Below are 57,671 nucleotides of genomic sequence, written 5' to 3'. Positions count from 1 at the left end.
CGGAAGTACAGAAATTTGAAGTTCTGGTGGAACCAATCTGTATCCGGATTACCGGCTATGCATTGTCTTCAGCAGCAGAAAAGAAGCAGACAAGAACGATCCGGTCTGGGATTTATGTACATATCAGAGATCTGTTTGAGGAGCGGTCACTGGAACTTCCGGAAGCCTATACACGTGTTCCGTCTGGCAGTTATCAGGTGAAAACAGACCGTGTACCGGATGGCTATGTACTTCCGGCACAGACGAAGATCACGGTAAGAGAAGATACGTCAGAAATACAGGATTTTGAGGTAGAGATCCGTCCGACAGTGATTAAAATCGAAGCCGTTGACAAAAAGACGCAGACACCACTGGAAGGGGTAAAGATCAGTGTGGTTAATGAAAAAGGAAAGAAAATCTGGAAACATGTGACACTTACTGCTTTGAAAGAAAAAGTAATCCCATCCTGGTATACCATTCAGGTCGAGAAAGTGCCAAAAGGTTATCAGAAACCGAAAAATCAAAAGATTAAAGTCAAAGCAGTTGCAAATGTCCAGAAATACAAAGTGGAACTGACGAAAGAAGCACAGGTGCAGACAGAAAAACGTGTGGATACCGAGAACTTTGATAAAACAACCGGAAACGACCATTCAGGATTTTCATCAGATAATACATCGGATAATGAAAACGCTGTGACAGCAGCCAAAACAGGTGATGCATCCTGGATGGAAATGTGGATCTTCGCAGGTCTGATGGCAGCATCGAGCATGATATTATGGTTTTTCAGAAAGAAAATACATATCAGATAAAAATAAGTAGATATCAGTAAAACAGCCCGGAATCGACTGCCGGATTTCAGATAAGTATGACTGGAAGAATGGAGTCTAAAAGAATAAAACACAGAAAAATGGAAATAATCACGATAGTGAGTAATAAGAAGAGGTGAAAAATGTGCAGCAGAAGCTATCGACAAGCCTGGAAGAAAATCAGAAATATTTCCGCCGGATTCTGCGGACGGACAAAAATTTTGACATCATCAGCAGAACGACGATGGTAGCAGACCGAAAAGCAGTCTATTACTTTGTGGACGGATTTTTAAAAGAGAGCATTGTGGAAAAGTTACTGGAATTCTTTTATTCTGTGACCCCGGAAGATCTGCCGGAAGACAGCGAAGAGCTGTCAAGAGATGCCATGCCCTATGTAGAAGTTGAACTTTTAGAGGACTGTGAGCAGATCACAACGCAGATTTTATCGGGCGTGATGTGTCTGTTTATTGACGGGTATTCCAGATGCTTTGCCATGGACTGTCGTACCTATCCGATGCGAAGTGTCGAAGAGCCGGACAAAGACAAAGTACTGCGAGGACCAAGGGATGGTTTTGTGGAAACCATCGTATCCAATACAGCACTGATCCGAAGAAGAATCCGCAATCCGAAACTGTCCATGGAGATGAAAAATGTCGGAAGCACTTCGCATACCGATGTGGTGCTGTGCTATATGGAAGATCGTGTGGATTCCGGATTCTTGCAGCAGATCGAAAAAAGACTGGAGCAGATCAGAACGGATGCCCTGGCAATGAACCAGGAGAGTCTTGCAGAATGTCTTTATCCACATAAGTGGTACAATCCATTTCCGAAATTTAAATATACGGAGCGTCCGGATACGGCAGCAGCTGAGATCCTGGATGGGAAAATTGTGCTTTTAACGGATAACTCTCCGGCAGTCATGATCCTTCCGGTATCGGTGTTTGACATTATGGAAGAAGCCGATGATTTTTATTTTCCGCCGGTGACCGGCACGTATCTTCGTGTTACAAGGTTTGTCATAGCACTGCTGACACTGCTTCTGACCCCGACCTGGCTGCTTTTTTTACAGAATCCGCAGTGGATACCACCGCAGTTTGCATTTATTAAAATAAGCGGAGATCTCTATGTTCCGGTCTTTGCACAGCTGCTGATCCTGGAATTTGCAATCGACGGTCTGAAACTGGCAGCGATTAATACGCCGGGTATGCTGACAACGCCACTCAGTGTGATCGCCGGTCTTGTTGTCGGTGAATTTGCAGTCCAATCCGGGTGGTTTAATGCAGAGACGATGTTATATATGGCATTTGTGGCAATCGCAAATTACACGCAGGCAAGCTATGAACTGGGATACGCCCTAAAATTTATGCGGATTCTGCTGCTGATCCTGACGGCGGTTTTCGGACTTGCCGGATATGCGGCAGGTCTGGTAATCACGTTCTTAAGTCTGCTTCTGAACCGTACAGTATCCGGAGAAAGTTATCTCTATCCGCTGATCCCATTTGACGGAAAACAGTTTTGCAGAAGGATTTTCCGAAAAAGAATCCGGTTTAATATCAACCTGAAAGAATAATGAAGATAACAATGGGTGTGCTTTGAAAATCAAAATCGACACGAAGGAACATGAATAAAAAAAGTACACAGGATGCATATTAAGGATGGGCATAAGAAGCTCCGAAAAAGCAAAGAAAAGGAGAAGACTATGAGAAGAACAAGAAGCATGCTGGCAGTCCTTGGAATTGTCTGTGCACTTTCCGGTATCACAGGATGCAGCAACCGAAACGGAAATACATCGGCAACGAGCGGAAGCGAAAGCAATATGCAGAACGGAAGCAATGGTACACAGGCGGAAAGCAATATGCAGAACGGAAGCAATGGTATACAGACGGAAAGCAATATGCAAAACGGAAGCAGCGGTACACAGGCAGAAAGCAACACACAGAAGAATAACAGCACAAAAAAGAACAGAAACCAGTCGGACACTTCGCAGTCACGCCGCACAGACGGAGCAGATGGAGTACTCGATGATGCAGGCGATATCGTCCGTGATGCAGGTGATGCAGTCGGAGATGTGGTTGATGACCTGACCGGTGAGACAACCGGCCGCAGTCGTATGACCGAGTAAAGATGAGGATTCGCTGAGGTAAGTCATGGGGGCAGAAACGTTGCCTCTGTGGCTTCTTTTTTGGATTTACAGCCAGATGTACGAAAATTATTTTGCTACAAAGCAATTCTTAAAAATCCGGAGAATATCTGCTGGACAAAGAAAACAGGCTTTTCTATAATGAAAACGTCAGAGGTTCTGTGTGGGTAGAATGATCAGACCAGCGTGCAGATGCATAGCAATTTTGACAGGAACATGCAAAGAGACGACAGGAATCGAGAGTCAGTTTTCGAGAGTCGGATCTGAATAACAGAAAAAGAGGAGAAACGTATGAGATTTCGACCATGCATTGATATACATAACGGAAAAGTAAAACAGATCGTAGGAGGAAGCTTAAGAGACGAAGGAGATCAGGCAAAGGAAAATTTTGTGTCTACACAGGATGCGGCATTTTTTGCAGAGATGTATCAGAAAGACCGGATAAGCGGCGGACATGTGATTTTGCTGAATGCAAAAGATTCTCCGTTTTATGAAAAAACAAAAGAGCAGGCCATGCTGGCACTTCGGACGTATCCAGGAGGACTGCAGGTCGGAGGCGGCATTACCGATGAAAATGCGAAAGATTTTCTGGAAGCCGGAGCTTCTCATGTGATCGTTACCAGCTTTGTATTTAAAAACGGCGTTTTTTACCGAGAAAATCTGGAAAAGCTGCTTCGGACAGTCGGAAAAGAACATCTAGTGCTGGATTTAAGCTGCCGCAGAAAAGAAGACGGATACTCTATCGTCACAGACCGCTGGCAGAAGTTTACCGATGTAAAGTTAAGCGAGAAGGTACTTGACGAACTTTCCGGCTGCTGCGATGAATTTCTGGTGCATGCAGTGGATGCAGAAGGAAAAGCACAGGGAATTGAAAGAGAACTGGCAGATATGCTCGGAAGATGGCAGGGAATACCGGTCACCTATGCCGGTGGCGTTGGAAGTTTTGCGGATCTTCAGGAACTGAAAAAACTTGGCAGAGATCACATCGATGTTACGATAGGAAGTGCCCTGGATCTCTTTGGGGGAAGCATGCCTTACCGGGAAGTTCTGCGTGTGTGTGCCGCCAATTTGGATGAGAATTCATAAGATAGTATAAAAAAACTAAAAACTTTGCAAAAGTGATTGAAAATATTGTGGAAAATTGCTATAATGTTCACATAGCAGTTTCAACTGCAAATATAGATGCAAAGGAGTTGGGTATCATGCGTTTTACAATTCGTGGAAAAAATATCGAAGTGACAGAGGGGTTAAGAAGTGCAGTCACAGAAAAGCTTGGAAAGCTTGAAAAATATTTCACTCCTGAGACAGAGATTATTGTAACTTTGAGCGTGGAAAAAGACAGACAGAAAATCGAAGTAACTATTCCGGTAAAAGGAAATATCATCCGCTCAGAGCAGGTAAGCAATGATATGTATGTTTCTATTGATCTTGTGGAAGAAGTCATTGAAAGACAGCTTCGTAAATATAAGACAAAAATTATAGGCAAACATAAAGACGGAGGAAACCTCCGCAAAGAATTCATCGAAAAAGAGAACGAAGGTGAAGAAGAGGAAGTAAAGATCATCCGTACAAAACAGTTCGGTATGAAACCGATGTTCCCGGAAGATGCATGTGTACAGATGGAACTGCTCGGACACAGTTTCTTTGTATTCCGTAATGCAGATACAGACGAAGTCAACGTTGTGTATAAGAGAAAAGGAAATACATATGGACTGATCGAGCCGGAGTGCTAGGATCGACCGGATAAAAGAGCTACACCATCTGAAATAAAACAGTAAAATAAATCAATAGCTGCCGCAGGATGCACAGTTCAGCCGTAGATTTTTTGGTGAACGCATGTCTGCGGCAACTTTTTAAGTTCTTATCCGCTGTTCATAGGTTATTTACAAAAATTTAATTGTCTATGAAGTGATAAAGTGATAGAATGGAACTGTTTTTTAAGGTAATTAATGTGATAGGAGAATATAGACAATGAATGTGTTTCAGAAAATGTTCGGTACGCATAGTGAACGTGAAGTAAAGCGAATTATGCCGCTGGTTGAAAAAATTGAAAAACTGCGTCCGACAATGATAGAGCTCTCTGACGAAGAACTGAGAGGCAAAACAGCAGAATACAAAAAAAGACTGGCAGAAGGAGAGACTCTGGATGACCTGCTTCCTGAGGCATACGCTACCGTTCGTGAATCTGCACGACGCGTACTGAATATGGAACATTACCGTGTACAGCTGATCGGAGGTATCATTCTGCATCAGGGGCGTATCGCAGAGATGAGAACAGGTGAAGGTAAAACACTTGTATCTACCTTACCGGCATATCTGAACGCTCTGGAAGGAAAAGGAGTTCATGTAGTAACGGTCAATGATTATCTGGCACGTCGAGATTCTGAGTGGATGGGAAAAGTCCATGAGTTTCTTGGTCTGACCGTTGGATGTGTACTGAATTCCATGGACAGTGAAGAGAGACGTAAACAGTATAACTGCGATATCACTTACATCACCAACAACGAGGACGGTTTCGATTATCTGCGTGATAACATGGTTATTTATAAAGAACAGCTCGTTCAGAGAGATCTGCATTATGCGATCATCGACGAGGTGGACTCAGTCCTGATCGACGAGGCACGTACACCGCTGATCATTTCCGGTCAGAGCGGCAAGTCCACAAAACTGTACGAAGTCTGTGACATTCTGGCAAAACAGCTGGAGCGTGGTGAAGCCAGCGGTGAAGTAACTAAAATGTCGGCCATTATGGGCGAGGAGATCACAGAGACCGGTGACTATATCGTAAATGAAAAAGATAAAGTCGTAACACTGACACAGGACGGTGTTAAGAAAGTAGAACAGTTCTTCCAGATCGATAACCTTTCCGATCCGGAGAACCTGGAGATCCAGCACAATATCAACCTGGCACTGCGTGCACACAGTCTGATGCACCGTGATCAGGATTATGTAGTAAAAGATGATGAAGTATTGATCGTAGACGAGTTTACCGGACGTATCATGCCGGGAAGACGCTACTCGGATGGCCTGCATCAGGCAATCGAGGCAAAAGAGCATGTAAAGGTAAAACGTGAGAGCAAGACACTTGCAACGATCACATTCCAGAACTTCTTCAATAAATATAAAAAGAAAGCCGGCATGACCGGTACTGCACTTACCGAAGAAAAAGAGTTCCGTGATATCTACGGAATGGACGTAGTTGAAATCCCTACCAACAGACCGGTTCTCCGTAAAGACCTGGATGATGCGGTATACATGACCAAAAAAGAAAAATTCCATGCCGTTGTGGATGAAATTGAAAAAGCCCATGAAAAGGGACAGCCGGTTCTGGTTGGTACCATCACCATTGAGACATCCGAACTTCTGAGCGGTATGTTAAAGAGACGCGGCATTTCGCACAAAGTCCTCAATGCGAAGTTCCATGAGCTGGAGGCTGAAATCGTAGCAGAGGCAGGTCGTCACGGAGCCGTTACGATCGCAACGAACATGGCCGGCCGTGGTACCGATATCAAGCTGGATGATGAGGCAAAGGCAGCCGGCGGTTTGAAGATCATCGGTACCGAGCGTCATGAATCCAGACGTATCGACAATCAGCTGCGTGGACGTTCTGGACGACAGGGTGACCCGGGAGAATCCAGATTCTATATTTCGCTGGAAGATGACCTGATGCGTCTGTTCGGTTCCGAGCGTCTGATGAGCATCTTTAAATCCATCGGTGTTGCAGAAAACGAGCAGATCGAGCACAAAATGCTTTCCAGTGCAATCGAGAAAGCACAGATGAAGATCGAAGGAAACAACTACGGTATCCGTAAAAACCTGCTGGAGTACGACCAGGTCAACAACGAGCAGCGTGAAATCATTTACAAAGAGCGTCGCCGTGTTCTGGACGGAGAGAGTATGCGTGATTCTATCTTCAAGATGATCACAGACATCGTGGACAATACCGTTGATATGTGCATTTCTGATGATCAGGATACTTCAGAATGGAATCTTCAGGAACTGAACGGACTTCTGATTCCGATCATTCCGCTGCCGAAGATTGAGATTTCACAGAAAATGAAGAAAAATGAGCTCAAACAGATGCTCAAAGAGCAGGCTGTGAAGCTGTATGAGATGAAAGAAGCAGAGTTCCCGGAACCGGAACAGATCCGTGAACTGGAGCGAGTGATCCTTCTGAAAGTCATCGACCGCAAGTGGATGGATCATATCGACGATATGGATCAGCTGCGTCAGGGTATCGGACTTCAGGCTTACGGTCAGAAAGATCCTCTGGTAGAATACAAGATGAGTGCTTACGAGATGTTCGATGCAATGTCTGCGGCAATCCAGGAAGACACTCTGAAGCTTCTGTACCATGTAAGCATGGAACAGAAAGTAGAACGTGAAGAAGTTGCAAAAGTAACCGGAACAAACAAAGATGATTCCGTACAGAATGCACCTCAGAAACGTGAAGAAAAGAAGATTTATCCAAACGATCCGTGCCCATGCGGAAGCGGAAAGAAATATAAACAGTGCTGCGGAAGAAAGAAATAAACACCTCGCAGAGACTGAAAATAAAAAAGAAAGAGGTGAAGCAAGTGGTTGAATTAGATCAGTTTAAGTATGAATTAAACAATTTTAAGGAACCATTAGTGGAAGTGAGGGATTCACTTTGACCTGGCTAACAAAGAGCAGCGTATCCAGGAATTAGAAAGAGAGATGGAAGCTCCTGATTTCTGGGATAACCCGGAAAAATCACAGGAATCCATGAAAAATTTAAAGAGCATGAAAGACGATATCGCCATTTATGCCAAGTTAAAAGATGAGTTTGATGAGATCGAAACTCTGATCGAGATGGCAGCAGAGGAAAACGATGAATCTCTGATACCAGAGATTCAGGATCTTCTGGATGATTTCAGGAAAACTTATGATGATATCCGTATAAAAACACTGTTATCTGGAGAATACGATAAGGATAATGCGATCGTGACGCTCCATGCGGGAGCAGGCGGAACAGAGTCCTGCGACTGGGCGGGCATGCTGTACCGTATGTATACCAGATGGGCGGACAAACATGGTTTTGCAGTGGATGTGCTGGATTATCTGGATGGCGATGAGGCGGGCATCAAGTCCGTTACCTTCCAGGTTAACGGAGAAAATGCCTACGGCTATCTCAAATCCGAAAAGGGTGTCCACAGACTGGTCCGTATCTCACCGTTCAATGCGGCTGGAAAGAGACAGACCTCGTTTGTATCCTGCGATGTCATGCCGGATATTGAGGAAGACATCGATATCGAGATCCGGGATGAAGATCTGCGTATCGATACTTACCGTTCCAGCGGAGCCGGCGGTCAGCATATCAACAAGACCTCCTCGGCGATCCGTATCACCCATCTGCCGACCAACATCGTTGTTCAGTGCCAGAATGAGCGTTCCCAGCACATGAACAAAGACAAAGCGATGCAGATGCTGAAAGCAAAGTTGTATCTGCTGCAGCAGCAGGAGAATGCAGAGAAGCTTTCCGGTATCCGCGGCGAAGTCAAGGAGATTGGCTGGGGAAACCAGATCCGTTCCTATGTCATGCAGCCGTATACGATGGTAAAAGACCACAGAACGAATGCAGAAACAGGAAATGTGGACAGCGTGATGGACGGTGGTATTGACCTGTTTATCAATGCTTACCTGAAGTGGATCACACTTGGCGAGTCTTCCGGAGAAGCAGGCGATATGCCTGATTAAGAGCAAGAATAAAATACAGGAAACTGTATGGAACATGATAGAAGAAAATCTGTCTTCGGGCAGATTTTTTTCGCTTTTTATCAGCAAAGCAAGAAGGAGAATCTGATATGGCAAAACGTATTTTGAATATGACAGCAGAAGAAATGACGCATGCAACAAAAAGTGAACTGATCGAAGCGATCGCAGGCAGCGAGGGAAGGGTCCTTGCAAGTGAGACGATCGGCATCACGATTCCTCTGCTTACCGATGTGACCAATGCAGAGTTTGCAGCTTCCATGGGAGCAGACCTGATCCTTCTGAACATGTTTGATGTGCAGGAGCCAAAAATCATGGCACTGCCGGAAGTGGAAAAAGAAGAGACGGTACGAGAAGTAAAACGTCTGACCGGACGTATGGTCGGCATCAATCTGGAACCGGTGGAAGAAAGCTATGCTTCCGATAACAAAGAGACCCTGTGGGAGATGAGTGCCGGACGTTATGCAACGGTGGAAAATGCCATTCAGGCTCAGAAAATGGGCGTGGATTTGATCGTTCTGACCGGCAATCCGGGAAATGGAGTGAGCAATCCGGCGATCATTTCTTCCCTGAAAGCGATCTCAGAGGCAGTCGGAGAGAAGATCATGTTGGCAGCCGGGAAAATGCATGCCTCCGGTATCATCGGCGAAGGCGGCGAGAACATCATCACGAAAGAAGATATCCGCCAGTTTGCAGAGGCAGGAGCCGATATCATTCTGCTGCCGGCACCGGGAACCGTGCCTGGCATCACGACCGAATATGTGCGGAAACTGATCAGTTATGCACACAGCCTGAAAAAGCTGACGATCACATCGATCGGAACTTCTCAGGAAGGTGCGGACACCGATACGATCAAACGCATCGCACTGGAGTGCAAGATGGCAGGAACCGACATCCACCACATCGGTGATTCCGGATACGTGGGAATGGCACTGCCGGAAAATATTATGGCGTACGGAACTGTGATCCGCGGAATCCGCCATCAGTATCACAGAATGGCACAGTCCATCCGCAGATAAATATCAGTGAAGTTTTGTACTGCAACAAGTAAGGTACAAAATCACAGCAAAAAGCTTACAAAACAGGTCAGATGACAAAAATTTTATCATCTGGCCTGTTTTGTCAATAGAATCCCGGGCATACTAATGTTAGAATGTAGGCAATTCAGAAAGAACTGGATTGAAACAGGAAATTTCCAAAGAAAACGAAGACAGGATGGCGGAGGCAGGAAGGTTAGCCTCAAACATTGGAAAGGTGGGCATTCAACATGAAAAAAGGGTTAAAATATACGATGGCAGCAGCAGCCGGAGCAGGAGCAGCGATGCTTCTGAGTAAGAAAACAAAAGAAAATGAGCATAAACAGAAAGAGATAAGCAAAAAAAGAGAAGACAAGAGAAAAGATTACCGCAATACCGAGCGTGGAAAATATGAAAAGAACAGCAAAGGTATTTATTACAGCAACGGCAACTACGAAGCTTTTGCAAGACCGGAAAAACCGGAAGGTGTCGATGGCAAAAATGCTTACATTGTCGGAAGCGGACTGGCATCTCTGGCAGCAGCCTGCTTTCTGGTAAGAGACGGGCAGATGAAAGGATCCCATATCCACATTCTGGAAGCAATGGATATCGCCGGAGGGGCCTGTGACGGTATCTTTGATCCGTCCCGCGGTTATGTGATGCGAGGCGGCAGAGAGATGGAGAATCATTTCGAGTGCCTGTGGGATCTATTCCGCAGCATTCCGTCCATCGAAACACCGGGCGTATCGGTTCTGGATGAATATTACTGGCTGAACAAAAAAGATCCGAACTACTCTCTTTGCAGAGCAACTGTGAATCGTGGAGAAGATGCACATACCGATGGCAAGTTCAATTTAAGCCAGAAAGGCTGCATGGAGATCATGAAACTGTTCATGACAAAAGACGAAGATCTTTATGATAAAACAATCGAAGATGTATTTGATGACGAAGTGTTTGATTCCACCTTCTGGCTGTACTGGAGAACGATGTTTGCATTTGAAAACTGGCACAGTGCATTGGAAATGAAGCTCTACTTCCAGAGATTTATTCATCACATCGCCGGACTGCCGGATTTCAGTGCTTTGAAATTTACCAAATACAATCAGTATGAATCCCTGATCCTGCCGATGCAGAAATATCTGGAAGAAGCAGGCGTAGATTTCCAGTTCAACACCGAAGTGACAAACGTTGTATTTACCTTTAAAGAAGGCAAAAAGATCGCAACATCGATTGAATGCAAAGTGAACGGAGAAGAGGACAATATTCTCCTGACAGAAGATGACCTTGTCTTTGTCACAAACGGAAGCTGTACGGAAGGAACCATTTACGGAGATCAGAACCATGCACCGGATGCAGATGCAGAAGTACGCAGAAGCGGCTGCTGGGATCTGTGGAAAAACATTGCAAAACAGGATCCGTCCTTTGGACATCCGGAGAAATTCTGCTCGGATATCGAGAAGACAAACTGGGAGTCAGCAACGATCACGACTTTGGATGACAAGATCATTCCGTATATCACAAACATCTGCAAACGTGATCCGAGAAGCGGAAAAGTGGTAACCGGAGGAATTGTAAGCTGTCAGGACTCCAAGTGGCTGCTCAGCTGGACAATCAACCGTCAGGGACAGTTCAAAGAGCAGGATAAAGAAAAAGTCTGCGTATGGGTATATGGACTGTTTACGGATGTGCCGGGCGATTATATCAAGAAACCGATGAAAGAATGTACCGGAAAAGAGATTACCGAAGAATGGCTGTATCACCTGGGCGTTCCAACCGACAAGATCGAGGAACTGGCAGAGAACAGTGCTGTCTGCGTACCGACGATGATGCCGTATATCACTGCATTCTTCATGCCAAGAACCAAAGGTGATAGACCGGATGTCATCCCGGATGGATGTACAAACTTCGCATTCCTCGGACAGTTCGCAGAGACTCCGCGTGATACCGTCTTCACAACCGAGTATTCAGTGAGAACCGCAATGGAGGCTGTTTACGGACTGCTTGGTGTGGACCGCGGCGTACCGGAAGTATGGGGAAGCGTTTACGATATCCGTGAACTGCTTGACAGTTCCGTCAAACTGATGGATGGCAAATCACCGCTGGAGATCCAGCTGCCTGGACCGCTGAACGCACTGAAAAAACCGGTCATCAAAGTGGTAAAAGGAACCGTCATTGAGAAACTGCTTCGTGATCATGGGATTTTAACAGAAGATATGTAATCCTGCCGGATATTTCCAGACCGGAAAGAGTTCTGCTTCTATTTATATGGTGGTCAGCCAATCCAGCTTTTAGCGGGACACCGGGGATGATTCCCCGGTGAACTACTTGAAAAATCCTCCAAATAGGGCTATAATAGTTGAACAGACGTAAGGATACACCAAAGTTTGTATGCATTCGAATGAAATTGGAGGAAATCATGTATAAACTGATAAAAAGAGATGGCAAGGCAAAAAGGGGTGAGTTTCACACCGTGCATGGCGTGATACAAACCCCTGTTTTTATGAATGTCGGAACGGCAGCAGCGATCAAGGGAGCAGTATCGACCGAGGATCTGCAGCAGATCGGCACACAGGTGGAGCTGTCCAACACCTATCACCTTCACGTAAGACCGGGTGATCAGGTTGTAAAAAAGATGGGCGGACTGCATAAATTTATGGTATGGGACAAACCGATCCTGACAGACTCTGGTGGATTTCAGGTATTTTCGCTGGCGGGTCTTCGAAAGATCAAAGAAGAAGGCGTATATTTCAATTCCCATGTAGACGGCAGAAAGATTTTCATGGGACCGGAACAGAGCATGCAGATCCAGTCCAATCTGGCGTCCACGATCGCCATGGCATTTGATGAGTGTCCGTCCAGTGTGGCAGAAAGAGAATATGTCCAGCGTTCGGTAGAGCGTACGACAAGATGGCTGCATCGCTGCAAAGAAGAGATGGCAAGACTGAACAGCCTGCCGGATACGATCAATCAGCATCAGATGCTCTTTGGTATTAACCAGGGTGCGATCTACGAAGATATCCGTATCGAGCATGCACAGCAGATCCGTGAGCTGGATCTGGACGGCTATGCTGTCGGCGGTCTGGCCGTTGGGGAGAGTCATGAGGAAATGTACCGCATCCTGGATGCAGTTGTACCGGAGCTTCCGGTGGATAAGCCAACTTATCTGATGGGGGTTGGTACACCAGCAAATATTCTGGAAGCAGTAGACCGGGGAGTTGATTTCTTTGACTGTGTTTATCCAAGCAGAAACGGCCGCCATGGCCATGTCTACACGAACCATGGAAAGCTGAATCTGTTCAATGCAAAATATGAGCTGGATCCGAAGCCGATTGAAGAAGGATGCCAGTGTCCGGCATGCCGTCACTACAGTAGGGCGTATATCCGACATCTGCTGAAAGCAAAAGAAATGCTGGGCATGCGTCTGTGTGTGCTGCATAACCTGTATTTTTACAATCATCTGATGGAAGAAATCCGAGATGCCATTGAAGCCGGCAATTATAAGGCATTTAAAAAAGAAAAACTGTCAGGATTTGAAAATAATGCTTGAATAACAGGCAAGGATTGTGTATGATATAGGTTAGTGACACTTTTTCGGGAAAGCCCGAAATTTAAGCGAAATACGCATGACCAGGAGGTAAATATGAATTTATTAAGTACATCTTCAACAGCAGGCGGACTGGGATTCACCCTGATCTACATCGTGGTGATCTGTGCAGTTATGTGGTTCCTGCTGGTAAGACCGCAGAAAAAGGAACAGAAAAGACTGGACACAATGCTGGCAAGCCTTGCAGTAGGTGACAGCGTTGTTACAACAAGCGGATTTTACGGAGTTGTGATCGATCTGACAGACGAAGACGTGATCGTAGAATTCGGAAGCAACAAAAACTGCCGTATTCCAATGAAAAAATCAGCAATCGCTGAAGTAGAAAAGGCAGAAGAAAGCAAATAAAAGATGTGAAAAAGTACAGAGACGTGGGAATTGTTTCTGTACTTTTTTTATGCGTGTCTCCAGCAAAGCTGGACTACACTTGCCAGTGTAAGTCCGGTCACGATAATCGCCAGTGAGCCGTGTAGTAATACAGGGTGCTAAGCGAGTGGATAAAGTAACCTTGAAAAAGGGGCGAGCAATTGTATCATTCCGCCAAGAGAAACGAAAAGTGGATGCGGCACTAGACTGCTACATTATTTGCACTTTTACAAGATGGTATAACAAGAAATACCAGAGACATAATTGTATGTCAAAGGTGGGATTTGTAAGAAATAGCATTTATGGAAAAGGATTAAAGAAAATGGCTAGAGCATGACGTAATGCTGTAGAAAGAAGAATGTCGGAAAGCTGTGTGAGGGAGAAACTTATGCACGGTTTGATGAGGGGGATGAAAATTTCACCCGCCTATTCTACCTTACAATTGAGAATTTCCTGAGCGATATTTTGTTAAAATTTGTGTTTATATATAAAATTTTGCGAATATAAATATTTTTTCTCTTTATTTAACAAAAAAATAATAATTTTATATTATATAGAAAAAAATAAACATATTTAATAAAAATAAGATTGACAATAACACTATTTCATGCTAAGGTGCAAATAACAAGTAAATGAAGTACAGAAAGGAGATAGTATGGCAAATATTAAAGGAAAAGTAAAGACGTTGGCAATGGTAAAAAACGTAGTGAATGTAAAAAATTGTACTAATTTTGGTTGTATGGCAATTGACGGAAAGAAAGCTTGGGGATTAAAAACTGCAAGCGGAAATGAGTACAGTGTTGTACATTATTGCAGTGATGTTAATGACAAAGTTTCTTTAAGATATACAACTCCTAAAGGACTTTTGGGACATGGGAACTGTATGACATGTAGCAATTCTAATTTGTTGTTTGGGGTGTCTAACGGACTTAATGGGGAGAATTATATTGTTCGTGTACCACGTGGGTTTAAAGGTGACTGGGATCGGAAAGTTATATTTAAATCTGAAAAGAAAATTCCGGCACTTGCTTTTTATAGTAATTATCATTATCTGATTCGCGTAGGAGATAGTCCGGAAAATCAAAGAGCACGATTCGGTATTGGGGTTCTGGAAGGCCAGAATACAGCTAATCCGACAGTAAAATATGATTCTTCAAACGAGTTTTATATAAATACAAAATGGACATATAAGCATGTTCAGGATATTCATTATGAACCATCTAAAGGTTTATTGTTCCAGACAATGAACGACAGCACTCTAACAATAAGTAAAATAGCAGTATATGATCTGAATGGTTCATATACTACCTATAATGGAAAGAAAATGTTTAGCCCAAAAGATATGATTACGTTTGATATGCACAATACACATACAAAATACGAAGTGGAGTCACTGGGGCTGGATGAAGACGGATACATTGTTATGGCTTGCAATATTCACTTGAAAACAGAAAGTAATGAAACGGATGCCTTCCAGAGGGTAACAAATGTAAAATACTAGAATAACACTATATAAAAAAGAGGAGATGTAGTCAAATGAAACAAAAAGGAGAATTTTATAAAGTGAAAAAATCTGGTTTTTCTATGTTGTTATTGTTGATATGTGTTTCGATGTTGTCTGTAATGCCTGTATCTGCTGCCAGAAAAAAGAGCCGTTATGACCTTCAGTTTTCAGATTTGAAAGTCAATAAAAAGAAGCTGAAAGCAGGAGAAAAATGTGAAATCAGCATGAAGGTTAAAAACAAAGGAACAGGGAAAATTCAACGTTTGACTGTTACATATCAGGGACCGAAACGTCAGTATTATGATGTTCTGCTGAAATATAAAAAGAAAAGTAAAAGATGGACGGGCAATTTTACAGTAAATAAAGGAATGGAAAAAGGGATCTGGAAGATCTGGTGTGTTACAGCAGATAAAAATTATGATGAAGAGTATCATTATAGTTGTTATAACAAAAATTTAGATAAATTGATTACACCAGGTGCGGATTTTTCAAAGGGAAATATCCAGATTAGTGGAACGAAAGCGGATTATAAAAAACCGAAGATAAGATGGAACAATTTAAAAACCTGGAACGAGCAGGTTACGGCAAAGGGCGGAATAATAAATTGCCGACTAAAGGTAACGGACAACAGTGGTATTTCTTTTGTCAGAATTATCTTTGCAAAAAGACCGGAAGAAGGTAAAAAGCTGATACCGGATATTAGTATTATAATGAAGTATAATAAAAAGACAGGCTATTACGAAGGAAGCAGTACACAGGGAAAAGGAAAGTATCTGGTGGCAGGTATAACAGCGGCAGATCTGTTCGGAAATGAAATTTTTTATTATAATTCACAATGCGAATCATACGGATATTACCAGCCTGAAAACTCAATCCGCAAAGATTTGTCAGACTTAAGTGTAAGCCTTGGAATTTCAGAAGATGATATACCACAGGAGACAGAAAAACAGACAGAAAGTGAAAGAGAACCGATTGCAAAACCAAGAAAAACAGATGTTTTTGTCAATAAGAGAAGCCCGGAGACATCTGAGTATGACTATGCGGTGGTGATAGACAAGGTGGTGTATCAGTATCGGATGGAAACCGATGATTATGCAGTCGTTGCATTTGATGAAAACAATGGAAATATGGAAGATGGAAGAAAAGTAAAAGTAAGGGCAGAGATTCTTGGAAGACCGGTAACGGAAGTTACACTCCATGGAGAATTTGATCCTCCGCAGGGAAGAGTGCATTTGATTCTTCCAGAGTCTGTCAGGAAAATTCAGATTGATGAATGTACATTCAAAGCGATTACCTTTCCATCCACTTTTACAAAGAAAAACAGTAAGAGCATTGTATCTGAATGTACGATAGGAAAGATTTATCTGGCAGGAAAGTCTGTGTATACGGGAAACATATATCAGATAAGTGGACTGAAAACTATAAAGCTTCCATCAAAATTAAAATATATAAAAGCGGGATTTTTAAAGGGGAGCACTGATCTCGAAAAAATTAGTATTCCGAATCAGGTCAGAACAATTGGAAAAGAAGCATTTGCAGGGTGCAGAAATCTGAAAATTTATATTCCGGCTACAGTGAAAAATATTGGAAAAAATGCATTTGGAAAAGGTGATGGATGCGTGAAAAAAATTTACTGTGTGAAAAATTCAGCGGCATATAAATATGCAAAAAAGAATAATATCCCTTATAAAACAGTGTCGATCAAGGAATAAAAAAGGATTTGATGTAAAAGTAATGTAAAAGGTTTTCAGATGCTATTTACAATACTATAAAAATCTAGTATTGTAAAAATAAGATATCCACGAAAGCAGGAGAGTGACAGAAATAGTGGAAAATATCAGGTAATAAACGGCTGAGCACATAAGAGGGGGGTAATATAAACGGCCGTTTTACATATCATACATGCGAAGGAAATGGATGATGTAGCATGAAAAGAAAGCGAATACAGAAAAATAAAAATATCGTAAAAAGGGGCTATATAAATTATGAAACGAACAAAGAAAATCGCAGCATTTCTGATACTGTTTTTATGTGCATCCATGCTTCTGGTTCTTCCGACCTCGGCAAAAAGCAGAAAAAAGTATGATCTTAAGGTATCGGATGTAAAAGTCAGCAGTAAAAATCTGAAGCCGGGAGATAAATGCAAAATCAGCATGAAAATCGTAAACAGGGGATATGGAAAGATGAAAAATGTTTACGTGTGCTATGATTCACCGTCAACGCAGGTGTACTACGTACCGCTTCAGTATAAAAAGAGCAACGGCAGATGGGTTGGAAATTTCAAAGTAGAAAAGGGAATGCAGAAGGGAACCTGGCGTATCTGGAGTATTGATGTGAATCGTGTTTTTGACGATATCTACGCATCCTGGTATGCGTATTATAACCACAAACTTGGAAACCGGTCCTATCCGGGAAGTGATCTCTCAAAAGGAAATATTAAGATCCGGAAGACCAAGGCAGATCATAAAAAACCGGAAATTCACGCTGACACGTTGCAGGTAGAAAAAGTGGCAGACACGGAAAAAGGTGGAAAGATCAGCTGCCGTATAAAAGTAACGGACGGCAGCAGCATCAAAAGAGTAACACTGACTTTAAAAGGGCCTGTCAGCACAGATCATCCGGTAGCAGTAGAGACGGAAATCGAAATGAAATATAATAAAAAAACAGGATATTACGAAGGAAGTGCAAACAAAGAAAAGGGTACCTATCGCGTGGAGAATGTATATGCAGAGGATGTATTTGGTAACCATGGCTGGAAAGAAATTTCCGGATATCAGTTAGAATTATAAAAGCAGAATTATAAAAGAAAAAGATGAAAGATGGATTGTATCCGGATCCATTTTACAACAACATTTCGGGGAGGGCAGCCTCCCCGTTTTTGTATTGCGACACTTTTGCGAGTTAACTTAATAAAGTGTTTTGGCAAATGTATACAGAAGCATTTGCTTACAATATGATGTTGAAATCTTCATAAAAAAATAAGAAAGATAAACAACATAAATGCATAATGTAAAAGTAATGTAAAAGTTTTCCAGATGCTGTTGACAACACTATAAATACGTAGTAGTCTGCCAGAAAAGTACGGAATATCTGCGAAAACGGAAAGACGAACAGAAATCGCAGAACCGTTTATCACTGTTTTCTTACAAAAGGAAACCAAAAGGGAAATAAAGAAGAGGGGAAGAAAATGAGAGAAAAAGAGAAATGCAGGAAAGGGAACGTGCAGTATTTTTGCATGTATACAGCCGGTTTTCTGGCAGCGGCACTTTTATTATTACTGATCTTTGCAAAGGAACATGCATCTTTTACCAAAATGGCGGACGGTGTGGCACAGCATTATGCAGTGCTGATGTGGATCCGTAATACGCTGCGGCAGTTTTTACATGGAAATTTTGCATTGCCGATGGTTGATTTTTCGGTTGGACAGGGGTTTGATGTGATCGGGACGCTGAACTATTACGGCGTTGGGGATCCCGTCAATTTGCTGACCGTATTTTTTGCGGATAACCATCTGGATCAGATGTACATGTTTCTGATCCTGTTTCGGATGTATCTTTCAGGCCTTACTTTTTCTTATTATTGCAGCACGGCCGGGATTCAAAGAAAAGCCTCGGTACTGTGTGGTTCCTGGCTGTATGTATTTTGCAGTTTTGCACTGATCGGTGGAATGAAGCATCCGCTGTTTTTAAATGGTATGCTGTATCTGCCGCTGCTGCTTGCCGGAACGGAGAAAGTCCTGCAAAAGAAAAGCATCCGCTTTTTAAGCGTATCGGTGGCACTTGCCTTTATGAGCAACTACTATTTCATGTACATGAACACCATACTGTGCGGCATTTATCTGTGTGTACGGCTTTTCGGACATTATCGGGAATACGGGATCAGAAAGATCCTACTGCTGATCTTAAAAATGGCGGCGGCGTGGATCTGGGGCATATGCCTTGGAGCAGTGATCATTCTGCCGTCCGTCTATGCCTTTCTTCACAATGCAAGAGTGGACACTGCGGTGGAAGAGGCACAGAACTTTTACAGCATTGCACACTACCGGAAAATGATCCTCGGATTTTTCCAGACACTTCCGATGACGAACGGCTGGACAGTACATGGAACGGCGATCGGCGGTCTTGCCGGTGTGCTGATGCTCTTTACGTCAAAAAAAAGGAGTCGGGAAAATTGCCAGCTGAAGATCGGATTTGTCGTGCTGCTTGTGTTGCTCTGTATTCCGTTTGGCGGAAAAATGATGAATGGTTTTGCTTATGTGACAAACCGCTGGAGTTACGGCATGGCGTTTTTATGTGCACTGATGGCAGCTCAGGCGGTTGCAGATTTAAAAGAACAGAATACAAAAATATTCCTGATCCTTGGAGCGGCAGCGGGCATCCTTGCTGCAGCATTATCCGCATCGAACGGAAAAGCCATGCGATATGCGATCGCAGCTCTTGCAGTGACCGTTCTGACATTTGCACTTGGAGCGATTCTGGAGCGAAAGCAGAGAAAAAGACTGGCAGGATGTCTGGTGTCTTTCGTTGTGTTTGCCGGTGTCTGCTGCAATCTCATCACCTTCTTTACACCGGTCGGATATTCTTATGCCGCACGTTTTACAAAAAGAGGCGTGTCGGAGTCCGTGTTACTGAACCGTGCCGTAAAAAATGTACAGAATGCAAAGCTTGCGGAAGAAGGATTTTACCGTGTGGAACTGCCGTCTTCTCTGTTCAACCGTTCGCTGGCATCCAGTCTGAATACAACAGAATTTTATTACAGCGTGATTCCAAAATCCATGAAAGATCTTTACGTTTCTCTTGGAATGGCAGAATACGAACGCCCGAATGTATTTCACGGATTGGAAAACAGGCAGATCCTGAAAAATATGCTCTGTGTGAGGTATCAGTCAGATAAAAAGAAAGTAACCTGTAACGAAGATGCTCTTCCGGTTGGCTATACGTATGATAAAATCATGAGCAAAGAAAATTATGACCGCCTGACGCCGCTTGAGTGCCAGGCAGCACTTCTGGAATATGCTGTTTTAGATGACGATGCTGAAAAAATCCTGGAAAAACAGGGGAAGACTTTTGAAAGAGGAAAGAGTCCTTCTGATGGTGCTGTTATAGGTGGAAATCTGAAAATTACAGGAGAGGATCGGGCATCCTGGAAAGATGGAACGTTAAAAGGGAAAAAACAAGGCAGAATGAAACTGAAGTTTCAGACAGAAGAAACGTCAGAAACTTATCTGGTGCTGAAAGACCTCTCTTCCAGATTAAAAGTAAGAAAAAAACATATGCTTTCCGTGCAAAGCAAAAAAGCAAGGCAGGAGATTCCGATGTGTGCAGTGAGCAATGAAAAAAAGATGAAACGGGATGTGATCGCAGTCAATCTTGGCATCAGGCAGGCGGGAACCTACAGCCTGCATTTTCATAAATCACATACTTATAAGCTGAAAGAGATGGAGATTTATGGTATTTCCGAAAGTTTTATCAAAGAACAGACAAAAAAGCGGCGAAAAGAATCTATGACAGATGTAAAACAGAGTACAAACTGTATCAAGGGCAGGATCAGCGTATCCGAAGATAAGATTTTGCAGCTGGCGGTTCCATACAGCAGGGGATGGCACATTTTTGTTGATGGAAAAAAGGCAAAATCTTTCGCCAGTAGTGTTGCTTATACCGGGATCTTTCTTGAAAAAGGGGAGCATACGGTCGAAATGCATTATATCAGCCCGTGGATCATTCCCGGTACGGTGCTGAGTGTGGCGGCATGGATCTGGATGGCACTGTCTTTTGCCGTAAAAAAGAGAAGAATTTCGGTAGATAAGAGAATAAAATAGTTCAGATTTTTGAAAAAGTGGCTATTTGTCGTAAGGAAAATGACGGATAGCCGCTTTTTTTGTTGTTATTAAGGTTGAAATCTGTACCAAAATGCATTATCATATAGAATTAAAGCGGTAAAGTTTCAAGAGAAAAACAAGAATAATACTTTACCAGGATGTATGCAGAGATATGCAGGCATATGCAAAACTGCAGATGAGAACGGAGGAAAAGGATATGAGTTACAATATCGCAGTCATTCCAGGCGACGGTATCGGACCGGAAATCGTGCGTGAAGCACAGAAAGTGCTGGATGCAGCAGGAAAAAAATATGGTTTTGAATTAAAATATACAGAAGTTTTAATGGGAGGAGCATCCATCGATGTTCATGGTGTGCCTCTGACAGATGAGGCGATCGCAACCGCAAAAGCAAGCGATGCCGTTCTGATGGGCTCCATCGGCGGAGATGCAAAGACCTCCCCGTGGTACAAACTGGCACCGAACCTTCGTCCGGAGGCAGGACTCTTAAAAATCCGCAAAGAGCTGAATCTGTTTGCAAACTTAAGACCGGCATACCTGTACGAAGAATTAAAAGAGGCCTGCCCGCTGCGTGATGATATCATCGGTGACGGTTTTGATATGATGATCATGCGTGAGCTGACCGGCGGTCTGTATTTCGGAGAACGTCACACAACCGAGGAGAACGGAGTACGCAAAGCCGTTGATACACTTTCTTATGATGAGAATGAGATCCGCCGTATCGCTGTCCGTGGATTTGACATTGCAAGAAAACGCCGCCATAAAGTAACCAGTGTGGATAAGGCAAACGTTCTGGATTCTTCCAGACTGTGGAGATCCGTTGTGGAAGACGTTGCAAAAGATTACCCGGATGTCACACTGGAGCATATGCTGGTAGACAACTGTGCCATGCAGCTGGTGCGTGACCCGAAACAGTTCGATGTCATCCTGACCGAGAATATGTTCGGAGATATCCTTTCCGATGAGGCAAGTATGGTGACCGGTTCCATCGGAATGCTGTCTTCCGCCAGCCTGAATGAAACAAAATTCGGTCTGTATGAGCCAAGCCACGGTTCTGCACCGGATATCGCAGGCAAAGATCTGGCAAACCCGATCGCTACGATCCTTTCCGCTGCCATGATGCTGCGTTTCTCACTGGATCTGGATGAAGCGGCAGATGCGATCGAAGCAGCGGTAAAACAGGTACTCAAAGACGGATACCGCACAGGCGATATCATGTCGGAAGGATGCACAAAAGTCGGAACCGTTCAGATGGGAGATCTGATCGCAGAACGCATATAAAACCGAATCCGGCATCATATAAATGGAGGTATGTTACAATGAAAAGTGATAATGTAAAAAAAGGGATCCAGCAGGCACCGCACCGTTCTCTGTTCAATGCTCTTGGCATGACAAAGGAAGAGATGGAGCGTCCGTTAGTTGGTATCGTAAGTTCTTATAATGAAATCGTTCCGGGTCATATGAACCTGGATAAAATCGTCAATGCAGTAAAACAGGGTGTTGCCATGGCAGGCGGTACACCGGTAGTATTCCCGGCGATCGCAGTCTGCGACGGTATTGCCATGGGTCATATCGGTATGAAATATTCTCTGGTAACAAGAGATCTGATCGCAGATTCTACCGAGGCAATGGCACTGGCACATCAGTTCGATGCCCTGGTCATGGTTCCGAACTGTGACAAGAATGTACCGGGACTTCTGATGGCAGCCGCACGTATCAATGTGCCGACCGTATTTGTAAGCGGCGGCCCGATGCTGGCAGGTCATGTGAAGGGACGCAAACGCAGCCTTTCCAGTATGTTTGAAGCAGTCGGAGAATACTCTGCAGGCAAACTGACCGCAGACGATGTATGTGAATTCGAAGAAAAAGTATGTCCGACCTGTGGCTCCTGCTCCGGTATGTACACTGCAAACAGCATGAACTGCCTGACAGAAGTACTTGGTATGGGACTTCGTGGAAACGGAACCATTCCGGCTGTATATTCCGAGCGTATCCGTCTTGCAAAACATGCAGGTATGCAGGTTATGGAAATGTACCGTCAGAATATCCGTCCACGCGACATTATGACAGAGGATGCCATTTTAAATGCTCTGACCGTGGATATGGCACTGGGATGTTCTACAAACAGTATGTTGCATTTACCGGCGATTGCACATGAAATCGGCATGGATTTCGATATCACATTTGCAAACGAGATCAGTGCAAAGACACCGAACCTCTGCCACCTGGCACCGGCAGGCCCGACCTACATGGAGGATCTGAATGAAGCCGGCGGTGTTTATGCCGTTATGAATGAATTAAATAAACTTGCTCTGCTGCACACCGACTGCATGACCGTTACCGGAAAGACCGTAGGCGAGAATATCAAAGACTGCGTAAACTTAAATCCGGAAGTCATCCGCCCGGTAGAAAATCCGTACAGCAAGACCGGCGGACTGGCTGTCCTGACCGGAAATCTGGCACCGGACGGAAGTGTTGTAAAACGTTCTGCCGTTGTGCCTGAAATGATGGTACATGAAGGTCCGGCAAGAGTCTTTGAATGTGAGGAAGATGCATGTGAGGCTATTCTCTCCGGAAAGATCAAAGAAGGCGATGTTGTCGTGATCCGTTACGAAGGACCAAAAGGCGGTCCTGGTATGAGAGAAATGCTGAATCCGACTTCTGAGATCGCAGGTATGGGACTTGGTTCCACGGTTGCCCTGATCACAGACGGCCGTTTCAGCGGTGCGTCCAGAGGAGCTTCCATCGGTCACGTATCACCGGAAGCAGCAGTCGGCGGTCCGATCGCACTGGTAGAAGAAGGCGATATCATCAAGATCAACATTCCGGAAAACAGACTGGAACTGGCTGTTTCTGATGAAGAGCTGGCAAGAAGAAAAGCCAACTGGACACCGAGAGAGCCGAAGGTAAAGACCGGCTATCTGGCACGTTACGCTTCTATGGTAACTTCCGGTAACAGAGGAGCTATTCTTGTTTCAGAAAAATAATTCTGAAACAAGAATTGAAGCTAAGCAACAACAGTAAGAAAAGTAAAGGTGAGGACAGCAGGATGAAGTTAAATGGTTCAGAAATCGTAATCGAGTGCCTGAAAGAGCAGGGCGTAGACACTGTTTTCGGTTATCCGGGCGGCACGATTTTAAATGTATACGATGCATTATATAAACATGGTTCAGAGATCAATCATATCTTAACATCCCATGAGCAGGGTGCTGCTCATGCGGCAGACGGATATGCGAGAGCAACCGGAAAAGTTGGCGTATGTATGGCAACTTCCGGTCCCGGAGCCACGAATCTGGTAACCGGTATTGCAACCGCATATATGGATTCAATCCCAATGGTTGCCATCACAGCGAACGTAGCCGTTCCGCTGCTTGGAAGAGACAGTTTCCAGGAAATTGATATCACAGGTGTAACGATGCCGATCACAAAGCATAACTATATTGTAAAAGACATCACAAAACTGGCAGATACCATCCGTGAAGCATTTCGCATTGCACAGGAAGGCAGACCGGGTCCTGTTCTGGTTGATATCACAAAAGACGTGACCGCAGCAGAGACTGAGTATGTAAAAGAAGAGCCGATCCCGGTAGAACGCAGCACACAGTATATCAAAGAAAAAGATCTGGAACAGGCGATTGAGCTGATCAATGAGAGTGAAAAGCCGTTTGTATTTGTCGGCGGAGGTGCTGTGATATCCGGAGCTTCCAAGGAACTGATGGAGTTTGTGAAAAAGATAGACGCACCGGTTGCAGACAGCCTGATGGGAAAAGGTGCTTTTGACGGCACCGATGAGCTTTACATGGGTATGTTGGGTATGCACGGAACAAAAGCATCCAACTTAGGTGTAACAAAATGTGATCTGCTGATCACGGTCGGTTCCAGGTTCAGTGACCGTGTCATCGGAAATGCCAGCCGTTTTGCAAAAAATGCCAAAATTCTCCAGATTGATGTCGATCCGGCAGAAATCAACAAAAACATTGAGGTAGACTGCAGTATTATCGGAGATCTCAAAGAAGTGCTGACACGTCTCAATCAGAGAATTGAAAAACATGAGCATAAAGAATGGATCAAAGAGATTGAGACAATCTCCGAAGAGCATCCTCTAAAATACAATGAAGAAGGTCTGACCGGTCCGTATGTGATCGAGCAGATCTATAAAGTAACCGAAGGAAATGCCATCATCACAACCGATGTCGGACAGCATCAGATGTGGGCTGCACAGTATTATCGTTACAAAGATCCGCGTACCTTCCTGTCATCCGGCGGACTTGGCACCATGGGTTATGGTGTCGGTGCTGCAATCGGAGCCAAAGTGGGCAGACCGGATAAAGTGGTACTGAACATCGCCGGAGACGGATGTTTCCGTATGAACATGAATGAGATTGCAACCGCAGCCCGATACAACATCCCGATTATTCAGGTTGTCATTAATAACCATGTGCTCGGTATGGTTCGCCAGTGGCAGACACTGTTCTACGGAAAACGTTATTCACAGACCATTCTGAATGACGGTGTGGATTTTGTGAAAGTGGCAGAAGCACTTGGTGCAGAAGGCATCCGTGTAACGAAAAAAGAAGAAGTTGCACCGGCTGTTGAAAAAGCGATCGCACTTGGCAAACCGGTTGTGATCGACTGTGTGATCGACTGCGACGACAAAGTATTTCCGATGGTTCCGGCAGGTGCCCCGATTGAAGATACATTTGATCAGGACGATCTGAATAAAGAAGCATAAATTCGGTTCTGCAAGCCTTTTTCCAGAACTTGGAAAAAGGCTTGACTAATTTTTAACAAGGTACTATAGTAAAGTGTAGAAAATAAGTGCTGATATCTGGCGGAGTTTTGAAAACAGGCATCAGCACTTGCTATAAAACTCATCACACAACAAAGTGAGAAGTCAAGGAGGATATGAAAGTGAGCAGAGTGTACAATTTTTCAGCAGGTCCGGCCGTATTACCGGAAGAAGTATTAAAAGAAGCAGCAGCAGAAATGCTGGATTACAAGGGCTGTGGTATGTCCGTTATGGAAATGAGTCACCGCTCACAGGTCTTTGACGATATTATCAAAGAAGCAGAGCAGGATCTGCGTGATCTGATGCATATTCCGGATAACTATAAAGTGCTGTTCCTGCAGGGCGGTGCTTCACAGCAGTTTGCTATGATTCCTATGAATCTGATGAAAAACAAAGTTGCAGATTATATCGTAACAGGACAGTGGGCAAAAAAAGCATATCAGGAGGCACAGAAATACGGAAAAGTAAACAAGATCGCAACTTCTGAAGATAAGACATTCTCCTATATTCCGGATTGCTCCGATCTGCCGGTCAGCCCGGATGCAGACTATGTATATATTTGTGAGAACAACACCATTTATGGTACAAAATTCAAAACACTGCCGAATACAAAAGGCAAGACACTGGTAGCAGACGTTTCTTCCTGCTTCCTGTCAGAGCCGGTCGATGTCACAAAATACGGCATCATTTACGGCGGCGTTCAGAAGAATATCGGACCGGCAGGCATGGTGATCTCCATTATCCGCGAAGATCTGATCACAGATGAGGTACTGGAAGGTACACCGACCATGCTGAAATTTAAGACACATGCTGATGCAGGTTCTCTGTACAACACACCGAACTGCTACTGCATTTATATGTGCGGCAAGGTATTCAAATGGCTGAAAAAGATGGGCGGTCTGGAAGTCATGAAAGAACGCAACGAAAAGAAAGCAAAACTGCTCTACGATTATCTTGACAGCAGCAAGCTGTTCAAAGGAACAGTAGAAAAAGATTCCCGCTCTCTGATGAACGTTCCGTTTGTCACAGGTGACAAAGACCTGGATGCAAAATTTGTAAAAGAAGCAAAAGAAGCCGGACTTGAAAACCTGAAAGGTCATCGTACCGTTGGCGGTATGCGTGCAAGTATCTACAATGCAATGCCATATGAAGGTGTGGAAGCACTGGTAGCATTTATGAAGAAATTTGAAGAGGAGAATCTGTAAAATGAAATATACATGCTTAAACCCGATCGCTTCTGTAGGACTGGATCAGTTCACAGAAGGTTACGAAAAAACAGAAAAAATGGAAGATGCAGACGCAGTGCTGGTAAGAAGTGCTGCCATGCATGATCTGGAGCTGCCGGATGGTCTGTATGCAGTTGCACGTGCCGGTGCCGGTGTCAACAACATTCCGCTGGATAAATGTGCAGAAAAAGGTATCGTTGTATTTAACACACCGGGAGCCAATGCAAACGGCGTAAAAGAGCTGGTGATCGCAGGCATGCTGCTGGCTTCCCGTGATATCATCGGCGGTGTGGAATGGGCAAAATCCGAAGCCGGAAGAGAAGATATCGCAAAAAAGGCAGAAAAAGAAAAGAAGAAATTTGCAGGATGCGAACTGATGGGCAAAAAGCTTGGTATCATCGGACTTGGTGCGATCGGTATCCAGGTGGCAAACGTGGCAGAATGTCTGGGTATGGATGTATATGGTTATGATCCGTACATTTCTGTTGATGCGGCATGGAAACTTTCCAAAGGCGTAAAACACATCAAAGATGTGGACGATATTTACCGTACTTGCGATTATATCACGATCCATGTACCGCTGCTGGATTCTACCAGAAAGATGATCAATCAGGATGCAATCGATCTGATGAAAGAAAATGTCGTGATCCTGAACTTTGCACGTGATATGCTGGTAGATGAAGAGGCTGTTGTAAAAGCCCTCAAAGAAGGAAAAGTAAAGAAATATGTCTGCGATTTCCCGAATACCACAACCGCAGGTGTGGAAAATGCGATCATCATCCCTCATCTGGGTGCATCCACCGCAGAATCGGAAGACAACTGTGCAAAGATGGCAGTTCAGGAACTGATGGAATACCTGGAAAAAGGAAATATCATCAATTCTGTAAACTATCCGAACTGCAGTCTGGGCGAATGCACACATGCAAACCGTATTGCGATCAACCACCGCAACGTAAAGAACATGCTGGGACAGTTTACCGACATTTTTGCAACATCTGATATCAACATCGCAAACATGGTAAACAAGAGCAAAGGCGATTATGCATACTCTCTGTTTGATCTGGACAGCGTGGCATCCGAAGAAGTACTGGATAAGATCCGTGCAGTCGAAGGTGTGCTGAGAGTCAGAGTGATCAAATAAAAAACAAAAGAATAAGAAAAACAAGAGGACAAAAGGCTGTTGCAGTTTTCTGCTTCAGCCTTTTTCAGTACGGAAGAGGCGGCTCATAAACCGAAACGCCCGGACCGTGCAGAGATGGAGGAATGATTATGGCAGAGATCAGAACATTTTGTGCTGTACATCCGGCAGAAGGACTTGCATCTAAACTCGCAGCTCTTCCTTATGATGTTTACAGCCGTGACGAGGCAAGAGAACAGGTAAAAAAAGCACCGGAAAGCTTTCTGGCGATCGACCGCCCGGAGACCCAGTTTCCAAAAGATCAGGATATGTATGCACCGGAAGTCTATCAGAAAGCACATGATATGTTAGAGGAATGGATCAAAAGAGGCTCCTTTGTGCAGGATCAGCAGAAATGTTACTATCTGTATGAACTGATGATGGATGGAAGGTCACAGACCGGTCTTGTGGCATGTGCATCGATCGACGATTATTTAAACGGTGTGATCAAAAAGCATGAAAATACAAGGGCAGAAAAAGAGCAGGACCGTATCCGACACGTGGATACCTGCAATGCACAGACCGGACCGATCTTTCTTGCCTACCGCAAAGATCAGACGATCGCAGAGGTGACAGCAAAAATAAAACAGCAGAAACCGATGTTTGCGTTTGTCTCGGAAGATGGCATCGGACATAAAGGCTGGAGAGTGGATGCAAAAGAGGATATTGCAATAATTGCAGATACATTTGCGAAAATAGATAAAATTTATATCGCAGACGGACATCACAGGGCAGCATCGGCAGTCAAAGTAGGGCAGCTTCGCAGAAAACAGCATCCGGATTATGACGGCAGTGAAGAATTCAATTATTTTCTGTCGGTATTATTCCCGGATGAGGAACTTTACGTTATGGATTACAATCGTGTCGTCCTGGATCTGAACGGACAGACAAGAGAAGGATTTCTGGAAAACGCAGCGAAAATTTTTGATGTACAACCGGTAAATGCGGCATATCATCCGCAGAAAAAGGGTACTTTTGGCATGTATCTTAGCGGTCAGTGGTATCATCTTACGGCAAAGGCAGATCTTACAAAAGACGATCCGGTGGAAGGTCTGGATGTCGCTTATCTGCAAAGAGAATTTTTGCAGCCATATCTGGATATCCAGGATCCGAAAACATCAAAACGCATCAGGTATGTGGGCGGGATCCGCGGACTTTCCGAGCTGGAGCGTATGGTCGATCATGTAAAAGAGACGCAGCAGAAAGATGCGGTGGCTTTTTCCATGTATCCGACTTCCATGGCAGAACTGTTTGCCGTAGCCGATGCCGGCATGCTGATGCCGCCGAAATCCACATGGTTTGAGCCAAAACTTCGGAGCGGACTGTTTCTGCATATGTTATAATTTTTTTGCTTTTTTACTGTTGGTGTTTGTGTTAAAATAGAATAATAATACTTGGGGTGCAACGCATGGAACAATCCGCAGGTATCATAATTTAAGAAACATTATGGGCAAGCAGCAAAGCGGATTGCGAATATCCGCTTAAATACATAAGGGAGGGTTTGAAGATTATGGACAACAAATTATATGAAATGATGGACTGGGCAGCAGTAGAGGGGATTGTATATTCAGAAGAAGATCATCCGCACGATATTCTGGGGGCACATGTGACAGAAGAAGGGATTCTGATCCAGACGTTTCTGCCGACGGCAAAGAGTGTGACAGTGGTGTTGAAAGACAGCAAAAAAGAATATCCGATGGATTTAGAGGATGAGGAAGGCTTTTTCGCTGCACTGCTTCCGGGTAAAAGAATTCCGAAATATCATTATCACGTAGATTTTGGAGAAGAAGCAGACGGAAAAGAAAATATCGTAGAATACGAAGATCCATATCGTTTTGCACCACAGATCACGGAAAAAGAAACGAAGAAATTTAATGCAGGCATCTGCTACGATATCTACGAAAAACTGGGATCACATCCAATGACGGTCAATGGTGTGGAAGGTGTTTTGTTTGCAGTATGGGCACCAAATGCCATGCGTGTCAGCGTGGTGGGCGATTTCAACCTCTGGGATGGCAGACGTCTGCCGATGAGAAGACTGTGGGATTCCGGTATTTTTGAACTGTTTGTACCGGGACTTGCTGCAGGACAGCTCTATAAATATGAAATCAAGGCAAAGGGAGGGCTGACATTCTTAAAAGCAGATCCGTATGCCAATGCTGCACAGCTTCGTCCTGACACGGCATCGGTGATCACAGACCTGAGTCAGTATGCATGGAAAGATGAAGCATGGCTGAAACAGAGAAAAAATGCAGACAGTAAGAAGGCTCCGATGTCCATTTATGAGGTACATCTTGGCTCATTCCGCAAGCCGGAGGACGGCAGGGAGTTTTACAATTATCGTGAACTGGCTGTGATGCTTGCGGACTATGTAAAAGAGATGGGCTATACGCATATTGAACTGATGCCGGTTATGGAGCACCCGTTTGACGGTTCCTGGGGCTATCAGGTGACCGGATACTATGCACCGACCAGTCGTTACGGCACACCGGAAGATTTCATGTATTTCATGGACTATATGCATGCACAGGGCATCGGCGTGATTCTGGACTGGGTACCGGCACATTTTCCGCGTGATACGTTTGGACTGGCTGCCTTTGACGGAACCTGCCTGTACGAGCACCTCGATCCGAGAAAAGGTTCCCATCCGCACTGGGGTACACTGATCTACAATTACGGTCGTCCGGAAGTCAAGAACTTCCTGATTGCAAACGCACTGTTCTGGGCAGAAAAGTATCACATTGATGGTATCCGTATGGATGCGGTGGCTTCCATGCTCTATCTTGATTATGGAAAGAACGAAGGAGAATGGGTGCCGAATATCTACGGCGGAAACGAGAATCTGGAAGCAGTCGAATTTTTCCATCATCTCAATTCCATCTTTAAACAGAAGGAGCCGGGGGTTCTGATGATCGCCGAAGAATCCACAGCATGGCCGAAAGTAACGGGAGCCGTTGAGGATGAGGGTCTTGGCTTTGACTACAAATGGAACATGGGCTGGATGAATGACTTCATTTATTATATGTCACTGGATCCGATCTTCCGTACCGCAAATCATGGGGCACTGACGTTCAGCATGGTTTATGCGTACAGTGAAGATTATATCCTGACCTTGTCACATGACGAGGTTGTACACGGCAAAGCATCCATGATCGGCAAGATGCCGGGTGACCGTGAGCAGCAGTTTGCAAACTTACGTGCCGCTTATGGATTTATGCTGGCACATCCGGGCAAAAAGCTTTTGTTCATGGGACAGGATTTTGCACAGTATGATGAGTGGGCAGAGGATCGGTCACTGGAGTGGGAGCTTTTGCAGTATGATGAGCACAAGCAGATGCAGAATTATGTGAAAGCACTCAATACATTTTACAAAGAGCATCCGGCACTTTACGAAATGGACTATGATCCGGATGGATTTACCTGGATCAATAATATTTCTGCCAATGAAAATATGGTAGTCTTTACCAGAAACACAAAGAAAAAAGAAGAGACGCTGCTGATCGTCTGCAATTTCTCACCGCTGACTTACGAAAACCACAAGATCGGCGTTCCATACCCTGGAAAATACAAAGAAATCTTTAACAGTGACAGCAAAGAATTCGGAGGCAGCGGAGTCGGTAATCCGAGACTGAAACAGTCAAAAAAATCAGAATGCGATGACAGAGCGGATTCGATCCTGATCACGGTTCCGCCGATGAGCATTACGGTTTTTTCTTATACAAAAGCGGCAGCCGGAAGAGCGGTCAACAAAAAAACGGCAACAAAGAAAACAGCCGAGAAAAAAGTTACCGAAAAGAAAACAGCCGAAAAGAAAGTGGCTGCTGTAAAAGAAACGGAAAAGAAAACAGCTGAGAAGAAAAGCAGTGAAAAAGTAACTTCGATCAAAGCCGCTTCTGAGAAAAAAGCATCTGCAAAGAAAACAACCGCAAAACAAGGAACCGGTAAGCAGGCAACCCCAAAAGCAGAGCTGGAGATGGCAGCTGCAAGTGAAGAAAAAGTGACAAAGACGGCAGAAAAAGCACCGAAAAAAAGCCTCAAAGAAGAACTGGAAGCCAAAATCGCAGAAAGTGCAAAGGCAGAGGAAGAAAGAAAAAACAAGACAACGGGTAGAAAACCGGCCGCAAAGAGCAGACGAAACAAGCAGCAGGAGAAATAGCAGATGGAACAAATAGCAGAGAATACGGCAGATTCGCTGACCGAAAGTGTAAAAGAAGTCAATCAGTTTACACAGTATTTTCAGGGGAAAATGCCGGGGCTTATGGATCTGGGCATCAAACTGGTCATTGTCCTGATCGCATTTTTTGTCTGCCGCAAGATCATTCAGCTGATCCTGAAGATCTTTGGCCGGTCCTTTGAACGAGCCGGGATGGAGGCAGCATCCGCACACTTCACACTTTCCATTATGAAAGCCATCATGTACGTGATGGTGGTGGCAGTCATGGCCACTTTTCTCGGAGTGTCCGGAGCGTCGGTTGCTGCACTGATCGGCTCGATGGGAGTCGGCGTTGTGCTGGCGTTAAAAGAATCGCTTTCGAATATTGCGGGGGGATTTATCTTATTGTTTATGAAACCATTTGTCAGCGGAGATTATATTCACGAAGATACCCATGGAAATGAAGGAACCGTGGTGAAGGTGGATCTCTTTTATACGACACTTCTGACGATCGATAACCGTACCGTATCGATTCCAAACGGAATCATCACCAACAGCAGTCTGACGAACATTTCAAAGCAGGATAAGCGGCAGCTGCGTGAAAAGGTAGGGATTTCCTATCGAAACGATATCAATGAGGCAAGGAAAGTGCTGCTCGCTATTTTGCAGAAGGATGCGGCCATTCTGAAAGAAGAGAAGATCGAAGTGGTCGTTGAAAGTCTTGGAGACTCCGGTGTGATCCTCGGGTGGCATGCCTGGGTAAGACCGCAGGATTATTTTCCGGCAAAATGGCGGATCACTGAAGAAATCAAATACAGATTTGATGAAAATCAGATTGAGATCCCATATCAGCAGATTGATGTGAAGATCAGCCGGTAAGAATATCTGGTAAAAGCAGGAGGAGTACAGAGTTTCCTGCCTGTGTCGGTCAATGTAGAAAAATGACAATGACAGAGGGAGAAAAACAGAAATAAGGGGCAAGTTACAGGAGGATAAAATTTTATGGAAACAAAGAAAAACGGTGTGCAGGCGGAAGCTCATACAAAAGAGCAGACTTCCGGCGGACATGCCCACAGTCACACGCATGTGCTGGAGGACGGAACAGTTGTCACGCATACGCATACGCACAGTCACGAACATACAAAAGCAGTGCTAAACCGTCTCTCCCGTGCGATCGGACACCTGGAGTCCATCAAGAAAATGGTGGAGAACGGCAGAGACTGCAGCGAAGTGCTGATCCAGCTTTCCGCAGTCAAAGCGGCGATCAACAATACCGGAAAAGTCATTCTTCAGGACCATATCCAGCATTGCCTGGTAGATGCGATCGAGTCCGGAGATATGAAGGAAATCGAAGAATTGAATAAGGCAATTGACAGGTTCATTAAATAGTGTATAATAATTCAGTAGACTTTTTAACGATGAATTTCATTAGAATCTGCTGCAGAAGATGCGGCCGAAGAGGAAAGCATGAAGAAAGACAAAACACGCAAGAAAAGTTCTGCATATAAAAAATATCGCAGACACAAGATTTTATTTATCACAGAACTGATTATTTTGATTCCGCTGCTGGTATTTGGCTTTTTGTATGTACAGTTCGAAAAGAGACTGGGAAATATTGATACTGTAACGCTTCAGTCCGGTGATATCCAGGTGAACGAAGAAGTGGAGAACAATGCAGTTCTGCATGGCTATACCAACATTGCCCTGTTCGGTGTTGATTCCCGTGATGGAAGTATGGATTATACAAACACCGATACGATCATCATTGCGAGTATCAATAACGACACGAAAGTGGTAAAACTGGTATCCATATACCGTGATACCTACCTGAATATCGGTGAAGACCGTTATGGAAAAGCCAATGCAGCCTATGCGAACGGCGGTTATAAATGGGCGATCAATATGCTGAACCAGAACCTGGATCTGGACATCACGGATTTTGTAACGGTGAATATGAATGCACTGGTAGAAGTAGTAGATGCACTTGGCGGTTTTGATTTTGATCTGACAGACGAAGAGGTTGTACATATGAACAACTACTGTGTCGGAACTTCTGAAATCACAGGAAAATCTTATGAACGTATCGAGCCGGAAGTGGCGGGCACGTATCATCTGAACGGTGTACAGGCAGTATCCTACACCCGTATCCGTTATACAGCCGGAAACGATTACAAACGTACCGAACGCCAGAGAGAGCTGATCGCCAAAATCGTGGCAAAAGCAAAAAAAGCAGATATGAAGACGCTGGTAGATATCATGGACAATGTGTTCCCGATGATTTCCACCAGTCTCAGCAAATCGGATATTGTATCTCTGGGAATGAATATGTTGTCTTATCAGCTGGGGGATACCTGCGGATTCCCGTTTGAACACCGTACAAGTGATCTGAGCGGAGATTCCGAAGTTCCGGTTACCTTATCCTGGAATGTTACCAGACTGCATGACTACCTGTTTGGCATCAAAGATTATGAGCCGTCCGCAGGTGTACAGGAGCGAAGTGCTCATATCGAAGAAGTCAGCGGATTCAGCAAAGGCAGTGCCGTCAGCAAAGAGAATTATACGCTGAACGGAGAAGAAGCCGGAAAAGATGTCGATGACAATATCCCTGGTATCCAGGAGACCGAGTCTGAGACAGAAACCCAGACGCAGGAAGCGGCAGTCAGCGATAATGGTGACGGCAGTGTTTATGATGATAATTCTTACGATAATTCTTACGATCAGGAGCAGTATAACGATTACAGCCCGGATGGATATAATTACGATGAAGAATATTGAGTCGAGCAGATATCTGCAATGGAAATGGGAAATGTATTTGACTTAGTTAAATTGTAATTATTTTTGTGAAAATACTTGCAAAACAGACAATAATCATGTATAATAATTTGAGTCAGCAGCAATACTGCTGACCGATGCTGGAATAGCTCAGTCGGTAGAGCACTTCACTCGTAATGAAGGGGTCGAGGGTTCAAGTCCCTTTTCCAGCTTGACAGAAAAAATACCGGAAATCCAGTAAAATCAAGGGTTTCCGGTATTTTTGCGTTCTGAAACAGCTATTTTTCTGATGCATAAAAACCGCCTGAAACAGTGCGAAAAAGTGTAAAATGTTTGGAAAGTGTAGTCAAAATGTAGTCAGATTGTAGTCACTTTTTCAGTGCTGTCAAAAGCATTATTTTGATATGATTTTTTTGCGAAATCGTTCAGCTTCTGGATGGATTTTCCTTCCTGTCTCCGCAGTTCTGCGTAGGTATCCAGCAGCATTTTCGAATTGCTGTGTCCCATGATTTCCACCGCTTCCATGATATCAATACCGGAATAATACAGCATGGTTGCATATTCATGCCGGAATGTATGCGATCCCAGCCCTGGACACATATCTACATCGAACTTGATGCGGCCGTTTTCGTAGTGATGTGTGCCGCCGCAGGCAGTGTTCAATGTCCGCTTGATCCGCTCGAACAGTCTGCGATACTGCGACTTTTTCAGATAGCTGCCATCAGTTCCGGGAAACAGAAGATTACCCTGTAATGTAGACAGATACTTTTTCAGGACGTCTGCCAGTGGATCCAGCAGATAGATCTCACGCTCTCCACTGTCTGTTTTCGTGTCTTTGAGCACGGCAGTTTCTCCAACGAACTTAACTGCCTTGTTGACAGTGATCTTTTTTCTGGCAAAATTGATATCAAACCGTGTCAGAGGGATGATCTCCTGCCGCCGCATTCCGGTATACAGCAACATATGCAGCAGTGTACTTGCCTGCGGATCCAGCTCTAAGTCTTCCAGGTGGATACGTTCCAGCTCTGTCAGTGCCCGTTTTTTCTTCTTCGGTGCAGGATCCTTTTCGATATTTTCCGCAACATTCTTGAACAGCAGGCCGTCATCAATGGCAGCACGCATGATCTGGTTGACTGTCTGGTAGTAACGACGCTGCAGATCAGCGTGACCTTTCAGTGCATTGTAACCGGTCTGAATATCTGTTTTCTTAATCTGCAATAGTTTGAGACCATCCAGTGCGGCAGTGTGGTTTTTCAGAATGTTCCGATATCCTTCGATCGTGTTCGTTTCACGACCGGCTTTATACAGCTCCAGCCACTTCCATTTATACGCCCCGAATGTCACGTTCTTTTCTGATACATAGATGCCTTTGCTGGTCTGCTCGATCACCTCGGCTTTCTTGCGTTCCAGTTCCGCAACACTACGACCATATACCTGTATGCGGACTCTTTTTCCAGTTTCCGGATTTATTTCATCGGTAGTTACCCATGCGGCGTACCTGCCGTCTTTTCTCTTTTTGTATTTTGCCATAATATATCATCCTCCTTAAAAATGAGTATAAAAATACACCTGTACAGGTGCTGGAGGATTGTGGTATAATCTTCTTGTTCAAGGAAGAATTATGCCGGTCTCCAGACCTGTATAGATTCGCTGATCCGCTTCGGTGCTGGTAACACTGGGGCGGATTTTGTTATAATTTTGTACTAATGCCTTCGAAATATGTATTCAAAGATAAACTACAGTTTGGGCAAAAGCCTCCATCGCGAGTAACTTCAGATGGCAATTTAGGATAGTTTTTAGTTTTCCCACTAATGGAGTACACTTTTAAATTATATTTTTTACATATAGTACAATGATTATTTGTAGATAACATCACCAGATCATTTTTGTACTTTTTGTTCTTAGCAAGAGATTCTTTAATTTGAAGTAAATTTGAGAATCTTTTATCCGAAAATTCGGGATGCTTTTGGTAGATGTTTTCTAATTCTTTTTTCGCAAGTTCCATATCGCCGGTTGATTCAATGTATTTAACTAAACGAAGATATTCTTTCGAAGTCAATAATGGACGCTTCTCGTAATCAGATAATGCATTAGATTTCCGCAAACAAGCAATTGCACAATCCATTCGCCCAGCTTTTTTATGTTCGGTAGCTTTTCTTTGTAAAAGGTAATAAATACAATCTTTTGTTGGATCACCAGTATGATAATTTTTTGCTGGAACTGGAATAGAATTAATTCCTTCTAAAGAGTCCATATCATATCTTTGGGGCTTTAAGAAATTTAATAATCCCATAACTTTTTTCTCCTTTGAATACTTTTTCTTTTTCCGGAGATAATAACACCATGAAAATATTATTATCTCAATTCTTGGAACAGCACCACCTGTCGATCCGGCAGGCGGCAATTATGACCGGTGTTCCCCGGTCTACGATCGGTGACATAGTGACCGACCATGTAAGTCCAACTCTGGCAACTATGGAACAGTTGGCAGCAGGGTTGAAAACCACAATTTCAGATCTTTATGAGTCTGAATATAAGTGATTTTCAAAAAGCGTCCGGGATTCCGGACAACGCACAACTTTTTTCCTCCTGAAACGTTTGTTAAGATGAAAGGAAAATTTTACTAAAACAAATGTTCGAAAACAGTTGCATCACAAATATTTTTGTGATAATATAAAACTAAAGATTTTCGAACAAATGTTTGAAAACGTGATCGGGAGGTACATAGGATGAAGTACAAAAATGCAGTTTTACAAATGTTGGAACGAATAAAAAGTGAAAAATCATGGAAAATGATTTACACATTTGTAAAAACGATATTGGAGCAGCAGGAGGATTAGTCCTCCTGTTTTTTTATTGTCACAAAGCGTTGGATGAAAGATAGGAAAAGTTTTTTATCAGACTCATTAAGTTTCCAATAATCAATAATTACTTGTCGAGCTTGTAAATCCTTAATGCCTATTTCAGTAACAGCTTTTGTATATTCATCCTCTGGTAATTCTTCGGAATAAGGTTCGCCTTTTCCAGAAGTAAGCCATTCATAATTCACTCCAAATTCTTTACAGATCAACTTATATAAAGGTTCTTTTTGATCTGGGCGTGCAAGCATATTCAATTCTATATTAGCAATAACGCTTCTGCTTACGCCGAGACGATTGCCGAATTCGGATTGTGATAAATGCAATTTGTTTTTTCGTAAATCTCTTATTCGTTCATAAGTTTCTATTTTTATCACCTCCTGCGATTTCAATAGTAACACATAAAAATGTTTTGGTCAATACAAAAAAGGAACAAAATGTCATAAAAATGACTTGACAAAAACAAAACTAAAGTTTAAAATGTAGTCATCAAAACAAAAAAGGAGGCGAAAACATATGAAAAAAGCATTAACAATAACAGATGTAGAAGATGCAAAAAAAATTGCTGAGATTTTCGAATCTCTTGATATCAATGGAAAATTGCAAGCAAGAGCATATCTGTCAGCGTTGAGAGACAAAGAAATGTTGGAAGCAGAGCAGAAAGCGGGGTAGGAGAAATGTGTATCAGATCTTTAGAAGCAGATATTGACAGGGACATTTTGAAAATCAACGGTCGAGAAGTGCAAGAGCCTGTTGTTGTTACTTTCCCGGGACCAGATGGTTGGCCATTACAAAAATTGTTTAATGCTGATCCAGCCAATCCGGGAAAGCATAAACAAATTGACATTACAGTTAATAATACGCTTTTATGAATCGAACATTGTCTACAGTGGCATAGTCGATCATGGTGATGAGGTGACCTTCTAAGAATGTATTGCAAATATTGGAAATGTCTTTAGTTGTGGTAGAAGGAATAGCAATTAAAAGATATTTTCCAGAGTTATCAATACATTCAGTGTAGTAGGTATCATATCCTCTAACATTTATAGGCTTTATATCCATAATGAACAATCTCCTTTCTTTTGTACTCGGCATGGCAGTGCCTGTATAACAAGGATAAGAGGAAAACAGGGTGAAGTCAATAAAGAAAGTGGGGTAAGGAAATGTTGAAACCATTAGCAATCCTGTTGCTGTTCTGGATTGCGATTCTGACGATGAATGAATAGGAAAGTGAGGTGGCAAAATGGAAGAACTCAAAAAAATGCTTCTGGAAGTACTCCGGGAGTGCAAGCAGCCAGAGTTCCCGCCTGAACCGGTACCCACAAGAGTAGCCGCAAAGGTTCTGGGTGTGGAACAGAGCACAGTGATTAACCGAATGGAGTCCGGTGAGCTGGATATCGGGCTAGTGTTCAGATCGAAGCCGACCAAAAGAGGGCAGGCAAGTCGAAGAAGTACATACATCAGTCCCAAAAAGTTATACGAGCTGACCGGGTTCGTATGGAAAGGAGACAAGCAATGAAAAGAAGAGAAACAGAAGTAACAGAAGTAACAGAAGAAACAACCGGAGCTGGTGTGATCGCCCCGATCGTGGCATCAGTAGCTGCAGCTTTCGTGTTCTGGTGGCTGGGAAAGTACAGCACGATTTGTGAACGCGATATCGTTGGAACTGCCATTACCGTATGGTGTGCGGTACTGATCCGTGTGCTGATGTTGGTGAGCAAGGAGGAAGCAGAATGAGCAAGATTATTAAGGTTAGTACGGATCTGGAAGTGACCGTGCATGATTTCCCACAGGGAACGATAAGAGAGCAGAATAGACAGCTCTGTGAGCTGATCGGGAACGGATGCGAGATGATTGAGCACGTCATGCCAAGACGACTGTATAACGAATTAGGGCATACGACAGAAGTTAAACGTGAAAACAGCAAGTGTGTGGCTATGCTGGTTGACGAAGAGTTTCTGCTCAAGAATAAACTTCAGCTTAACCCGATTGGCTGCTATCTGTACGAAACCGACAAACACGGCTCCCCAATCATGGGAAACATTTTGTTTGTAGGTGATACATATACAGGCGATGGTATTACGTTTTCAGGGATTGAAGAAGAGACATTCAACAAATTATATGAGCAGTTGAAACAGCTGGCATGGAAAGCGGGGACAAAATGACAGCAGAAGAGAGAAGAAAATGGACTTTTACACTGATGGATAAGGTCATGACAATCCATGAGCAGGGAAAACACTATGTCCATATGGAAATTGCAAATTATGAAGAAGGGGAACTCATTTCAGTGTATGTGATGGAAAATGGATTCGAAGAAAATAAAAAATATAATCTTTCGAAAACTTGTCTTACGGACTTTGAACCAGAAGAACTCTACCAGGTAGCCGACTATCTGGACAGTCTGATCGAGGACGAGGAGGTATCAGAATGAAAAAATACGAATTGACAGAAGAAACGTTCACAGTTTTCGGAAAAACACTGTACCGGATCAGAGCAGTGCGTGATTTCGGGTCTGTCAAAACTGGAGAGTTCGGCGGATACATCGAGAAAGAGGAAAATCTTTCACATTTCGGTGATGCGTGGGTTTACGGCAATGCAAAGGTTTACGGCAATGCAAAGGTTTCCGGCGATGCAAGAGTTTTCGGAAATGCGTGGGTTTACGGCAATGCAAAGGTTTACGGCGATGCAAGAGTTTCCGGCAATGCGTGGGTTTACGGCAACGCAGAAGTTTTCAATACGAGGCATTTCTTTGTACAAGGACCGATCGGGAGCCGGGATGGATACGTTACATTTTACAGGACTAAGGATGATACGGTAGAGGTAAGATGTGGCTGCTTTTCTGGAAGCCTCCAGGAATTTGTCAATCAAGTAGAGGAAACACATGGAGGCAGTAGATACGAAAAGGAATACAAGCTTGCAGCGGAACTGGCAAAGGTATGTATCCGTCTGGAGGGGGAAAGCAGATGATCTGGGTAAATGAAGGACGCGACCAGGAAGCCAGGGCCATCCTGGAACTGGCTGGGATTGATTCGGACAAGTACCGGATCTGGCACCATAATAGCATCTATGTGCATGCAATAAATGAAGAGACGAAAGAATCGGTGATCGTTGAGAAAGCGACACTCGAGGTAGTAAAAAGTCCCGGTGCTTTGGCGGGCGATCCGGGACACAAATAAAAAGACAACTACAGTATAGGGCAGAGAGACTGAAAATTCAAGTATGAGCTATACAATCATTGAAAATGCTGACCATGCGGCGTGGCTGGAAAGCCGCACGCTTGGGATCGGCGGTTCGGATGCGGCTGCGATATTGGGATTGAACCCATACAAGAGCAACGTGGAATTATTTGATGAGAAGACCGGGAGACGGATGCCGAAGGACATATCTGATAAGCCGTATGTGAAATATGGAACGGAAGCAGAGCCGCTGATCCGCAGGCTGTTTTCGTTGGACTTTCCGGAATATCAAGTCCTGTATCACGAGAACCGCATCCTGCGGAGTGTTGAATATCCATTCATGCAGGCCTCGCTTGACGGCGAGCTGACCGACCAGGAAGGCAGAAAAGGTATCCTGGAGATCAAGACCACGAACATCATGAACAGTGCACAGTGGGGCAAGTGGGATGGCCGCATACCGGATAACTATTATATTCAGGTGCTCCACTATCTGCTGGTGACAGGTTACCAGTTTGCAGTGCTGAGGGCACACATCCGGTCGGACTGGGAAGGAGACAGGCGGACAGCCGTCCGCCACTATTTCATTGAACGTTCTGACGTTGAAGAAGACCTTGCGATGCTCTTGCAGGAAGAAAAGAAATTTTGGCAGCAGGTAACACACAACATAAGACCGGGCAGGATACTGCCGGAGATATGACAGGAGGTAAACATGGAATTAAGAATCACAACCAAGATGGAGCCGGGGACGCTCCCGGAGATCCAGTGGAACAGCAGCGAGTTGAAGGAAGAGATCCAGAAGAAGGCACAGGAATATGCATCCATTGCTTATACGGATTCCCAGACCGCAGAGATGCGTAAGGACAGGGCAACCCTGAACAGACTGGTGAAGGCGTTCGAAGAAGAACGAAAGCAGGTAAAGAAATTTTATGCGGCACCTTATGAAAAATTTGAGGCACAGGTGAAGGAAGTGCTGGAACCGGTACGCAGTGCGGTCAAAGTGATCGATGATGGGCTGTACGAGATCGAGCAGAAGTACCGCAGTGAGAAAACAGAAAAGATGCGTGAATATTATGACCTGTATGTCGGGGATCTTCGTTCTGTTATCCCTTTCGAGAAAACAGTAAAAGAAAGCATGTATAAAAAATCCATCAAGGACAAGCATCTGGAAACCGCTTACCATTCGCTGTTCAACCGTATGTCTGAAGAAATGGAAGCACTTGAGGAACTCCCGGAACGTTTCCGTGATAAGGCGATCCTGAAATATATGGAAAGTTACAGCCTTTCGGAAGCACTCAGAGAGGGAAAACGCCTGGAAGAAATGGAAAAAGCCCTGGAAGAGCGAAAGAGAAAAGCAGCCGAGGAGAAAGCCAAAAAAGAAGAGGCATCCAGAAAGGCAGTACAGCAGGAAGAAACATCCGCTACTGCGGAAAACAAAGAAGACAGCAAGGCAGAAGTACCGGAAACTACGGCAGAAACACAGGAAGCAGAGAATACTACAGAAGTACAGGAAGAAATCTGGACACTTGACTTCCGTGTACGCGGCACCAAGAAACAGATCATGGATCTGAGAGAATACCTGATCCGCAACAACATTCAGTTTGGAAAGGTGGAATAAAACATGGCAGTAGCAAACAGTCTTGCAAACAGACAGACAAGAAGCAGCATGGCAACGTATATGTCCCAGGAAGCAGTGAGGAAGCAGATCAACAGCGTGGTCGGCGGCAAGAATGCCACCAGATTCGTCTCCAGCATCGTTTCCGCAGTACAGACAACACCGGCTTTGCAGGAATGCACGAACCAGAGTATCCTGTCAGCTGCATTACTCGGTGAAGCACTGAACCTCTCACCATCCCCACAGCTCGGACAGTTCTATATGGTCCCGTTCAAGAACAATAAAAAAGGCTGCAAGGAAGCACAGTTCCAGCTTGGGTATAAGGGTTATATCCAGCTGGCAGTGCGTTCCGGATACTACAAACGCCTGAACGTCATGGCGATCAAAGAAGGGGAGCTTCTCCACTACGATCCCCTGAACGAAGAAATTGAAGTGAACCTGATCGAGGATGACATCATCCGTGACGAGACACCTACAGCCGGTTATTATGCCATGTTCGAGTATGAGAACGGATTCCGAAAGACAATGTACTGGTCGAAGAAGAAGATGCTGGCACACGCCGAAAAGTATTCCCAGGCGTTTGGAGGGAATGGCGGGGCGAGATCGCTGGAACTCCTGGAAGCCGGGCAGATCCCGGAAAAAGACCTCTGGAAATATTCTTCTTTCTGGTTCAAGGATTTTGACAGCATGGCATTGAAGACCATGCTCCGCCAGATCATCAGCAAATGGGGCATTATGAGCATCGACCTGCAGAACGCCCTGGACAAGGACATGGCAGTGATCCACGAGGACGGAAAAGCTGAGTATGTCGATTCCGTAAAAAAGGAAGAACCGGTGGCAGAGCAGGAATACAGAGAAGTCCCGGAAGCAAAGACGGATGTACCGAAAGCAGCAGAACCACCAAAAGAGGCAGATGCTTCGGAACAGATGAGCATGGAAGATATGTTCTTCAATAATTAAAACAGACCATCCCGTTGACCTCACCGGAATGGCCGCTTACGTAAAAAGGAAGTAGAAAATGTACAGCCAGAACAATAACGAAGAACCAAAGTTATTCACGTTCACCGTACCGGGCAAGCCGCAGGGCAAAGCCCGGGCGAGAACATTTCACAACAGCAAGAGCGGCAAAATGAGCAGCGTAACACCTGAAAAGACGGTGCTGTACGAAAACCTGATCAAGACCTGTTTCCAACAGAAATACGGACAGAAACGGTTTTCGGATGATGCGTATGTGGTTGCTAATATCTTGGCGTATTTTGAGCCGCCTAAGAGCATCTCGAAGAAGAAAAGGGCAGAGATGCTGGAAGGGAAGATCTGGCCGGCAAAGAAGCCGGACAGTGACAACATCGCAAAGGTTGTGCTGGATGCCCTGAACGGCATCGCATACCATGATGATACGCAGATCATAAAACTGACCATTACAAAGGCGTACAGTGAGGAGGCGTATTTAAGCGTTACGCTGATGCAGCTCGATACATAAAAAGAGAAACAGGAGGCTGGTATGGCAAGGAAGAAGCAGGAAGGGAACCGCTTTTTCCGGATGGATGCAGACTTCTTCTCAGACAGAAAGATAAAGATCCTGAAAGCCCGCTATGGGGCGGATGGGATTGTCTTGTACTTGTATCTTTTATGTGAGATCTACAAGACAGGGTATTACTTACAGGTTGACGATGATTTTGAATATATCATCTCGGACGACCTGAACATGGATGGCAACAAGGTGAAGCAGTTCTTGAACTTCTTGCTGGAACGGTCACTGTTTGACGATACACTTTTCCAGTCGGACAAGGTCTTGACCTCTGCCGGGATACAGAGGCGTTATCAGGCGATGGTGAAAGCCAGAGCCACGAAAACGCCGATCACAGCCGAGAGGTTCTGGCTTCTTTCGGAAGAAGAGACCGAAACCTTTATTAAAGTGAACCCTTCTTTAAATTCTTCTGAGAAAAAAAGCGGTTTTTCCGAGAAAAAAGAGGATAATTCCGAGAAAAATAACACAAAAGGAAAGGAAAAGAAAAAAGAATATATAGATATAGATACGGCTCCGCCGGATTCCTATTTTTCTGATGATTCCCTGAACAAAGCCTTCCTGCTGTTCCTGAAGACCAGGAGAGAAGAAGGTGCAAGGATCACAGAAGAACAGGTGAAGCTGTTGAAAGAGGATCTTAAGGATTTGTCAACGGATCCGAGGGAGATGGAGGCGATTGTCAGAAAAGCGACTGTAAGCGGCTGGAAGAGCTTCTATCCAATCAAGAAGCAGCCAGCAGCCAAGAAGAAGGAAAAGAAAACCGTAAAGAATACATTCAATGCGTTTCCGCAAAGGGACTATGATTTCGATGCACTGGAAAGGACATTGAACGAGTAAGGAGGCAATATGGAACAGTTGAAGATTTTTGAGAGCGAAGAATTTGGCAGTATCCGAACCGTGACGAGAGATGGAGAAGTCTGGTTCGTCGGGAAAGATGTGGCAGAAAAACTGGGGTACAAAAACACTGCTGATGCTATCGGGACACATGTAGATAATGATGATAAGCTGTCATCGCAAATCGCGATGGCAGGTCAAATGAGAAACGTGGTGCTTATCAATGAATCTGGTATGTATGCTCTTATTTTTGGAAGCAAATTAGAAAGTGCACAGCGTTTCAAACGCTGGGTGACATCAGAAGTGCTGCCAGTGATCCGCAAGACAGGGAGCTATGAGATGGACGACTATTCGCCGGAGATGAAAGCAATCCTGATGCATGATAAGAAACTGGTGAAGATTGATAACCGCGTGACAGATCTGGAGAACCATATGACGATCGACTACGGGGAGCAGGTCGTTCTTGGCGATGAGGTCAACAAGGCAGTCCTGGACGCACTGGGCGGCAAGCACAGCAATGCCTACAACGAGATCGGCAAGAAAGTATTCGCGGAGTGCAACCGTGACCTGAAACACTATTTCCACGTCAACGCCCGCAACAACGTGCCGAAGAAACGCTACTATGAAGCCTTGGAATACATCCAGGAATGGAAGCCATGCACAAATACACAGATCCAGATCCGTGACTGCAATGCACAGGTGTGTATGCCATGAAAATAGTAGAAAAACCAGTTCAGATATTGGAATTGTTTGGCGGAATCGGAAGTCCGCGATGTGCACTCCGCAACCTCGGTATTCCGACGAAAGCAATTGACTATGTGGAAATCAACGAAAAGGCGGTACGTTCATACAATTCAATGTTCCGTGAGGAATTGGCATATAAAACACAGAGTGTTGTTGGATGGAATTTGAAGCCAGATATCCTAATCCACGGAAGTCCATGCCAGGACATGAGCATTGCTGGACACCAGGGAAAAGCAAGAGCGTCAGACGGAAGAATAAACCGTGGAAAAGGAGCAAAGCAGGGCAGCGGAACAAGATCAAGCCTGATGTGGGAAACAATACATATCATTGAACAGATGGGAAAATGGAAACCCAGATATGTAATATGGGAAAATGTCAAAAATGTCACATCGAAACATATGATTGAAAATTTCGTTAAATATCAGAAGGAGATGGAGCGATTAGGATACACGAACAGCTATGATGTTCTGGATGCGAGAGAATTTGGACTGCCACAGGCACGTGAGAGAGTATTCACAATCAGCGGCCTGAATGGTGAAAAGTTCGATTTTGACAGCCTGATCCGGACACCAATGCGAAGTATTAATGATTTTTTGGAAGATAACGAAAAGGTTTCAAATGTATATGATGTAACACAGCCGTCTATTCTTTCCTGTATCGGAGAGAAAAGTATTCGGAGAGCAACAGTCATTAAAGATTATGCATATACCATAACAACCAGGCAGGACCGCACACCAGCACAGGTAATTGACTGTGGAAACGGAAGATACAGGTATCTAACGGAGCGTGAATGCTGGCGGTTAATGGGGTATACAGATGCAGATTTTGAGGCAGCCAAAGCAGTACACAGACGCAGGGGGAGATATTATACGGCACTATATGCACAAGCAGGAAACAGTATTGCGGTTCCGATATTTGAAAGCATATTCAGAAAAATTATTCTGAATGAAAGTGGTACAAAAGAGGCACAGAAACCGATACCGGGACAGAGGACGATATTTGATTATCTGGAGGATGAAGAATGATTGTGGCGAAATTGGACGTAGAGCAGAGGTGCAAAGAATGTCCGATGTTCGAACCGGAAATGAAACACAGAAAAGCTTCTATACCAGGAAGCGTGAAATCACACCATATGCTGACGATCACGTGCAAAAATCAACGTTTTTGTCTGCTTATGTGGTGTTATCTGGAGGAGGAAAGCTGATATGTACTATGGATTTGATGATTATTTTGAACCAGGTGAATTTGACGAGAAAATCGAAGAGTTAAAGAATGAGCTTAGGGAATCGGTGAAAAAAGAAATCAACGATGAAATCGAGAAACTGCGAAAAGAAAACAAAGAATTACAGGGGATTAAGAAAAATTTTGAGTCTATCAAAAGGGACTTTGAAAGAAAAAAAGAAGAATGTGAAATAGTAATGAAAGACGCTGAGTATCGTGCAAAACATGCAAGGCTGGCAGAACTGATGGAGCAGATGAAACTTGTATTATGGTCAGCAACATGGGAAACACGATACAAGAGAAAATGTAATAAATGTGATTCCTTGAGAAACGTTAAGGTGACGTTGCCGTCTGGAAAAGCTGTGGACGATGAGTGTAACTGCGGAGTAAGCAAGAAGGTGTATTATCCAAAAGAGAATGTGCTGTACGAATTAAGCGAGAGAAACAGAGAGTTCATGGCGTGGTACAGGAAAAAAGGACAAAAGGGAGAAGAGTATTTTGTTGAATATATCGATGCTGAATATGCGAAAGTGATAGTAGATCATAACAAGGGCTTCAAAGAAATAGAAGGGAAGGAACTGAGGAAAGTATTCTTTACAACAAAGGAAGAATGCCAGGAATTTTGCAGTTATCTGAATAAAAAAGAGGGAGTCGCGGGATATGACTACGACAGAGAAGGCAACCTGATTGCAGAAAGTACAGGTGAGGATAATGAATAAAGTAATTTTAATTGGACGGTTGACCAGAGACCCGGAGATACGTAATTCTAACGGAGAGAGCAACACGGCAATTGCACGCTATACGCTGGCAGTTGACAGACGCTACAAGCGTGAAGGCGAAGCGGGTGCTGATTTTATCAGCTGTGTAGCGTTCGGACGCAGTGCAGAGTTTGCGGAGAAGTATTTCCATCAGGGACTGAAGGTAGTCGTTACAGGTCGTATCCAGACCGGGAGCTATACCAACCGAGATGGCAACAAGGTCTATACAACAGACGTGGTGGTTGAGGATCAGGAATTTGCGGAAAGCAAAGCGGCGGCACAGAGAAACCGGGAAGAGAGCAGCCAGGAACGACCGGAGCCGATGCCGGTGGATGCAGACGGGTTTATGAACATCCCGGAAGATTTTGACGAAGAGCTGCCATTTGCATGATGGGAAGGCAGAAGACATTGAGAGGGAAAGAAGAGACAGGAGAAAAAGATGTTCATACAGGAAGATGATCTAAAATTAAATGATTGGCAGTTTAGCCAGAGAAAATATTTACCGTATAAGGTAAAGAAAACGCTTGCGGAACGCAGAATCAAGGAATGGTATTACAACTGGGATGGTCAAGTATATTTGAGCTATTCTGGTGGCTTGGACAGCACAGCATTGTTGCATATGATAAGAAAAACCGTAGGGTTGGAAGTCCCGGCAGTATTCTCAAATACTGGTTTGGAATTTCCTGAGATAGTAAGATTTGCACGTCAGGCCAGCGGGGAATTTGTTGAAATATATCCCAGATGGAAAGACGGAAGCAGATTAACATTTAAACAGGTAGTTGAGAAATATGGATTTCCGTTAATTAGCAAAGAGACGGCATTGAAGATAAGGAAACTGCGGCATGGAAATTTATCAGACAGATACAGAAACTATTTGATGAATGGCGATGAAAGAGGGAAGTTCGGAATGCTTCCTAAAAAATGGAGATTTTTGTTGGATACACAATTTGATATAAGTGAACAGTGTTGTAACATTACCAAGAAAAAACCGTTTAAAGATTATGCAAAAAAGACTGGAAGAGTGCCATATATTGGGACAACGCAAGATGAAAGTTTTAGACGCGAACACCAGTATGCTCATACAGGTTGCAATGTATATGATGGAAAAACAATTAAGAGCCAGCCGCTTGGTCCTTGGACAAGGCAGGATGTGCTTAGATACATAGTAGAAAATGATATTGAAATATGTTCTGTATATGGCGACATAGAGCAAACGCCCGGTGGTATATACTACACAACAGGTGAACAGCGTACCGGATGCATGTTCTGTGCTTTTGGTGCACATATGGAAAATTGTCCGAATAGATTCCAACGAATAGCAATGACACACCCAAAGCATTATCAGATCTGTATGGAATTAAAAAATAATGGGGTAAGGTATCAAGATGCACTGGAAACATGCGGAATAGAGACAGAAACATGGGAACATATTGGACAGATGAACATAATGGATTTTTTAATCACAGGAGAAAAACAATGTTGATTATAAGTCAGAATAAAGAAAAAGTAATGCGGTTTGGCATATCTTTCAACGCGTTAAAGTATGCAGAACGAACCGATCGCAAAGGGAAACAGACGATAGTCAGACACACAATCTGCATATCAGATGGATTACTGGAAGAGGTTGCGGAATACGAAAGTAAGGAGCGGTGTATGGAAGTGATGAAAGAGTTTTGCGAAGCATATACAGATGGATACTACACGACGGAATATTTCGATGATTCAGCAAAACCGCACAAAATGACAATATATATGCGAAATCAAGTATATGAGTTTCCAGAAAAGTGAGGAGGATGAGTAGAATGGCGACTTGCAGTGATTGCCTGTGTTATTACTGCCTCTACTACTGGTCGGAGCGATGTCCCTACGGAGGGTGTTATGACGATTACAGAGCACAGGAAGATCCATACACGGATCATTATCTGGAAAGGCATCTGTGGTCAGACAGTCATAAGCCAGGAGAGCAGGCACACTGGTGCAGGGGCGGCAACTTATATCCGACAGAAGAATGCCCATATTTCGAACAGTATGAAGGGCAGAAAATAGAACAATGTTACCGTGCAATGATTTCCACGTTCCAAGATGGATACCGATCGTGTCCGATGATGGTGAATGGAACATGCGAAAAGTGTCTGAGAGAGCTGAATGAGGCTATACAGGAAGGATGAATAACATGGCAATATATCATAAAACATTACAGTATCACGAAGATACTACAGAAAAGAGAAGCCTGAATGATAAGGACATTAAGTTCTTGGTGGAATTGCAGAAAGAAATGAATACGCAGGACACGACAGAAACGGCTGAACCGAGATTCTGGGTCATCAAGGGAAGCGAGAGAGTGCAAGACGATGAGAACGCAGACGAACTTGTCTTGCAAGCAGATGGAAGCACCGTTACAAGCACAACGGAAGAAACAGTGAAGTACCTCAATGATAATATCCTGTCAGACTGCAATATCAATCGGGAAAACTGCAAAATTGGAAAGGGGTGTATATTGGATTTTATACTGATGTATATGGAAGATGAAGAAGAAGAGTATGAGGACTTGATAGCGGAGGAAGTGAATGAATTTCTTGCCAATAATGGATATGATGATGTCAGGATAGTTGGTATTTCGTTCAGACCAGTTGTGTATCCGAACACGATGTTTCTGACCGAAAAGGAAGCAAGAGAACATCTGGAACGAAACCATTACCACTATTCAGAAGATGCACATACCTACTGCATGTGTGCCTGGAGATCTCCGGAAGTATGGTGGCTGTGGAAGATATTGCGGGAGGTGAAATGGGATGAATTACGACAGAACGTGTAACACATGCAGATACCACGACAGCAGAGGGATCTGTGTGTGCCCGAAGAGTGAAGAGTTCAGAGATGTTACAGTGAACGCATACTGCTGTGGACAATACGAAAGAAGCTGGAAAAAAGCCATGGTTGAGGCGTTCATGAAAGGGGCGAGAAGATGAGCGATGAAAGCAGAACACCGAAGAAACCGCAGGCTGTACTGAGCGTGTTTGGTGGAACAGCCTACGAGTGCCGAAACTGCGGCGATGAGGTGCAAAAGTATCTGCCGTATTGCCCGTGGTGCGGACAAATGCAAGATTGGAGTGATGTGGATGAACCATGAAGGATACCGTGATCCGACAGCAGACAGAGCCGTGCGAAAGGCGGATAAGATGCCGAAGCACATCAGAAAGATATTTGATGCGTTGAATACGGTTGTGAGTGTGCAGGGGATCAAAGTGACGGAAATCACTGACAAGCACACCGGAAGAAAGTGGAAACTGTGATACATACGAGGGGAGGCGATGCCGGTGGAGATGACAGAAAACGACAAGAAAAAGGAGTTCCTGCGAAGATACAGGGAATGTGAACGGAGGGAGCAGGAGATCCTGGAAGAAATCCAGAGGCTCCGGATGGATCAGATGTTTCCATCCATGGTCAATGACGGGATGCCGAAAGGCAGCCAGCAGTCCGATCTGTCGGATTACATGGTGCTGTTGGATGAGCAGATTGACCGGTTGAAGCAGGAACGCCTGGAAAAAGCAAGGACACGTGAACAGATTGACCTGGCGATCAGACGGATGGAGAACCCGGATGAACAGAGGGTGTTGCGACTGAGGTATCTGTGGGGGCTGGGCTGGATAGCAGTTGGGAGAAGAATGGGATATTCGCGAGAAGGAGCGATTAAGATTCATGGAAGAGCTTTGCAAAATTTAAAAATTTGTTAAAGTGTACACTCCAGTACACTAAACATATAATATAATGGGTTTAATCCAATTTGGGAAACGAATGCTGATATGGTTATATCCTTCACACAATATATATTTTATAAAACGTCCTGTAGAAATATAGGGCGTTTTATAGTATGATAAAAGAAAATATATGTTTGGAGGATTCTGATATGAATAAATGGCTAACAAAAGAGGAACAGTATCAAAAAGCTTTAAATCCAAACCAGATTCAAAGGATTGAAGATCCGAAATTAAGAGAAATCAGAAGTAAACACTGGTTATATCGACATAAGATATTTATGGATGAAGCACATATATCAGATCAAGAACTTATGCGATTGTATAAGCTAGATGAAGAAGCTGAACAAAGAGAAATAGATAAATATAAAAAAGCAAAGAAGTAGATAACAATGTCCTTTTGATATTAGATAAAACTAATCTTGAAAGGGCATTTTATCGTTTAAGAGTAGGAGGTGAGTCCAAGTGACTGAAAAACAGAAGATATTTGCAGATGAATACTTGATTGATTTGAATGCCACAAGGGCTTACCGGGTGGCATATCCGTCTGTAAAGCGAGATGAAACGGCAAGAGCAAACAGCAGCAGAATGCTAACAAATGCTAACGTTGCAAAATATATCGCAGACCGGATGCAGGAACGTCAGAAACGCACGGAAATAACGCAGGACAGAGTTTTGGAGGAACTGGCTGCTATTGCATTTGCCAGAGCTACTGATTATGCAGAAGTAAAGGGCGAGTGTGTCAGAATCAAAGACACGGATAGCTTGACGGATCAGCAGATTAAAGCTATTGCCGGAATAAAAGAGGGGAAGTTCGGAATTGAACTGAAATTGAACGACAAAGAAAAAGCGTTAGAGCTTCTTGGACGGCATCTTGGAATGTTTAAAGATAAGGTCGAAGTATCCGGTCTGGAAGACGAGAAAAAGAAACTGGATGATATCCTGCAACAGATGCGGGGGTGATGGATAGTGAGCACGGAACGCTTACTGCTATCAGAAAAGTATAAAGCATTTTTACGTTGTAATGCACCGGTTGAATTTCTGGAAGGCACGACTGCTGCCGGTAAGACGACAGTAGGACTGTTCAAATTTATGCTGAAAGTGGCAGAGTCATCGAAAAAACTGCACATTATAGCGGCGAAAGATACCGGAACGGCAGAAAAGAACATCATCAATAAGGACCTTGGCATCATTGATGACTTCGGTATGCTGGCTGAGTACAACGGAAACGGCACCAAGGACGACAAAATACCACATATCCTGTTCCACACCAGCAATGGTGATAAAGTCGTGTATGTGATGGGATATGGGGATAAGAAGAAGTGGCAGAAAGCCCTTGGCGGTCAGTACGGATGTCTGTATATTGACGAGATCAATACAGCTGATATTGAATTTGTCCGAGAGTCGTCTATGCGATGTGATTACTTTATGGCAACACTGAACCCGGATGATCCGAATCTGGATGTATACAAGGAGTATATCAATTGTAGCAGACCATTACCTGAATGGGAACAGGACACGCCACAGGAAATTAAAGAAGAGCTGAAAGAAGAACCAAAACCCGGCTGGGTACATTGGTTCTTTTCTTTTGACGATAATGCAGGACTTCCGGAAGAAAAGAAGCAACGGATCATCCAGAACACGCCGAAGGGAACCAAGATCTGGAAGAATAAGATCCAGGGACTCAGGGGAAAAGCAACTGGTCTGGTATTCCCGAATTTCAGCCGGAAACAGCATGTGGTCACGGCAGAATGGGTAAAACAGAAGATAGTAGCAGGAAAACTGAAATTCAAAAAGTTTACCTGTGGTCTGGACACATCGTATTCCTCAAAATCTCCGGATACGATCGCCATGCTGTTCCAGGGAATCACAGAAGACAGAAAGCTGATCACGCTGGCGGAAAAGGTATACAGTAACAAAGATCTGTCAGAACCGCTGGCACCGTCTGATACAGCGGTAAGATTCATTGATTTCCTGGAAAAGTGTCGTAAAGAATGGGGATTTGCAAAAGAGACGTTTATTGACTGTGCGGATGCGGCTACGATCACTGAGCTTCACAAGTACAAGCGTCTGCATGGATGTCTCTACAATTTTATTGAATCGTACAAGAAAGTGGAGATCCTGGACCGTATCCGCTTACAGCTTGGATGGATCCAGCAAGGATGTTATCTGGTTGTGGATACTTGTACAGAACATATCTCAGAACTGGAGCGGTATTCCTGGAACGAGGAAAAGGATATCCCGGAAGATCGGAACGACCACACGATCAATGCACAGCAGTATGGATGGATTCCATACCGGAACATGATCGGGTTTAAGGAGGAAGAGAAAAGGTGAAATGGGTGGAACAGTTGAATGAAAATATAAAGCGGACACTGCGGAGCTGGCTGAATGTACTCCCGGCAAATCCATATAATTTCCAGATCAATGAGATGCTGGATTTTGAGGGGCATGCGATTCGCAACCGCATCTGGTACCGTGGCGATGGCAACGAACTGGAACAGTTCTACCAGCAGAACCGTGAATATGCGGATAAGTACAAATTCTGGGCGAGTAAGAGCAGCCCGGGGCTTGAGATGCGGAAAATTCATACCGGTCTTCCTGGACTGATCGTGCGGACTCTGACATCGGTTGTGCTGCCGGATATGAACGATTTTGAATTTGAAAGCCTGAAGCAACAGGGGATGTGGGAGGAAATCGCAAAGGACAATGATTTTCAGCACAAAGTAGAAAGTGCACTGAAAGAGGCTCTGTATATTGGGGATGGAGCTTTCAAGGTGACGGTGGATACACAGATCAGTCCCTACCCGATTCTTGAATGGTATCCAGGCGACCGAGTGGAATTTATCCGGCACCGTGACAGAATCCGTGAAATCGTATTCAAAACACCGTATAAGGACAAAGGAAGGACCTATGTGCTGAATGAACGCTATGGATATGGCTATATTATCAACGAGCTGTATTCTGGCAATCAGATGCTTGAGGTTTCCGCACTGAAAGCCACAGAAAACCTGAAAAACTTTGCATTTGACGAGAACGTGATGCTGGCAGTGCCACTGATGATCTATGAATCTGCCAAGTATGAAGGCAGGGGCGGCAGTATCTTTGATGGTAAGCTGGACAGCTTCGACTCGCTTGATGAGGTCTGGTCGCAGTGGATGGACGCACTGAGGGCAGGCAGGGCAAAAACATACATTCCGGAATGTTTAGTCCCACATGATCCGGAGACGGGCGTGCTGATCCGGCCGAATCCATTTGACAATCGCTATTATGCGGCAACTGGTGATATGAGCGAAGGACAGAAGAATGTGATCAATACCGATCAGCCGGTAATTCCGCATGAAAGTTATCTCGCATCCTATATCACGGCACTGGATCTGTGCTTACAGGGTGTGATCAGTCCGTCTACTTTGGGCATCGATACGAAGAAGCTGGACAATGCAGAAGCACAGAGGGAAAAAGAAAAAACAACGCTGTATACACGGAACAGCATTGTAGAAGCATTACAGACAACACTTCCGGATGTGGTTGCTTCCTGTATCCATGCAATGAACATTCTGGAAGGACAGATGCCGGAAGATGTGAAGGTCAATATTCCATTTGGGGAATATGCAAACCCATCTTTCGAAAGCCAGGTTGAGACTGTGGCAAAGGCAAAACAGGGCGGAATCATGAGCATTGAACGCTGTGTAGAAGAGCTGTATGGTGACAGCCTGGATGAACATTGCAAACAGGAAGAAATCACCAGACTGAAAGCAGAACAGGGTATTCAGGAGATGGAAGAGCCGGGAGTCAATCTGGATGCTGGTGATTTCAGCGTAAATCAGGAAGGCGGCGAGAACGATGAAGGTAAAAGTAGCAAACAGGATGTACCAGATGAGCCGGAAGGAGTACCAGGGACTGCTTAAAATTGCAAAGGAACAGGTACCTTTTGGCGTGTATGCTTTGGAAAAAGGCGATTATGCGGAACTGAGAAATGATAAATGCAGCAGTGCCACACAGTTGAAAGAACTGAAAAGGCAGTTTAAGCAGCAGGGATTCAAGGTGCATGTAAATGGCAAAGATAAATGATGCGTATGATATCGGAGCGGCTTTTGAGGCAATCGAAGATGAACTGATCGCATCCATGATCCGAAACATGAAACGGCACAAGGTCGAAGAAGTGACGGAGAATAAGCAGTGGAGCATGTGGCAGGCAGAACAGTTAAAAGCTCTGGAACAGTACCGGAGAGCCAACCGGAAGAAGTTCGGCGGACAGTTCCAGGATATCAATGACAAGATCGAGGCTCTGATTCGGGTGGCAAGAACCGAAGGAAACATGCATCAGGAACTGCAGATCCTGGACGCTATCAAAAAAGGTTTTCCAGCAAAGAAAGCAACAAAAGGTGCTACGGCAGAGTTCTTCCGACTGAATGACCGGAAGCTGGATGCCCTTATCAATGCAACCACGAATGACATGGAAAAGGCAGAGGTGGCTGTACTTCGTATGGCAGACGACCAGTACCGCAGGGTGATCTACAACGCTCAGGTCTATGCAAACACTGGTGCCGGCACGTATGAAAAAGCAGTTGATATGGCGACCAAGGATTTTCTTTCTGCTGGTCTGAACTGTATCGAATATAAAAACGGTGCAAGGCATACGCTGGCAGATTATGCAGATATGGCGATCCGTACAGCAAGCAAACGAGCCTACCTGCAGGGGGAAGGTGAAAAACGCCAGGAATGGGGCATACATACTGTTATCGTGAATAAGAGAGGAAATCCGTGCCCGAAATGTCTGCCGTTCTGCGGAAAAGTATTGATTGATGATGTGTGGAGCGGTGGCAGCCGGAAAGACGGCAGTTATCCGCTGGTTTCAAAGGCGATATCTTATGGTCTGTACCATCCAAGATGTAAAGACAGCCACACAACCTATTTTCCCGGTATTTCAACGGCTGATGATACCTGGACGAAAGAAGAACTGGAACAGATCGGTCTGAAAAACCAGCAGGAAGCCAGACAACAGTATGCAAAGCGGCAGGAGAAGAAGTATAAAAGGATGGCAGAGTGTTCACTGGATCTAAAGAATAAGGCAGAGTATCAACAGAAAAGTAATAAATGGGCAAGGTTAAAAGATGATGAAGGCATTTATCACACGTATAATTTAGGACAGAATGATGTCATAAAGCCGCATAATATCAAAAAAGATATGCAGAAGTCAGATATTGGAAAAGAGATGTCTGAATACCTGGAAACGAATAATATTTTAGTTCAGCTCGTTTATGGTATCGATAATCCATATAATGAATTGGGATTTTATGATGCAGAAGATGATGTAATAAGAATTTTTGCAGATCAGACAAAAACGATAGAGAAAACAGCAGAAGTGCTTATACATGAAGCAACGCATAGAAAGTACGGAATTGGTGGAGACCAATGGTCGGAAGCTGTGTGCATTGCTCAAGAAGTGAAACACCGAAAGAGGTCAAATACATTGACTTCCCAAGAGAAAAAGGATATACTCAAATTAGTAGCTGAGTTGTATCCGGAATATCCATGGAGAAAGTAGGTGACATTATGACATTAGAAGAAATGAAAGCAAAAATGGATCGGCGTAATAGAATGGTGTCGGATGCAAGAGCAGGGAACGATCCAATATGTCCAAAATGTAAAAAAGGACATGTTAAATGCAAAGGAAAATATTTCTTCTATTGTGATTCGCCGGAATGTGATATGAAACTTTCTATGGATCCAGTAAGACCAAAACAAAAATAAATACCACCAGTCGAGAGGCCGGTGGTATTTTTGTACCCATTTTGCAGGGAGGTGAGAAACATAAAAAGCAAAACTTACGAAGAATTTGTCGAGAAATTCAAACCGAAGAAAACGACAGACGACTGCTATACACCATCGGAGATATACGAAGTTATAAAGGACTGGGTGTGCAAACGTTACAATATTGATCCTGAGAACGTGATTCGCCCATTCTGGCCGGGCGGCGATTACGAAAAAGACGAATATCCGCCGGGATGTGTGGTGGTGGACAACCCACCTTTTTCCATCCTGAAAAACATATGTGAATTTTATCTGGAACGGGGCATCCCGTTCTT

62 protein-coding genes and 1 tRNA gene (2 of these 63 cut by a window edge) are annotated in these 57,671 nt (G+C 44.1%); 60 read left to right on the top strand and 3 right to left on the bottom strand.

What is annotated here, in order from left to right:
• From GPK60_RS09515 to GPK60_RS09390, 26 genes are all read left to right on the top strand, one after another.
• Positions 1-788, top strand: partial view of a SpaA isopeptide-forming pilin-related protein gene (locus GPK60_RS09515; RefSeq protein WP_215659627.1) — the 3' portion only. Its footprint begins 8,314 nt before the window's first position; only the last 788 of its 9,102 coding nucleotides appear in the window; its start codon lies beyond the left edge, outside the window; the stop codon is at positions 786-788.
• Positions 789-954: 166 nt separating this feature from the next.
• Positions 955-2,355, top strand: coding sequence for a spore germination protein (locus tag GPK60_RS09510; protein WP_252191354.1), 1,401 nt, complete (start codon positions 955-957; stop codon positions 2,353-2,355).
• A 129-nt stretch (positions 2,356-2,484) separates the two neighbouring features.
• Positions 2,485-2,907: a hypothetical protein gene (locus GPK60_RS09505; protein WP_215659621.1), complete on the top strand. Its 423-nt coding sequence runs from the start codon at positions 2,485-2,487 to the stop codon at positions 2,905-2,907.
• A gap of 309 nt (positions 2,908-3,216) precedes the next feature.
• On the top strand, positions 3,217-4,011 hold the full coding sequence (gene hisA / locus GPK60_RS09500; protein WP_147631063.1) for a phosphoribosylformimino-5-aminoimidazole carboxamide ribotide isomerase: 795 nt from the start codon (positions 3,217-3,219) through the stop codon (positions 4,009-4,011).
• Between the two features lie 116 nt (positions 4,012-4,127).
• A complete protein-coding gene (gene raiA, locus GPK60_RS09495; protein ID WP_022119004.1) occupies positions 4,128-4,658 on the top strand; it encodes a ribosome-associated translation inhibitor RaiA in 531 nt (176 codons plus the stop codon).
• 238 nt (positions 4,659-4,896) lie between these two features.
• A complete protein-coding gene (gene secA / locus GPK60_RS09490) occupies positions 4,897-7,458 on the top strand; it encodes a preprotein translocase subunit SecA (RefSeq protein ID WP_022119005.1) in 2,562 nt (853 codons plus the stop codon).
• 44 nt (positions 7,459-7,502) lie between these two features.
• Positions 7,503-8,643, top strand: a protein-coding gene (prfB, locus tag GPK60_RS09485; protein ID WP_147631065.1) for a peptide chain release factor 2 whose coding sequence is annotated in 2 segments (ribosomal slippage) — positions 7,503-7,577 and positions 7,579-8,643 — 1,140 coding nt in all. Because the reading frame shifts where the segments join, the coding sequence is not laid out codon by codon here.
• Between the two features lie 107 nt (positions 8,644-8,750).
• Positions 8,751-9,677 (top strand): hypothetical protein, encoded by a 927-nt coding sequence (locus GPK60_RS09480; RefSeq protein WP_022119007.1) that lies wholly within the window; start codon positions 8,751-8,753, stop codon positions 9,675-9,677.
• Positions 9,678-9,925: 248 nt separating this feature from the next.
• Entirely contained in the window at positions 9,926-11,893 is a 1,968-nt protein-coding gene (locus tag GPK60_RS09475) for an oleate hydratase (RefSeq protein ID WP_215659618.1), read from the top strand.
• A gap of 197 nt (positions 11,894-12,090) precedes the next feature.
• Positions 12,091-13,221 (top strand): tRNA guanosine(34) transglycosylase Tgt, encoded by a 1,131-nt coding sequence (gene tgt / locus GPK60_RS09470; RefSeq protein WP_215659613.1) that lies wholly within the window; start codon positions 12,091-12,093, stop codon positions 13,219-13,221.
• 93 nt (positions 13,222-13,314) lie between these two features.
• Positions 13,315-13,623 carry a preprotein translocase subunit YajC gene (gene yajC / locus GPK60_RS09465; RefSeq protein ID WP_022119010.1) on the top strand — a complete coding sequence of 103 codons (309 nt, stop codon included), beginning with the start codon at positions 13,315-13,317 and terminating at the stop codon, positions 13,621-13,623.
• Positions 13,624-14,296: 673 nt separating this feature from the next.
• Positions 14,297-15,142 (top strand): hypothetical protein, encoded by an 846-nt coding sequence (locus GPK60_RS09460; RefSeq protein WP_147631068.1) that lies wholly within the window; start codon positions 14,297-14,299, stop codon positions 15,140-15,142.
• A 35-nt stretch (positions 15,143-15,177) separates the two neighbouring features.
• The gene (locus GPK60_RS09455) at positions 15,178-16,857 is read left to right on the top strand and encodes a leucine-rich repeat domain-containing protein (RefSeq protein ID WP_147631069.1); all 1,680 of its coding nucleotides are present in this window, start codon (positions 15,178-15,180) and stop codon (positions 16,855-16,857) included.
• 273 nt (positions 16,858-17,130) lie between these two features.
• Positions 17,131-17,934: a hypothetical protein gene (locus GPK60_RS09450; protein ID WP_173896893.1), complete on the top strand. Its 804-nt coding sequence runs from the start codon at positions 17,131-17,133 to the stop codon at positions 17,932-17,934.
• 398 nt (positions 17,935-18,332) lie between these two features.
• On the top strand, positions 18,333-20,963 hold the full coding sequence (locus GPK60_RS09445) for a YfhO family protein (protein WP_215659610.1): 2,631 nt from the start codon (positions 18,333-18,335) through the stop codon (positions 20,961-20,963).
• 217 nt (positions 20,964-21,180) lie between these two features.
• Positions 21,181-22,263: a 3-isopropylmalate dehydrogenase gene (gene leuB, locus GPK60_RS09440; protein ID WP_173896895.1), complete on the top strand. Its 1,083-nt coding sequence runs from the start codon at positions 21,181-21,183 to the stop codon at positions 22,261-22,263.
• Between the two features lie 38 nt (positions 22,264-22,301).
• The gene (ilvD, locus tag GPK60_RS09435; protein WP_215659607.1) at positions 22,302-23,969 is read left to right on the top strand and encodes a dihydroxy-acid dehydratase; all 1,668 of its coding nucleotides are present in this window, start codon (positions 22,302-22,304) and stop codon (positions 23,967-23,969) included.
• Positions 23,970-24,031: 62 nt separating this feature from the next.
• Positions 24,032-25,714, top strand: a complete 1,683-nt coding sequence (ilvB, locus tag GPK60_RS09430) for a biosynthetic-type acetolactate synthase large subunit (RefSeq protein WP_215659602.1) — start codon at positions 24,032-24,034, stop codon at positions 25,712-25,714.
• A gap of 179 nt (positions 25,715-25,893) precedes the next feature.
• Positions 25,894-26,976 (top strand): 3-phosphoserine/phosphohydroxythreonine transaminase, encoded by a 1,083-nt coding sequence (serC, locus tag GPK60_RS09425; RefSeq protein WP_147631074.1) that lies wholly within the window; start codon positions 25,894-25,896, stop codon positions 26,974-26,976.
• A gap of 1 nt (position 26,977) precedes the next feature.
• Complete coding sequence (locus GPK60_RS09420) at positions 26,978-28,138, top strand: phosphoglycerate dehydrogenase (RefSeq protein ID WP_215659599.1); 1,161 nt, start codon at positions 26,978-26,980, stop codon at positions 28,136-28,138.
• A 128-nt stretch (positions 28,139-28,266) separates the two neighbouring features.
• On the top strand, positions 28,267-29,517 hold the full coding sequence (locus GPK60_RS09415; protein WP_215659596.1) for a DUF1015 domain-containing protein: 1,251 nt from the start codon (positions 28,267-28,269) through the stop codon (positions 29,515-29,517).
• A 167-nt stretch (positions 29,518-29,684) separates the two neighbouring features.
• On the top strand, positions 29,685-32,330 hold the full coding sequence (gene glgB / locus GPK60_RS09410) for a 1,4-alpha-glucan branching protein GlgB (protein WP_173897165.1): 2,646 nt from the start codon (positions 29,685-29,687) through the stop codon (positions 32,328-32,330).
• Positions 32,331-32,333: 3 nt separating this feature from the next.
• Positions 32,334-33,206, top strand: a complete 873-nt coding sequence (locus tag GPK60_RS09405) for a mechanosensitive ion channel family protein (protein ID WP_022118786.1) — start codon at positions 32,334-32,336, stop codon at positions 33,204-33,206.
• 123 nt (positions 33,207-33,329) lie between these two features.
• On the top strand, positions 33,330-33,716 hold the full coding sequence (locus GPK60_RS09400; protein ID WP_022118785.1) for a metal-sensing transcriptional repressor: 387 nt from the start codon (positions 33,330-33,332) through the stop codon (positions 33,714-33,716).
• A gap of 78 nt (positions 33,717-33,794) precedes the next feature.
• Entirely contained in the window at positions 33,795-35,102 is a 1,308-nt protein-coding gene (locus GPK60_RS09395; protein ID WP_173897166.1) for an LCP family protein, read from the top strand.
• A 136-nt stretch (positions 35,103-35,238) separates the two neighbouring features.
• Positions 35,239-35,311: transfer RNA gene (locus GPK60_RS09390), tRNA-Thr, on the top strand.
• Between the two features lie 145 nt (positions 35,312-35,456).
• Here GPK60_RS09390 and GPK60_RS09385 read toward each other — a convergent pair.
• Together GPK60_RS09385 and GPK60_RS09380 are read right to left on the bottom strand one after the other, a co-directional pair.
• The gene (locus GPK60_RS09385; RefSeq protein ID WP_215659593.1) at positions 35,457-36,629 is read right to left on the bottom strand and encodes a site-specific integrase; all 1,173 of its coding nucleotides are present in this window, start codon (positions 36,627-36,629) and stop codon (positions 35,457-35,459) included.
• A gap of 160 nt (positions 36,630-36,789) precedes the next feature.
• Positions 36,790-37,392: a phage minor capsid protein gene (locus GPK60_RS09380; protein WP_215659590.1), complete on the bottom strand. Its 603-nt coding sequence runs from the start codon at positions 37,390-37,392 to the stop codon at positions 36,790-36,792.
• Positions 37,393-37,466: 74 nt separating this feature from the next.
• On the opposite strand from GPK60_RS09380, the gene GPK60_RS09375 reads away from it, so the two are divergent.
• Positions 37,467-37,640: a helix-turn-helix transcriptional regulator gene (locus tag GPK60_RS09375; RefSeq protein ID WP_252191346.1), complete on the top strand. Its 174-nt coding sequence runs from the start codon at positions 37,467-37,469 to the stop codon at positions 37,638-37,640.
• A 295-nt stretch (positions 37,641-37,935) separates the two neighbouring features.
• Here the strand turns inward: GPK60_RS09375 and GPK60_RS09370 are convergent, their stop codons facing one another.
• Positions 37,936-38,334, bottom strand: a complete 399-nt coding sequence (locus GPK60_RS09370; RefSeq protein ID WP_215659587.1) for a helix-turn-helix transcriptional regulator — start codon at positions 38,332-38,334, stop codon at positions 37,936-37,938.
• Positions 38,335-38,473: 139 nt separating this feature from the next.
• Between GPK60_RS09370 and GPK60_RS09365 the strand changes: the two genes are divergently transcribed.
• From GPK60_RS09365 to GPK60_RS09205, 33 genes are all read left to right on the top strand, one after another.
• Positions 38,474-38,629, top strand: coding sequence for a hypothetical protein (locus GPK60_RS09365; protein WP_215659583.1), 156 nt, complete (start codon positions 38,474-38,476; stop codon positions 38,627-38,629).
• 5 nt (positions 38,630-38,634) lie between these two features.
• Entirely contained in the window at positions 38,635-38,829 is a 195-nt protein-coding gene (locus tag GPK60_RS09360; protein ID WP_215659579.1) for a hypothetical protein, read from the top strand.
• A 371-nt stretch (positions 38,830-39,200) separates the two neighbouring features.
• On the top strand, positions 39,201-39,476 hold the full coding sequence (locus GPK60_RS09355; protein WP_243411851.1) for a hypothetical protein: 276 nt from the start codon (positions 39,201-39,203) through the stop codon (positions 39,474-39,476).
• Positions 39,473-39,694 carry a hypothetical protein gene (locus GPK60_RS09350; RefSeq protein ID WP_215659568.1) on the top strand — a complete coding sequence of 74 codons (222 nt, stop codon included), beginning with the start codon at positions 39,473-39,475 and terminating at the stop codon, positions 39,692-39,694. Before GPK60_RS09355 ends, GPK60_RS09350 begins: the two co-directional genes overlap by 4 nt.
• Complete coding sequence (locus tag GPK60_RS09345; RefSeq protein WP_243860680.1) at positions 39,691-40,122, top strand: hypothetical protein; 432 nt, start codon at positions 39,691-39,693, stop codon at positions 40,120-40,122. The genes GPK60_RS09350 and GPK60_RS09345 overlap by 4 nt, the downstream gene beginning before the upstream one ends.
• A complete protein-coding gene (locus GPK60_RS09340; protein ID WP_215659565.1) occupies positions 40,101-40,388 on the top strand; it encodes a hypothetical protein in 288 nt (95 codons plus the stop codon). The genes GPK60_RS09345 and GPK60_RS09340 overlap by 22 nt, the downstream gene beginning before the upstream one ends.
• On the top strand, positions 40,385-40,924 hold the full coding sequence (locus GPK60_RS09335) for a hypothetical protein (RefSeq protein ID WP_215659562.1): 540 nt from the start codon (positions 40,385-40,387) through the stop codon (positions 40,922-40,924). Before GPK60_RS09340 ends, GPK60_RS09335 begins: the two co-directional genes overlap by 4 nt.
• Positions 40,921-41,133 (top strand): hypothetical protein, encoded by a 213-nt coding sequence (locus GPK60_RS09330; protein WP_215659559.1) that lies wholly within the window; start codon positions 40,921-40,923, stop codon positions 41,131-41,133. The genes GPK60_RS09335 and GPK60_RS09330 overlap by 4 nt, the downstream gene beginning before the upstream one ends.
• A 43-nt stretch (positions 41,134-41,176) precedes the next feature.
• Entirely contained in the window at positions 41,177-41,830 is a 654-nt protein-coding gene (locus GPK60_RS09325; protein ID WP_215659557.1) for a YqaJ viral recombinase family protein, read from the top strand.
• Between the two features lie 12 nt (positions 41,831-41,842).
• Complete coding sequence (locus GPK60_RS09320) at positions 41,843-42,748, top strand: DUF1351 domain-containing protein (RefSeq protein WP_215659555.1); 906 nt, start codon at positions 41,843-41,845, stop codon at positions 42,746-42,748.
• Between the two features lie 3 nt (positions 42,749-42,751).
• Positions 42,752-43,705, top strand: coding sequence for a recombinase RecT (locus tag GPK60_RS09315; RefSeq protein WP_215659552.1), 954 nt, complete (start codon positions 42,752-42,754; stop codon positions 43,703-43,705).
• Between the two features lie 58 nt (positions 43,706-43,763).
• Positions 43,764-44,225, top strand: a complete 462-nt coding sequence (locus tag GPK60_RS09310; protein WP_215659549.1) for a RusA family crossover junction endodeoxyribonuclease — start codon at positions 43,764-43,766, stop codon at positions 44,223-44,225.
• Positions 44,226-44,246: 21 nt separating this feature from the next.
• The gene (locus GPK60_RS09305; RefSeq protein ID WP_215659544.1) at positions 44,247-45,107 is read left to right on the top strand and encodes a DUF4373 domain-containing protein; all 861 of its coding nucleotides are present in this window, start codon (positions 44,247-44,249) and stop codon (positions 45,105-45,107) included.
• A 9-nt stretch (positions 45,108-45,116) separates the two neighbouring features.
• On the top strand, positions 45,117-45,818 hold the full coding sequence (locus GPK60_RS09300; protein ID WP_215659541.1) for an ORF6C domain-containing protein: 702 nt from the start codon (positions 45,117-45,119) through the stop codon (positions 45,816-45,818).
• The gene (locus GPK60_RS09295) at positions 45,815-46,873 is read left to right on the top strand and encodes a DNA cytosine methyltransferase (RefSeq protein WP_215659538.1); all 1,059 of its coding nucleotides are present in this window, start codon (positions 45,815-45,817) and stop codon (positions 46,871-46,873) included. The genes GPK60_RS09300 and GPK60_RS09295 overlap by 4 nt, the downstream gene beginning before the upstream one ends.
• A gap of 180 nt (positions 46,874-47,053) precedes the next feature.
• A complete protein-coding gene (locus GPK60_RS09290; RefSeq protein WP_215659536.1) occupies positions 47,054-47,788 on the top strand; it encodes a hypothetical protein in 735 nt (244 codons plus the stop codon).
• The gene (locus GPK60_RS09285; protein ID WP_215659535.1) at positions 47,781-48,218 is read left to right on the top strand and encodes a single-stranded DNA-binding protein; all 438 of its coding nucleotides are present in this window, start codon (positions 47,781-47,783) and stop codon (positions 48,216-48,218) included. The genes GPK60_RS09290 and GPK60_RS09285 overlap by 8 nt, the downstream gene beginning before the upstream one ends.
• Before the next feature lie 48 nt (positions 48,219-48,266).
• Positions 48,267-49,310, top strand: coding sequence for a phosphoadenosine phosphosulfate reductase family protein (locus tag GPK60_RS09280; RefSeq protein WP_215659533.1), 1,044 nt, complete (start codon positions 48,267-48,269; stop codon positions 49,308-49,310).
• Positions 49,304-49,615, top strand: a complete 312-nt coding sequence (locus GPK60_RS09275; protein WP_215659532.1) for a hypothetical protein — start codon at positions 49,304-49,306, stop codon at positions 49,613-49,615. The genes GPK60_RS09280 and GPK60_RS09275 overlap by 7 nt, the downstream gene beginning before the upstream one ends.
• A 14-nt stretch (positions 49,616-49,629) precedes the next feature.
• Positions 49,630-49,995 (top strand): hypothetical protein, encoded by a 366-nt coding sequence (locus tag GPK60_RS09270; RefSeq protein ID WP_215659530.1) that lies wholly within the window; start codon positions 49,630-49,632, stop codon positions 49,993-49,995.
• A 5-nt stretch (positions 49,996-50,000) separates the two neighbouring features.
• Positions 50,001-50,642, top strand: a complete 642-nt coding sequence (locus tag GPK60_RS09265) for a hypothetical protein (protein ID WP_215659527.1) — start codon at positions 50,001-50,003, stop codon at positions 50,640-50,642.
• Positions 50,620-50,796 carry a hypothetical protein gene (locus tag GPK60_RS09260; protein ID WP_215659524.1) on the top strand — a complete coding sequence of 59 codons (177 nt, stop codon included), beginning with the start codon at positions 50,620-50,622 and terminating at the stop codon, positions 50,794-50,796. Before GPK60_RS09265 ends, GPK60_RS09260 begins: the two co-directional genes overlap by 23 nt.
• The gene (locus GPK60_RS09255; RefSeq protein ID WP_215659522.1) at positions 50,793-50,957 is read left to right on the top strand and encodes a hypothetical protein; all 165 of its coding nucleotides are present in this window, start codon (positions 50,793-50,795) and stop codon (positions 50,955-50,957) included. Before GPK60_RS09260 ends, GPK60_RS09255 begins: the two co-directional genes overlap by 4 nt.
• Positions 50,947-51,120, top strand: coding sequence for a hypothetical protein (locus GPK60_RS09250; protein WP_201428272.1), 174 nt, complete (start codon positions 50,947-50,949; stop codon positions 51,118-51,120). Before GPK60_RS09255 ends, GPK60_RS09250 begins: the two co-directional genes overlap by 11 nt.
• 24 nt (positions 51,121-51,144) lie before the next feature.
• Complete coding sequence (locus GPK60_RS09245) at positions 51,145-51,561, top strand: hypothetical protein (RefSeq protein WP_215659520.1); 417 nt, start codon at positions 51,145-51,147, stop codon at positions 51,559-51,561.
• A 173-nt stretch (positions 51,562-51,734) separates the two neighbouring features.
• The gene (locus GPK60_RS09240; protein ID WP_215659518.1) at positions 51,735-51,968 is read left to right on the top strand and encodes a hypothetical protein; all 234 of its coding nucleotides are present in this window, start codon (positions 51,735-51,737) and stop codon (positions 51,966-51,968) included.
• 79 nt (positions 51,969-52,047) lie between these two features.
• Positions 52,048-52,545 carry a terminase small subunit gene (locus GPK60_RS09235; RefSeq protein WP_215659517.1) on the top strand — a complete coding sequence of 166 codons (498 nt, stop codon included), beginning with the start codon at positions 52,048-52,050 and terminating at the stop codon, positions 52,543-52,545.
• A gap of 6 nt (positions 52,546-52,551) precedes the next feature.
• Positions 52,552-53,919 carry a terminase gene (locus GPK60_RS09230; RefSeq protein ID WP_215659515.1) on the top strand — a complete coding sequence of 456 codons (1,368 nt, stop codon included), beginning with the start codon at positions 52,552-52,554 and terminating at the stop codon, positions 53,917-53,919.
• Complete coding sequence (locus tag GPK60_RS09225) at positions 53,916-55,490, top strand: capsid protein (RefSeq protein WP_215659512.1); 1,575 nt, start codon at positions 53,916-53,918, stop codon at positions 55,488-55,490. The genes GPK60_RS09230 and GPK60_RS09225 overlap by 4 nt, the downstream gene beginning before the upstream one ends.
• Positions 55,459-55,653, top strand: a complete 195-nt coding sequence (locus GPK60_RS09220; RefSeq protein WP_252191345.1) for a hypothetical protein — start codon at positions 55,459-55,461, stop codon at positions 55,651-55,653. The genes GPK60_RS09225 and GPK60_RS09220 overlap by 32 nt, the downstream gene beginning before the upstream one ends.
• A complete protein-coding gene (locus tag GPK60_RS09215; RefSeq protein WP_215659507.1) occupies positions 55,637-57,130 on the top strand; it encodes a phage minor capsid protein in 1,494 nt (497 codons plus the stop codon). Before GPK60_RS09220 ends, GPK60_RS09215 begins: the two co-directional genes overlap by 17 nt.
• A gap of 8 nt (positions 57,131-57,138) precedes the next feature.
• Positions 57,139-57,336 (top strand): hypothetical protein, encoded by a 198-nt coding sequence (locus tag GPK60_RS09210; protein WP_215659502.1) that lies wholly within the window; start codon positions 57,139-57,141, stop codon positions 57,334-57,336.
• A 51-nt stretch (positions 57,337-57,387) separates the two neighbouring features.
• On the top strand, positions 57,388-57,671 hold the start of the coding sequence (locus tag GPK60_RS09205; RefSeq protein WP_215659499.1) for a hypothetical protein. 535 nt of this gene lie beyond the right edge of the window; 284 of the gene's 819 nt are visible here — the first part of the coding sequence; the start codon lies at positions 57,388-57,390; the stop codon falls past the right edge of the window.

Origin of the sequence: Ruminococcus sp. MCC718, from assembly GCF_018783905.1 — a bacterium.
GTDB lineage: Bacteria > Bacillota > Clostridia > Lachnospirales > Lachnospiraceae > Hominisplanchenecus > Hominisplanchenecus faecis.
Note: the sequence above shows the minus strand (reverse complement) of the source record. Positions and strands in the feature narration are given on the sequence as shown.

Bases quoted from the DNA above. Each gene is read 5' to 3' on its own strand.
- GPK60_RS09505 (WP_215659621.1), top strand. From the start codon at position 2,485: ATGAGAAGAACAAGAAGCATGCTGGCAGTCCTTGGAATTGTCTGTGCA.
- hisA (WP_147631063.1), top strand. From the start codon at position 3,217: ATGAGATTTCGACCATGCATTGATATACATAACGGAAAAGTAAAACAG.
- raiA (WP_022119004.1), top strand. From the start codon at position 4,128: ATGCGTTTTACAATTCGTGGAAAAAATATCGAAGTGACAGAGGGGTTA.
- secA (WP_022119005.1), top strand. From the start codon at position 4,897: ATGAATGTGTTTCAGAAAATGTTCGGTACGCATAGTGAACGTGAAGTA.
- GPK60_RS09480 (WP_022119007.1), top strand. From the start codon at position 8,751: ATGGCAAAACGTATTTTGAATATGACAGCAGAAGAAATGACGCATGCA.
- GPK60_RS09475 (WP_215659618.1), top strand. From the start codon at position 9,926: ATGAAAAAAGGGTTAAAATATACGATGGCAGCAGCAGCCGGAGCAGGA.
- tgt (WP_215659613.1), top strand. From the start codon at position 12,091: ATGTATAAACTGATAAAAAGAGATGGCAAGGCAAAAAGGGGTGAGTTT.
- yajC (WP_022119010.1), top strand. From the start codon at position 13,315: ATGAATTTATTAAGTACATCTTCAACAGCAGGCGGACTGGGATTCACC.
- GPK60_RS09460 (WP_147631068.1), top strand. From the start codon at position 14,297: ATGGCAAATATTAAAGGAAAAGTAAAGACGTTGGCAATGGTAAAAAAC.
- GPK60_RS09455 (WP_147631069.1), top strand. From the start codon at position 15,178: ATGAAACAAAAAGGAGAATTTTATAAAGTGAAAAAATCTGGTTTTTCT.
- GPK60_RS09450 (WP_173896893.1), top strand. From the start codon at position 17,131: ATGAAACGAACAAAGAAAATCGCAGCATTTCTGATACTGTTTTTATGT.
- GPK60_RS09445 (WP_215659610.1), top strand. From the start codon at position 18,333: ATGAGAGAAAAAGAGAAATGCAGGAAAGGGAACGTGCAGTATTTTTGC.
- leuB (WP_173896895.1), top strand. From the start codon at position 21,181: ATGAGTTACAATATCGCAGTCATTCCAGGCGACGGTATCGGACCGGAA.
- ilvD (WP_215659607.1), top strand. From the start codon at position 22,302: ATGAAAAGTGATAATGTAAAAAAAGGGATCCAGCAGGCACCGCACCGT.
- ilvB (WP_215659602.1), top strand. From the start codon at position 24,032: ATGAAGTTAAATGGTTCAGAAATCGTAATCGAGTGCCTGAAAGAGCAG.
- GPK60_RS09420 (WP_215659599.1), top strand. From the start codon at position 26,978: ATGAAATATACATGCTTAAACCCGATCGCTTCTGTAGGACTGGATCAG.
- GPK60_RS09415 (WP_215659596.1), top strand. From the start codon at position 28,267: ATGGCAGAGATCAGAACATTTTGTGCTGTACATCCGGCAGAAGGACTT.
- glgB (WP_173897165.1), top strand. From the start codon at position 29,685: ATGGACAACAAATTATATGAAATGATGGACTGGGCAGCAGTAGAGGGG.
- GPK60_RS09405 (WP_022118786.1), top strand. From the start codon at position 32,334: ATGGAACAAATAGCAGAGAATACGGCAGATTCGCTGACCGAAAGTGTA.
- GPK60_RS09400 (WP_022118785.1), top strand. From the start codon at position 33,330: ATGGAAACAAAGAAAAACGGTGTGCAGGCGGAAGCTCATACAAAAGAG.
- GPK60_RS09395 (WP_173897166.1), top strand. From the start codon at position 33,795: ATGAAGAAAGACAAAACACGCAAGAAAAGTTCTGCATATAAAAAATAT.
- GPK60_RS09385 (WP_215659593.1), bottom strand. From the start codon at position 36,629: ATGGCAAAATACAAAAAGAGAAAAGACGGCAGGTACGCCGCATGGGTA.
- GPK60_RS09380 (WP_215659590.1), bottom strand. From the start codon at position 37,392: ATGGGATTATTAAATTTCTTAAAGCCCCAAAGATATGATATGGACTCT.
- GPK60_RS09365 (WP_215659583.1), top strand. From the start codon at position 38,474: ATGAAAAAAGCATTAACAATAACAGATGTAGAAGATGCAAAAAAAATT.
- GPK60_RS09360 (WP_215659579.1), top strand. From the start codon at position 38,635: ATGTGTATCAGATCTTTAGAAGCAGATATTGACAGGGACATTTTGAAA.
- GPK60_RS09355 (WP_243411851.1), top strand. From the start codon at position 39,201: ATGGAAGAACTCAAAAAAATGCTTCTGGAAGTACTCCGGGAGTGCAAG.
- GPK60_RS09350 (WP_215659568.1), top strand. From the start codon at position 39,473: ATGAAAAGAAGAGAAACAGAAGTAACAGAAGTAACAGAAGAAACAACC.
- GPK60_RS09345 (WP_243860680.1), top strand. From the start codon at position 39,691: ATGAGCAAGATTATTAAGGTTAGTACGGATCTGGAAGTGACCGTGCAT.
- GPK60_RS09340 (WP_215659565.1), top strand. From the start codon at position 40,101: ATGGAAAGCGGGGACAAAATGACAGCAGAAGAGAGAAGAAAATGGACT.
- GPK60_RS09335 (WP_215659562.1), top strand. From the start codon at position 40,385: ATGAAAAAATACGAATTGACAGAAGAAACGTTCACAGTTTTCGGAAAA.
- GPK60_RS09330 (WP_215659559.1), top strand. From the start codon at position 40,921: ATGATCTGGGTAAATGAAGGACGCGACCAGGAAGCCAGGGCCATCCTG.
- GPK60_RS09325 (WP_215659557.1), top strand. From the start codon at position 41,177: ATGAGCTATACAATCATTGAAAATGCTGACCATGCGGCGTGGCTGGAA.
- GPK60_RS09320 (WP_215659555.1), top strand. From the start codon at position 41,843: ATGGAATTAAGAATCACAACCAAGATGGAGCCGGGGACGCTCCCGGAG.
- GPK60_RS09315 (WP_215659552.1), top strand. From the start codon at position 42,752: ATGGCAGTAGCAAACAGTCTTGCAAACAGACAGACAAGAAGCAGCATG.
- GPK60_RS09310 (WP_215659549.1), top strand. From the start codon at position 43,764: ATGTACAGCCAGAACAATAACGAAGAACCAAAGTTATTCACGTTCACC.
- GPK60_RS09305 (WP_215659544.1), top strand. From the start codon at position 44,247: ATGGCAAGGAAGAAGCAGGAAGGGAACCGCTTTTTCCGGATGGATGCA.
- GPK60_RS09300 (WP_215659541.1), top strand. From the start codon at position 45,117: ATGGAACAGTTGAAGATTTTTGAGAGCGAAGAATTTGGCAGTATCCGA.
- GPK60_RS09295 (WP_215659538.1), top strand. From the start codon at position 45,815: ATGAAAATAGTAGAAAAACCAGTTCAGATATTGGAATTGTTTGGCGGA.
- GPK60_RS09290 (WP_215659536.1), top strand. From the start codon at position 47,054: ATGTACTATGGATTTGATGATTATTTTGAACCAGGTGAATTTGACGAG.
- GPK60_RS09285 (WP_215659535.1), top strand. From the start codon at position 47,781: ATGAATAAAGTAATTTTAATTGGACGGTTGACCAGAGACCCGGAGATA.
- GPK60_RS09280 (WP_215659533.1), top strand. From the start codon at position 48,267: ATGTTCATACAGGAAGATGATCTAAAATTAAATGATTGGCAGTTTAGC.
- GPK60_RS09275 (WP_215659532.1), top strand. From the start codon at position 49,304: ATGTTGATTATAAGTCAGAATAAAGAAAAAGTAATGCGGTTTGGCATA.
- GPK60_RS09270 (WP_215659530.1), top strand. From the start codon at position 49,630: ATGGCGACTTGCAGTGATTGCCTGTGTTATTACTGCCTCTACTACTGG.
- GPK60_RS09265 (WP_215659527.1), top strand. From the start codon at position 50,001: ATGGCAATATATCATAAAACATTACAGTATCACGAAGATACTACAGAA.
- GPK60_RS09260 (WP_215659524.1), top strand. From the start codon at position 50,620: ATGAATTACGACAGAACGTGTAACACATGCAGATACCACGACAGCAGA.
- GPK60_RS09255 (WP_215659522.1), top strand. From the start codon at position 50,793: ATGAGCGATGAAAGCAGAACACCGAAGAAACCGCAGGCTGTACTGAGC.
- GPK60_RS09250 (WP_201428272.1), top strand. From the start codon at position 50,947: ATGAACCATGAAGGATACCGTGATCCGACAGCAGACAGAGCCGTGCGA.
- GPK60_RS09240 (WP_215659518.1), top strand. From the start codon at position 51,735: ATGAATAAATGGCTAACAAAAGAGGAACAGTATCAAAAAGCTTTAAAT.
- GPK60_RS09220 (WP_252191345.1), top strand. From the start codon at position 55,459: ATGAGCCGGAAGGAGTACCAGGGACTGCTTAAAATTGCAAAGGAACAG.
- GPK60_RS09215 (WP_215659507.1), top strand. From the start codon at position 55,637: ATGGCAAAGATAAATGATGCGTATGATATCGGAGCGGCTTTTGAGGCA.
- GPK60_RS09210 (WP_215659502.1), top strand. From the start codon at position 57,139: ATGACATTAGAAGAAATGAAAGCAAAAATGGATCGGCGTAATAGAATG.